At 54.9% G+C, this 56,035-nt stretch carries 54 protein-coding genes (2 of these 54 cut by a window edge); 20 read left to right on the top strand and 34 right to left on the bottom strand.

Annotated elements, in window-relative coordinates:
* From coaD to rfaD, 11 genes are all read right to left on the bottom strand, one after another.
* Nucleotides 1-426, bottom strand: the 5' portion of a protein-coding gene (gene coaD, locus AC6I8C_RS18410) for a pantetheine-phosphate adenylyltransferase (RefSeq protein ID WP_033784308.1). Its footprint begins 54 nt before the window's first position; 426 of the gene's 480 nt are visible here — the first part of the coding sequence; the start codon lies at nucleotides 424-426; its stop codon lies beyond the left edge, outside the window.
* Nucleotides 423-1,199: a glycosyltransferase family 2 protein gene (locus AC6I8C_RS18405; RefSeq protein WP_497823252.1), complete on the bottom strand. Its 777-nt coding sequence runs from the start codon at nucleotides 1,197-1,199 to the stop codon at nucleotides 423-425. The genes coaD and AC6I8C_RS18405 overlap by 4 nt, the downstream gene beginning before the upstream one ends.
* Nucleotides 1,199-2,473: a lipid IV(A) 3-deoxy-D-manno-octulosonic acid transferase gene (waaA, locus tag AC6I8C_RS18400; protein ID WP_013359504.1), complete on the bottom strand. Its 1,275-nt coding sequence runs from the start codon at nucleotides 2,471-2,473 to the stop codon at nucleotides 1,199-1,201. Before waaA ends, AC6I8C_RS18405 begins: the two co-directional genes overlap by 1 nt.
* A gap of 92 nt (nucleotides 2,474-2,565) precedes the next feature.
* The gene (locus AC6I8C_RS18395) at nucleotides 2,566-3,699 is read right to left on the bottom strand and encodes a glycosyltransferase family 4 protein (RefSeq protein WP_497823251.1); all 1,134 of its coding nucleotides are present in this window, start codon (nucleotides 3,697-3,699) and stop codon (nucleotides 2,566-2,568) included.
* Nucleotides 3,692-4,768, bottom strand: coding sequence for a putative lipopolysaccharide heptosyltransferase III (rfaQ, locus tag AC6I8C_RS18390; RefSeq protein WP_497823250.1), 1,077 nt, complete (start codon nucleotides 4,766-4,768; stop codon nucleotides 3,692-3,694). The genes AC6I8C_RS18395 and rfaQ overlap by 8 nt, the downstream gene beginning before the upstream one ends.
* Nucleotides 4,769-4,841: 73 nt before the next feature.
* Nucleotides 4,842-5,828, bottom strand: a complete 987-nt coding sequence (locus AC6I8C_RS18385) for a glycosyltransferase (RefSeq protein ID WP_497823249.1) — start codon at nucleotides 5,826-5,828, stop codon at nucleotides 4,842-4,844.
* Nucleotides 5,829-6,150: 322 nt separating this feature from the next.
* Nucleotides 6,151-7,155: a glycosyltransferase family 8 protein gene (locus AC6I8C_RS18380; protein ID WP_497823248.1), complete on the bottom strand. Its 1,005-nt coding sequence runs from the start codon at nucleotides 7,153-7,155 to the stop codon at nucleotides 6,151-6,153.
* A 9-nt stretch (nucleotides 7,156-7,164) separates the two neighbouring features.
* On the bottom strand, nucleotides 7,165-8,241 hold the full coding sequence (locus AC6I8C_RS18375) for a glycosyltransferase family 9 protein (RefSeq protein WP_497823247.1): 1,077 nt from the start codon (nucleotides 8,239-8,241) through the stop codon (nucleotides 7,165-7,167).
* On the bottom strand, nucleotides 8,238-9,215 hold the full coding sequence (rfaC, locus tag AC6I8C_RS18370) for a lipopolysaccharide heptosyltransferase RfaC (protein ID WP_497823246.1): 978 nt from the start codon (nucleotides 9,213-9,215) through the stop codon (nucleotides 8,238-8,240). Before rfaC ends, AC6I8C_RS18375 begins: the two co-directional genes overlap by 4 nt.
* Nucleotides 9,203-10,258 (bottom strand): ADP-heptose--LPS heptosyltransferase RfaF, encoded by a 1,056-nt coding sequence (gene rfaF / locus AC6I8C_RS18365; protein ID WP_497823245.1) that lies wholly within the window; start codon nucleotides 10,256-10,258, stop codon nucleotides 9,203-9,205. Before rfaF ends, rfaC begins: the two co-directional genes overlap by 13 nt.
* A gap of 17 nt (nucleotides 10,259-10,275) precedes the next feature.
* Nucleotides 10,276-11,208, bottom strand: a complete 933-nt coding sequence (gene rfaD, locus AC6I8C_RS18360) for an ADP-glyceromanno-heptose 6-epimerase (protein WP_161732967.1) — start codon at nucleotides 11,206-11,208, stop codon at nucleotides 10,276-10,278.
* A gap of 230 nt (nucleotides 11,209-11,438) precedes the next feature.
* Between rfaD and AC6I8C_RS18355 the strand changes: the two genes are divergently transcribed.
* A complete protein-coding gene (locus AC6I8C_RS18355) occupies nucleotides 11,439-12,635 on the top strand; it encodes a glycine C-acetyltransferase (RefSeq protein WP_497823365.1) in 1,197 nt (398 codons plus the stop codon).
* Between the two features lie 10 nt (nucleotides 12,636-12,645).
* Nucleotides 12,646-13,674, top strand: a complete 1,029-nt coding sequence (tdh, locus tag AC6I8C_RS18350) for an L-threonine 3-dehydrogenase (protein ID WP_497823244.1) — start codon at nucleotides 12,646-12,648, stop codon at nucleotides 13,672-13,674.
* A 31-nt stretch (nucleotides 13,675-13,705) separates the two neighbouring features.
* Here the strand turns inward: tdh and AC6I8C_RS18345 are convergent, their stop codons facing one another.
* From AC6I8C_RS18345 to envC, 4 genes are all read right to left on the bottom strand, one after another.
* Nucleotides 13,706-14,617 carry a hypothetical protein gene (locus AC6I8C_RS18345; protein WP_497823243.1) on the bottom strand — a complete coding sequence of 304 codons (912 nt, stop codon included), beginning with the start codon at nucleotides 14,615-14,617 and terminating at the stop codon, nucleotides 13,706-13,708.
* Nucleotides 14,610-15,839: a glycosyltransferase gene (locus tag AC6I8C_RS18340; protein ID WP_497823242.1), complete on the bottom strand. Its 1,230-nt coding sequence runs from the start codon at nucleotides 15,837-15,839 to the stop codon at nucleotides 14,610-14,612. The genes AC6I8C_RS18345 and AC6I8C_RS18340 overlap by 8 nt, the downstream gene beginning before the upstream one ends.
* Before the next feature lie 103 nt (nucleotides 15,840-15,942).
* A complete protein-coding gene (locus tag AC6I8C_RS18335; protein ID WP_497823241.1) occupies nucleotides 15,943-16,845 on the bottom strand; it encodes a divergent polysaccharide deacetylase family protein in 903 nt (300 codons plus the stop codon).
* A 3-nt stretch (nucleotides 16,846-16,848) separates the two neighbouring features.
* Nucleotides 16,849-18,150, bottom strand: a complete 1,302-nt coding sequence (gene envC / locus AC6I8C_RS18330) for a murein hydrolase activator EnvC (RefSeq protein WP_497823240.1) — start codon at nucleotides 18,148-18,150, stop codon at nucleotides 16,849-16,851.
* 252 nt (nucleotides 18,151-18,402) lie between these two features.
* Here envC and AC6I8C_RS18325 point away from each other — a divergent pair, with 252 nt between their 5' ends.
* The 5 genes from AC6I8C_RS18325 (at nucleotide 18,403) to cysE (ending at nucleotide 21,521) form a co-directional block, all read left to right on the top strand.
* Nucleotides 18,403-18,834 carry a rhodanese-like domain-containing protein gene (locus AC6I8C_RS18325; protein WP_497823239.1) on the top strand — a complete coding sequence of 144 codons (432 nt, stop codon included), beginning with the start codon at nucleotides 18,403-18,405 and terminating at the stop codon, nucleotides 18,832-18,834.
* 19 nt (nucleotides 18,835-18,853) lie between these two features.
* Nucleotides 18,854-19,108 (top strand): glutaredoxin 3, encoded by a 255-nt coding sequence (gene grxC / locus AC6I8C_RS18320; protein WP_008926942.1) that lies wholly within the window; start codon nucleotides 18,854-18,856, stop codon nucleotides 19,106-19,108.
* 38 nt (nucleotides 19,109-19,146) lie between these two features.
* A complete protein-coding gene (secB, locus tag AC6I8C_RS18315; protein ID WP_161732980.1) occupies nucleotides 19,147-19,617 on the top strand; it encodes a protein-export chaperone SecB in 471 nt (156 codons plus the stop codon).
* Nucleotides 19,617-20,633, top strand: coding sequence for an NAD(P)H-dependent glycerol-3-phosphate dehydrogenase (gpsA, locus tag AC6I8C_RS18310; protein WP_497823238.1), 1,017 nt, complete (start codon nucleotides 19,617-19,619; stop codon nucleotides 20,631-20,633). The genes secB and gpsA overlap by 1 nt, the downstream gene beginning before the upstream one ends.
* Before the next feature lie 66 nt (nucleotides 20,634-20,699).
* Complete coding sequence (gene cysE / locus AC6I8C_RS18305) at nucleotides 20,700-21,521, top strand: serine O-acetyltransferase (protein WP_013359486.1); 822 nt, start codon at nucleotides 20,700-20,702, stop codon at nucleotides 21,519-21,521.
* On the opposite strand, the gene trmL is transcribed toward cysE, so the two are convergent.
* The 3 genes from trmL to cpxR are packed head-to-tail and all read right to left on the bottom strand — an operon-like array spanning nucleotide 21,518 to nucleotide 24,101.
* Nucleotides 21,518-21,991, bottom strand: a complete 474-nt coding sequence (trmL, locus tag AC6I8C_RS18300) for a tRNA (uridine(34)/cytosine(34)/5-carboxymethylaminomethyluridine(34)-2'-O)-methyltransferase TrmL (protein WP_013359485.1) — start codon at nucleotides 21,989-21,991, stop codon at nucleotides 21,518-21,520. The genes cysE and trmL overlap by 4 nt on opposite strands.
* Nucleotides 21,992-22,026: 35 nt before the next feature.
* Nucleotides 22,027-23,406 (bottom strand): envelope stress sensor histidine kinase CpxA, encoded by a 1,380-nt coding sequence (cpxA, locus tag AC6I8C_RS18295; protein ID WP_013359484.1) that lies wholly within the window; start codon nucleotides 23,404-23,406, stop codon nucleotides 22,027-22,029.
* A complete protein-coding gene (gene cpxR, locus AC6I8C_RS18290; protein ID WP_009088062.1) occupies nucleotides 23,403-24,101 on the bottom strand; it encodes an envelope stress response regulator transcription factor CpxR in 699 nt (232 codons plus the stop codon). The genes cpxA and cpxR overlap by 4 nt, the downstream gene beginning before the upstream one ends.
* Nucleotides 24,102-24,249: 148 nt before the next feature.
* Here cpxR and cpxP point away from each other — a divergent pair, with 148 nt between their 5' ends.
* The 6 genes from cpxP to AC6I8C_RS18260 all read left to right on the top strand — a co-directional run bounded on the left by cpxP (nucleotide 24,250) and on the right by AC6I8C_RS18260 (nucleotide 29,747).
* Nucleotides 24,250-24,759, top strand: coding sequence for a cell-envelope stress modulator CpxP (cpxP, locus tag AC6I8C_RS18285; RefSeq protein WP_150013988.1), 510 nt, complete (start codon nucleotides 24,250-24,252; stop codon nucleotides 24,757-24,759).
* 455 nt (nucleotides 24,760-25,214) lie between these two features.
* Entirely contained in the window at nucleotides 25,215-25,370 is a 156-nt protein-coding gene (locus tag AC6I8C_RS18280; RefSeq protein WP_010258211.1) for a con-10 family general stress protein, read from the top strand.
* Nucleotides 25,371-25,606: 236 nt separating this feature from the next.
* Nucleotides 25,607-26,509 carry a CDF family cation-efflux transporter FieF gene (fieF, locus tag AC6I8C_RS18275; RefSeq protein ID WP_497823237.1) on the top strand — a complete coding sequence of 301 codons (903 nt, stop codon included), beginning with the start codon at nucleotides 25,607-25,609 and terminating at the stop codon, nucleotides 26,507-26,509.
* A gap of 207 nt (nucleotides 26,510-26,716) precedes the next feature.
* Nucleotides 26,717-27,679 carry a 6-phosphofructokinase gene (pfkA, locus tag AC6I8C_RS18270; RefSeq protein WP_003851263.1) on the top strand — a complete coding sequence of 321 codons (963 nt, stop codon included), beginning with the start codon at nucleotides 26,717-26,719 and terminating at the stop codon, nucleotides 27,677-27,679.
* A gap of 144 nt (nucleotides 27,680-27,823) precedes the next feature.
* Nucleotides 27,824-28,813, top strand: a complete 990-nt coding sequence (locus AC6I8C_RS18265; protein WP_033784290.1) for a sulfate ABC transporter substrate-binding protein — start codon at nucleotides 27,824-27,826, stop codon at nucleotides 28,811-28,813.
* A 160-nt stretch (nucleotides 28,814-28,973) separates the two neighbouring features.
* The gene (locus AC6I8C_RS18260) at nucleotides 28,974-29,747 is read left to right on the top strand and encodes a CDP-diacylglycerol diphosphatase (RefSeq protein WP_497823236.1); all 774 of its coding nucleotides are present in this window, start codon (nucleotides 28,974-28,976) and stop codon (nucleotides 29,745-29,747) included.
* Nucleotides 29,748-29,775: 28 nt separating this feature from the next.
* Here the strand turns inward: AC6I8C_RS18260 and tpiA are convergent, their stop codons facing one another.
* Complete coding sequence (tpiA, locus tag AC6I8C_RS18255) at nucleotides 29,776-30,543, bottom strand: triose-phosphate isomerase (protein WP_010258199.1); 768 nt, start codon at nucleotides 30,541-30,543, stop codon at nucleotides 29,776-29,778.
* A gap of 120 nt (nucleotides 30,544-30,663) precedes the next feature.
* The gene (locus tag AC6I8C_RS18250; protein ID WP_095706507.1) at nucleotides 30,664-31,254 is read right to left on the bottom strand and encodes a DUF1454 family protein; all 591 of its coding nucleotides are present in this window, start codon (nucleotides 31,252-31,254) and stop codon (nucleotides 30,664-30,666) included.
* Nucleotides 31,255-31,352: 98 nt separating this feature from the next.
* On the opposite strand from AC6I8C_RS18250, the gene AC6I8C_RS18245 reads away from it, so the two are divergent.
* The gene (locus AC6I8C_RS18245; protein WP_497823235.1) at nucleotides 31,353-31,787 is read left to right on the top strand and encodes a DUF805 domain-containing protein; all 435 of its coding nucleotides are present in this window, start codon (nucleotides 31,353-31,355) and stop codon (nucleotides 31,785-31,787) included.
* Here AC6I8C_RS18245 and fpr read toward each other — a convergent pair.
* A complete protein-coding gene (gene fpr / locus AC6I8C_RS18240; RefSeq protein ID WP_497823234.1) occupies nucleotides 31,778-32,524 on the bottom strand; it encodes a ferredoxin--NADP(+) reductase in 747 nt (248 codons plus the stop codon). The two genes, AC6I8C_RS18245 and fpr, sit on opposite strands and share 10 nt — an antisense overlap.
* Nucleotides 32,525-32,797: 273 nt before the next feature.
* Between fpr and emrD the strand changes: the two genes are divergently transcribed.
* The gene (gene emrD, locus AC6I8C_RS18235; protein WP_497823233.1) at nucleotides 32,798-33,991 is read left to right on the top strand and encodes a multidrug efflux MFS transporter EmrD; all 1,194 of its coding nucleotides are present in this window, start codon (nucleotides 32,798-32,800) and stop codon (nucleotides 33,989-33,991) included.
* On the opposite strand, the gene glpX is transcribed toward emrD, so the two are convergent.
* From glpX to AC6I8C_RS18220, 3 genes are all read right to left on the bottom strand, one after another.
* Complete coding sequence (gene glpX / locus AC6I8C_RS18230) at nucleotides 33,981-34,991, bottom strand: class II fructose-bisphosphatase (protein WP_013359473.1); 1,011 nt, start codon at nucleotides 34,989-34,991, stop codon at nucleotides 33,981-33,983. The two genes, emrD and glpX, sit on opposite strands and share 11 nt — an antisense overlap.
* A gap of 96 nt (nucleotides 34,992-35,087) precedes the next feature.
* Complete coding sequence (gene glpK / locus AC6I8C_RS18225; protein ID WP_033734465.1) at nucleotides 35,088-36,599, bottom strand: glycerol kinase GlpK; 1,512 nt, start codon at nucleotides 36,597-36,599, stop codon at nucleotides 35,088-35,090.
* 30 nt (nucleotides 36,600-36,629) lie between these two features.
* A complete protein-coding gene (locus AC6I8C_RS18220; RefSeq protein WP_013359471.1) occupies nucleotides 36,630-37,484 on the bottom strand; it encodes an MIP/aquaporin family protein in 855 nt (284 codons plus the stop codon).
* A 405-nt stretch (nucleotides 37,485-37,889) separates the two neighbouring features.
* On the opposite strand from AC6I8C_RS18220, the gene zapB reads away from it, so the two are divergent.
* Nucleotides 37,890-38,129 carry a cell division protein ZapB gene (zapB, locus tag AC6I8C_RS18215; RefSeq protein ID WP_003851242.1) on the top strand — a complete coding sequence of 80 codons (240 nt, stop codon included), beginning with the start codon at nucleotides 37,890-37,892 and terminating at the stop codon, nucleotides 38,127-38,129.
* Nucleotides 38,130-38,182: 53 nt separating this feature from the next.
* Here the strand turns inward: zapB and rraA are convergent, their stop codons facing one another.
* From rraA to priA, 6 genes are all read right to left on the bottom strand, one after another.
* Nucleotides 38,183-38,668, bottom strand: coding sequence for a ribonuclease E activity regulator RraA (gene rraA / locus AC6I8C_RS18210; protein ID WP_009088032.1), 486 nt, complete (start codon nucleotides 38,666-38,668; stop codon nucleotides 38,183-38,185).
* Nucleotides 38,669-38,826: 158 nt separating this feature from the next.
* A complete protein-coding gene (hslU, locus tag AC6I8C_RS18205) occupies nucleotides 38,827-40,164 on the bottom strand; it encodes an ATP-dependent protease ATPase subunit HslU (RefSeq protein ID WP_497823232.1) in 1,338 nt (445 codons plus the stop codon).
* 10 nt (nucleotides 40,165-40,174) lie between these two features.
* Nucleotides 40,175-40,705 (bottom strand): ATP-dependent protease subunit HslV, encoded by a 531-nt coding sequence (gene hslV, locus AC6I8C_RS18200; RefSeq protein ID WP_003851234.1) that lies wholly within the window; start codon nucleotides 40,703-40,705, stop codon nucleotides 40,175-40,177.
* An 88-nt stretch (nucleotides 40,706-40,793) separates the two neighbouring features.
* Entirely contained in the window at nucleotides 40,794-41,804 is a 1,011-nt protein-coding gene (gene ftsN, locus AC6I8C_RS18195) for a cell division protein FtsN (RefSeq protein WP_497823231.1), read from the bottom strand.
* A gap of 152 nt (nucleotides 41,805-41,956) precedes the next feature.
* Nucleotides 41,957-42,994 (bottom strand): DNA-binding transcriptional regulator CytR, encoded by a 1,038-nt coding sequence (gene cytR, locus AC6I8C_RS18190; protein ID WP_013359467.1) that lies wholly within the window; start codon nucleotides 42,992-42,994, stop codon nucleotides 41,957-41,959.
* Between the two features lie 164 nt (nucleotides 42,995-43,158).
* Nucleotides 43,159-45,354 carry a primosomal protein N' gene (priA, locus tag AC6I8C_RS18185; RefSeq protein WP_497823230.1) on the bottom strand — a complete coding sequence of 732 codons (2,196 nt, stop codon included), beginning with the start codon at nucleotides 45,352-45,354 and terminating at the stop codon, nucleotides 43,159-43,161.
* A gap of 225 nt (nucleotides 45,355-45,579) precedes the next feature.
* On the opposite strand from priA, the gene rpmE reads away from it, so the two are divergent.
* Nucleotides 45,580-45,795 carry a 50S ribosomal protein L31 gene (gene rpmE / locus AC6I8C_RS18180; protein ID WP_003851227.1) on the top strand — a complete coding sequence of 72 codons (216 nt, stop codon included), beginning with the start codon at nucleotides 45,580-45,582 and terminating at the stop codon, nucleotides 45,793-45,795.
* A gap of 74 nt (nucleotides 45,796-45,869) precedes the next feature.
* Here rpmE and AC6I8C_RS18175 read toward each other — a convergent pair whose 3' ends face one another.
* The 3 genes from AC6I8C_RS18175 to metJ all read right to left on the bottom strand — a co-directional run bounded on the left by AC6I8C_RS18175 (nucleotide 45,870) and on the right by metJ (nucleotide 49,864).
* Nucleotides 45,870-47,474, bottom strand: a complete 1,605-nt coding sequence (locus AC6I8C_RS18175) for a filamentous hemagglutinin N-terminal domain-containing protein (protein WP_497823229.1) — start codon at nucleotides 47,472-47,474, stop codon at nucleotides 45,870-45,872.
* A gap of 69 nt (nucleotides 47,475-47,543) precedes the next feature.
* The gene (locus AC6I8C_RS18170) at nucleotides 47,544-49,259 is read right to left on the bottom strand and encodes a ShlB/FhaC/HecB family hemolysin secretion/activation protein (protein ID WP_497823228.1); all 1,716 of its coding nucleotides are present in this window, start codon (nucleotides 49,257-49,259) and stop codon (nucleotides 47,544-47,546) included.
* Nucleotides 49,260-49,546: 287 nt separating this feature from the next.
* The gene (metJ, locus tag AC6I8C_RS18165) at nucleotides 49,547-49,864 is read right to left on the bottom strand and encodes a met regulon transcriptional regulator MetJ (protein WP_013359463.1); all 318 of its coding nucleotides are present in this window, start codon (nucleotides 49,862-49,864) and stop codon (nucleotides 49,547-49,549) included.
* Between the two features lie 273 nt (nucleotides 49,865-50,137).
* On the opposite strand from metJ, the gene metB reads away from it, so the two are divergent.
* From metB to metF, 3 genes are all read left to right on the top strand, one after another.
* Nucleotides 50,138-51,298 carry a cystathionine gamma-synthase gene (gene metB / locus AC6I8C_RS18160; protein WP_497823227.1) on the top strand — a complete coding sequence of 387 codons (1,161 nt, stop codon included), beginning with the start codon at nucleotides 50,138-50,140 and terminating at the stop codon, nucleotides 51,296-51,298.
* 2 nt (nucleotides 51,299-51,300) lie between these two features.
* Complete coding sequence (locus tag AC6I8C_RS18155; RefSeq protein ID WP_497823226.1) at nucleotides 51,301-53,736, top strand: bifunctional aspartate kinase/homoserine dehydrogenase II; 2,436 nt, start codon at nucleotides 51,301-51,303, stop codon at nucleotides 53,734-53,736.
* A gap of 202 nt (nucleotides 53,737-53,938) precedes the next feature.
* Nucleotides 53,939-54,838: a methylenetetrahydrofolate reductase gene (gene metF, locus AC6I8C_RS18150; RefSeq protein ID WP_033734449.1), complete on the top strand. Its 900-nt coding sequence runs from the start codon at nucleotides 53,939-53,941 to the stop codon at nucleotides 54,836-54,838.
* Between the two features lie 95 nt (nucleotides 54,839-54,933).
* Here the strand turns inward: metF and ppc are convergent, their stop codons facing one another.
* On the bottom strand, nucleotides 54,934-56,035 hold the 3' end of the coding sequence (gene ppc, locus AC6I8C_RS18145; protein ID WP_013359459.1) for a phosphoenolpyruvate carboxylase. It continues 1,550 nt past the right edge of the window; 1,102 of the gene's 2,652 nt are visible here — the last part of the coding sequence; the start codon falls outside the window, past its right edge; its stop codon occupies nucleotides 54,934-54,936.

Here is a 56,035-nt window from a genome sequence, read left to right as displayed (position 1 = left end):
AACATCGCCGCTGTGACGCGCCACCTCTTTGACCAGCGAAGAGGAGATAAACGAGAAGCCTTCAGACGGCATCAGGAACACACTCTCCAGCGTTGGCAGCAGGTGACGATTCATCTGCGCCAGCTGCATTTCATATTCAAAATCTGACACCGCACGCAAGCCACGGACCAGCACATTCGCCTGCTGATCACGGGCGAAATTTGCCATCAGGTCGCTGAAGCCGATCACCTCAACGTTCGGCAGATGGGCCACCACCTGACCGGCCAGCGCCACGCGCTCATCCAGGCTGAACATCGGTTTTTTACTGGGGCTGGCAGCAATGGCCAGAATCACCTGATCAAACATCTGCGCTGCCCGCGTCACGATGTCGAGATGACCGAGCGTTACAGGATCAAACGTACCGGGATAGATGGCTTTAGTGGTCATACTCGCCCTTTTGCCGAAGCGTGATTCAGCGCCCAGAGGGCTGAATATTTATTGAAGGTATATTGCGCGTTGACCACCGCCAGAATCCAGCCCTGCTTACCGTCGAGAAAACCGGCACGCAGCAGCAACGTTTTAACAAACGCGCCCAGCGTATGGCTGAACACAGAAAAGAGGCCGCAACGCTTACCGCGCTGGTGACGTTCTGTGGCCCAGGCTTCGGCATAGGCCAGTTGTTTGCGCTGAAAGGCGATTAAATCGCGGCAGGTCAGATGCTGCAGATCGCCAGGCAACGCCACCACCGGCACACCGTCACTCTGCAGTGATTCATGTACCAGGTTGTCATTGTAGTGGAAGGTGCGTGGATAGAGACGCATCACGCGGTCGGGATACCAGCCACTGTGGCGCATAAAGCGGCCGAGAAACAGATTACTGCGACCCAGGCTGTAAACCGTGCGGCTGGGTGGGGCGACCAGCACCTGCTCAATCGCGGCGCGCAGTTCGGGTGAAACGCGCTCATCCGCATCGATCATCAGAATCATATCGCCAGTGGCATAGTGCTGCGCACGCTGGCGCTGGATGCCATAACCCTGCCAGTCATCACTGTGATAGACCTGCGCCCCGGCCTGTGTGGCGATCTCAACAGTGTCGTCACTGCTGCCAGAATCCAGCACAATAATTTCGTCGGCCCAGCTGACTGAGGCCAGACAATCCGTCAGCAGCTCCGCTTCATTTTTGGCGATCATAACCACAGAAAGACGCTGGCGTGCTGACATTAGTGGGCCCGTGGTGGCAGATGCGGTTCGAGTAACTGTAGCAGACGCTGAAGCGCACCCTGGTTCTGGTGCAGTACGTCTACCGCATGGCGTCCGTAATAACGGCGGTAATCATCATCCTGTAACAGGTTGGTGACCTCTTTTTCCAGTGAAATCACGTCGGTGACGGTGATCAGACCCTGGCCTTCCTGCAACTTACTGCAGATATCTTTGAAGTTCCAGATGTGTGGCCCCATCAGGACCGGAAGCGCATGGGCAGCGGGTTCCAGTGGGTTGTGTCCGCCCCGCTCAACCAGGCTGCCGCCAACAAACGCCAGATCGGCGATGCCGTAAAGCAGCATCAGTTCACCCATTGAGTCGCCGATGACCACCTGCGTGGAACCCGAAGGGATCTCACCACTGCTGCGCAGGATAAAGCTGAAGCCGCGTTCCTGCGTCAGTTCGCGCGCATCGTTAAAACGTTCAGGATGGCGGGGAACCAAAATCAGCAGCAGATCCGGAAACGTCTGCAGCAGGCGACGATGGGTATCCAGCACGATGGCCTCTTCGCCTTCGTGCGTGCTGGTGGCAATCCACACCGGGCGACGCGGCGCCCACTGGCGACGCAGTGTTACCGCTCTGGCGGCCAGTTCTGGCGTCACGGAAATATCAAACTTCAGGCTGCCGGTAATCGCCAGCTGAGAACGTTTCAGGCCCAGACTCAGGAAGCGGTCGCCATCTTCCGTATTTTGTGCCGCAATCAACGTGATGCTCTGCAACAGCTGGCGCATAAATTTACCCAGCTTACGATAGCCTTTGGCGGAGCGGGCCGAGAGGCGGGCATTGGCGATCACCAGCGGAATGTTACGCTGGTGCAGAATGCGGATAATGTTCGGCCACAGCTCCGTTTCCATGATGATCACCAGCCGTGGATTAACCGTATCCAGAAAACGATTAATCGAACCTGGCAGATCATAAGGCAGATAGACGTGATGCACATCTTTGCCAAAAGCAGATTGCGCCCGCTCAGAACCAGTTGGCGTCATGGTGGTGACGGTAATCGGCAGGGTCGGGTAACGATGACGCAGTGCGCGCACCAGCGGAATCGCGGCCAGCGTTTCACCCACAGAGACCGAATGCAGCACAATGCCGTCGGGCTTCACTTTGCCGACACAATAGCCATAGCGTTCTGCCCAGCGTTTGCGATAGGCAGGCGCTTTACGACCGCGCAGCCACAGGCGCAGCCAGATCAGTGGCTGAATGAAGTAGAGCAATGCGGTGTAAATGGTCGTCATAGTTACCGTTACAGCAGATTCGCGTCTAAAAACAGATTAAAATGAGATGGCGGCATGTTATCAGAAACCCCGCATGCACTCATCCCGGATTGTCAGTTGCTACTCAGTACCTGCTGATAAAGCGAAGTCAGCGCCTGCGCCAGCTGTTGTGGACCATAAGGTTCAATTTTACGTCGCGCCGCGTCACCCATTCGTGAATCGACGGAAAGCGCCGGTATGGCGTTAATTGCCCGGTTTAAGCCATTGATATCCAAGGCATCACAGACGAAGCCTTCCTGACCAGCAGTAATAAATTCTGCGCCACCGCAGCCAGTGCTGGTAATCACCGGTAAGCCGCAGGCCATCGCCTCCAGCACCACATTAGGAAAAGGATCGTAGAGGGTGGGCAGCAGCAGGCCATCCGCCGCGTGATAGAACGGCTGCACATCCTGCTGTACGCCGACAAAGCGCAGGCGGTCCAGACAGTTAAGCTGATTTGCCAGCTGCTGATAGCGTTGTAATTGTTTATCCTGGCCCACCACAATCAGATAACGATCGCTGGCAGCCAGCGCCTGTATCGCCGCTTTCAACCCTTTACGCTCAAAGCCCGAGCCGACATAAATCAGTACGGTAGCGGCATCGGGCAGTGACAGCTGCTGACGCGTGGCGCGACGGGCTGTTTCTGTAGCGGGCTGGAAACGACTGGCATCGATAGCGTTATGAATGACGTGGATTTTCCCGGCGTCGAGCGAGAAACAGCGCAGGATATCGCGCTTTACCATCTCAGAATTACAGATCACCGCTTTCAGCGTCGGAGAGTTAAACATTTCCTCTTCCGCCTGCAGAACATAGCGGTGATAAGGACTGAGCGTCGCGCTTAGCCGCTGCCACGATGAGACGATGCGGGCGCGCTGTTCCAGCCACACGCGATGCACGCCATCACCCGCACGGAAAATGTCACAGCCCGCGATGCGCTCATGGCTTTGTACAATATCGAACTTTTCGCGCTCCCAGCAGGTACGTGCTGCCCGGGCAAACCCGCGCTCACGTGAGACCCGGCCCAGCTTTGCCGGATTACAGATATGCAGATGCCAGTCAGGATTAGGCGTGCCCTGCCAGCTGCGGGTAATGATATTGAGATCGAGCTTTTCGCTGCCCAGCGCTTCCAGCGCGCGTGAGATAAAACGTTCAGCACCGCCATCCGGACGATATTTCTGCCGGACAATCGCCAGCCGTAACTTACTCATTCAGGTAGCTCCTCGCTGCCGCGACCACATCCTTTACCGGAATGGCCGAGAGATAACGCTGGTCAGTTTTGGTGTCGATGGAATCGGGTGAGGGCAGCGGGCCATAATCGCCCGCCCAGATAACATGATTGTTGTCACCCCAGGGCCGCCAGTGCTGCAACTTGGTCGGGCCAAACAGCGCAATGCAGGGCGTTTCAAGCGCAGCAGCCATATGCATCGGCGCAGAGTCGACGCCAATAAACAGACGGGCATGATCGATAAGCGCCGCCAGCTGCAGCAGCGTGAACTGACCCGCCAGCGAAACCACGTCAGGCGACGCACAGCGCGCGCGAATGCGGTTAATCATCGCCAGCTCCTGCTTGTCTGGCCCGGCGGTCAGCACCACTTTGCGGCCCGGTTGCGCCAGCTGATCAAGTGTGGCCGCAACGCTCTCCTCTTCCCAGCATTTAAAGCCCCAGCGTGAGGTCGGCTGCACCACAATATAGGGCGCGGTAATATGATGTTCCGCCAGTCGGGCCAGCACGATTTGCTTATCAGTGTCGCTGTAGTGCATTGAGACGCGTGCGCCATCGCTGCTGATGCCGAGGGGGGCCAGCGCCGACATATTCTGCTCAACGGTATGCAGTTTGCTGTGATTGTGTGTAGGGACCAGCCGGTTGTGACACCAGCGCCACAGGGCGTTATCGCGTTTTTTGAAGGCAAAACCGATACGGACGGGTGCCCCGGACAATCGCGTAATCAGGGCCGCGCGCCACTGATCGGCCAGGTTAATCACCAGATCATACTGGGCGTCACGTACGGCGCGAATTAATGCATGCTCATGGCCCAGCTTGCGCCAGGTACCCTCCTGCTTCCATTTGCGATCGATGACGTGCAAATGGCGGATGGCCGGATGCGCTTCCAGCATCGGACGCGTTTCCTGATAGAGCAATACGTCGATGCTGGCCTGCGGATAACGCTCATGAAGCGCATTGATGGCGGGCGTAGTGAGCAGCATGTCACCATGGTGGCGCAGCTTAATCAGTAATATATTTTTTGGAGAGATGTTTGCTGGAGTCAGGCTGGCCATAAACAAGAGTTCTCAGAATTCAGTGAACCGATTGTAGGGCAAACCCTTTTTAGGATAAAGCCAGCCTCAAAGGTTATTTATCACGCCAGCGAGAGAGCCGCGCCAGCCATAACAGCAACTGATACCACTGCTTAATTCCCCGGGCATTACGGAGCATGCGCAGGTGCGTCCCGGTCATGAACAGCTCGGCAATAATCGCCTGGCGTGCACGCGCATCAGGCTCACGCCTCACACTGTGACAAACGCTCAGCGCTTCATGGGTCACCTGATAGTGAAACGACGGGTAGATTTTCACGCGGTCACGATAACGGGTGTTAAGCTCTTCCAGCAGCCGCGCAATCTTCAGGTAGTGACGCTGATATTCAACGTTACGTTCGCCGGTACGTTTACGGTTGCTGATTGAGGCATCGTGCATATAGTAGCGATAGAGCACGGCGTCGGTGTACCGCACGCGTTTCGCCAGCAGCATAAACTCGGTGGTCCAGGGAATATCCTGATGATGCAGGCCGGGTTCAAACTGCAACTGATGCTGCTCAATCAATGCCCGGCGGTAGATGCCCAGCCAGACCACGTGCATATAACGACGGGTTTTCAGCGCGGTATTGAGCCAGTCGGCACCGCTCAGCACCGGCGTACTGCGCAAACGGTCCAGCGGAATCAGCGGTTTTACCCGCTGGCTGTGTTTGAAAAACCACTCGGCGTTGCACTGTGCCGCATCCAGATTGTCCGCTTCTGCCATCGTCACCAGCGTCTGATACATCTCGGGTTGCATGGTGTCATCTGCATCCGGGAAGGTGACATATTTCCCACGGGCTATCGCCAGACCCGCGTTACGGGCGCGCGACACGCCGCCGTTTTCCTGATGAATCACACGAATATGAGCGTGCTGCTGTGCATACAGGTCAGCGCGCTCACCTGAGCCGTCGGTTGAACCGTCATCGACAATGATGATCTCCAGCGAGGTCAGCGTCTGCGCCAGCAGAGACTGCATGAACTCATCAAACATGCTGCCCGCATTGAACATCGGCGTAATGATACTCAGCAAAGGAGAAGTACTCATCACACTATCTGCACCCGCGTTGAACTCACTGCGAAAGGGCGTTGCCTCGTCATAAATCATTTCCAAATCAGCACAATGGAATCAGGAAGTTCACGATTATAAGACGGTGTGGCTTTCCTGCTTTACTAAAAACCACGTCCGCCAGTAATAATGCGATATATGCGCTTTTTTTACGCAAGCCGGGCGTGCAGGTAAACAGATTATTATGCTGTCAGCGTCGTTTTTTTATGAAAGTTATGATAGACAGCAGGCGGGATAAAATGAGGGGAAAGTCAGGCGCTGGAATAACCGCGCCCGCCTATAAATGATTAACTCTGCAGCGTTATTGATGATGCTGTTTAAAAAACTTGAGCCGGACATACTTCAAAATCCAGCTCAGGCTTTCGCCATACTGTTTCTGATGCCATTTTACGCGGGCGAATCGCTTCATCTCTTTATAATGCTTTGGTGTATCAAGCGGTTGTGAAGCCCAGGGTGAGCGCTGGTAATAGCTATAGTAGCGCTGGGAAAGATCGCTGCCAGCCCATGCATGCCAGGGTTTGCATTTACCGGTGTAGTGAATCATCACCGTCTCTTCAGGCACGCCCGAGTGATCCCAGACTTTATTGGCGATGATGTCGTAAATATGGTTATAGCGGTCCGGCAGGATCAGAATCTCACTCTCCAGCACAATATTCAGCGCATCCTGATCCGGGAAACCAAACTCTGCGCCTCGCGTCACCAGCGCGTCGGTAATGCGCGCGGTGGTCTGCCTTTCGAGCCAGCGTGGAATATTGATCAGCATAAAGCCGGAGTTAAAATAGTGGTGATGCTTCAGTCCCAGCCTTGCGCACTGGTTCTGCCGCGCCCGTGGTGTGTCGTTACAGGCCGCCAGCGTGTAATCCGTGATATCCAGGGCGAACAGAGGAGAGTAATCGCCCACCACCAGGGTATCCGCATCAATATAGATCACCCGATCGCTATAGCTCGCTACGGTTTCCGGGATCAGGAAACGGTAGTGGATGCTTTTAGGATAGCGGCCCACAGCAGGCAACTGATCAACCCAGGCACTGTTAAAAATATGCAGCGTGATCGCCAGATGGTGGCCCGTGGCCAGGGAGCGCAATTTTTCTACATCTTCATCACGCAGGGAATCTGAGAAAATATGGGCGTGAAACGCGGTATCAGGATGATGATGGAGAAGTGAAAACAACGTAATGCCCAGGCCACGCGCGTAGGCGTGGTTGATGCCAAACGCAACGTGAACCGGATTATCATCCGTGTCAGCAAGCGTGTTAACCAGCAGCTGACTTTGCTGAACGGCATCAGCAAGAGGGGTAATTGCCATTACGCTTCACTATTCCAGATTATGAGTAATAAACGTTTGTATTCTAGTCAGTTTATCGTGATCCAGCCCGAATAATTTTTCAGCAGGCTCATCAAACTTAAAACGGGTGGCAAAAACGAACGTCGAGGCATCAACATTATCCGGTCCGATGAACAACACATTATTAACCGGACGCTGTTCTCTGACTTCACACGGCCCGTAAAGCATGATCACTGGAATCTGTTGGGCATCTGCAATATAGGCATTGCCAGAATCAGAGGCGATATAGAAATCCATCTGCGAAATGGCCCACGGAACCTCTTCCAGCTTTAGCTTACCAATCAGACTGACAATATTCTTTTTGGGGCCAGTCAGACTCAGTAACTCATCCAGCCACGGTTGCTCAGATGGCGGACCAAACACATAAAAGGTGCAGGGCAGGTCATCCAGCGATGTCATCAGCTGCTGCCAGATGCTGGCAGGAATCGTCTTAGCCTTATTACCGGCAGAAATGCTGATACCTATTTTAATGCCGCTGTGCGGATTCTGCAGCGCGGCGGGCGGCACGGGCGGCTGCCAGAGCGGCGAGGTCGCGTGTTTAGGGAAATCGGTGTAGCGATAGTCGCGGTTAATCAGCTTCAGGTAGCTGTCGAGTGTCAAATCTGTCTTAGCGTGGTCGACAATGCCGCTGGCGCTGCGATAGAACGTCTTATGGTAGGACTTACGCACATAGGTGCGCAGAAACTGCTTGTTCGGTGCGTTGCATAACGCGGCAAAGAACAGGTTTACGCTGTTTGGCTGCACCAGATAGACGTTGTCATAGCGGTTCATCAGGGTGAACGCGAGCTTCAGTTTGGCAAAAAAGCTGCGCTTTGCGTCTTCAATCAGAAAATAGCGGCTGACCGTGTCATCGTGACGCGCCAGCGGCTCCACTGCTTTGCTGATCAGCAACTCAGACTGACCCAGCGCGCGCAGCATGGGTGTGATATTGATGAAATCACCAATCTTCGCCGTCTGAATGATTAAGCTGCGTCCGGTTGGACGGTAAAACAGCTGCATTATGGCCCGGAAAGGCAGAAGCAGCAGGTAGATCAGCACATAGTTCATGGCGTATTTTCCGTAATAACGGCCCGCAGTTTTTCTGCCACCGTGTCAGCAGCCAGCTCCGCCAGATTATGATTTGGGGCGCTCAGTGCCTGTTGGTTCTGCCCGTACCCGCCAATCAGGCCGGGATCGGTCGGGCCATACAGTGTGAGGTTGGGGCGGTCCAGCGCCGCCGTCAGGTGGCTCAATCCGGTATCGACCGAGACCACCGCCCGCGCGCCCGCCAGTTGTTGGGCTATCGCTTCCAGCGTCAGCTTAGGCAGCACCTCGACATGATCAAATCCTTCAGCAAGGCGCAAGGCGCGTTGATGCTCATGTTCCGCACCCCAGGGCAATTTCACCCTCAGCCCGCTGGGCTGCACCAGCTCAATCAACTGACGCCAGTGTGATTCCGGCCAGTGCTTGTTGTCACGCGTCGTGGCATGCAGAAAGACCAGATAATGATGTGCGTCAGCGGACAAATGATGCAGAAAGTGTCCGGCAATCGCATAGTCACCCTGACTTTGCGGCTTTTCATAGCCCAGGCTTTTGGCGAACAGTTCGCGCGTCCGCTCAACCGCGTGTTGTCGCTTACTGACTTCATGGCGGACGTCATACCACCAGCTGGCAAACGGCTCACGCGCGCTGCGGCTGTCCTGCCCGTGCTTCACCCCTTTCGATAAGCGGGTAACCAGCGCGGCACTTTTGATTAGCCCCTGCGCATCAATGACGACATCGTACTCACGCGACTGTAACGCGCGCTTAAACAGCACACGCTCTTCACGCTGCTGACTGCCAAACCAGTGTTTGCGCCAGCGGCGGATTGCGACCGGTAACACCTTATCGACCGCAGGATGCCAGCCAGGGATCTGCGCGAAGTTCTCTTCCACCACCCAGTCGAAACGGATGCCGGGGATAGCATGCATCGCATCGGTCAGTGCCGGCAGTGAATGCAGTACATCACCCATTGAAGAGGTTTTAACAATCAGGACGTGCATGGCACCCCCTGTGGTGCGAGCAGTTCGCTCAGCGTCTGATGTACGCGCTCAGGCTGAATATCGATCAGGCTCTGGTGATAGCCCTGGTCGGCATCGCCTTTACGCACTTTGTGATAGCCGGTGATCAGGCGAATAATACGCGCCTGTTTTGCGAGCGGTGGTGTAAAGTCAGGGCTGCTCGGCCCATAGAGCGCCACCAGCGGACGGTCCAGCGCCGCAGCGATATGCATCAGGCCGGAATCGTTACTGACCACGGCGCGGCATTGCGCCAGCAGAATGACTGCCTGCTCCAGCTGGGTTTCACCGGCCAGATTACGGCAGTGGCCGCGTGCATCCTCTGGCAGAGCAGCGATAATCTCGTCGCCAGTCGGGCGATCTTTGGCGGAGCCAAACAGCACAATCTGGAAGCCGTCAGCAATCAGCTGACGGGCCAGCGTGGCGTAGTGATAGTGCGGCCAGCGCTTGGCGGGGCCAAATTCAGCGCCCGGACAAAAACCGATGATCGGACGGGTCGCCGCGAGCTGAAACTGTGCGGCGGTCTCAATCTTTTCATGCTCTTCAACCTGCAGTTTTGGCCACAACAGCGGCTGTGGCAGCTGCGCCGCCGAGGCAACAGGGGTGTCATAGCCCAGCGCAACGTAGCGCTCAACCATGAGTGGAAACGCGGTTTTATCCAGCACCCGCAAATCGTTCAGCAGGCCATAGCGCATTTCACCGCGCCAGCCGACGCGGCGTTTTATTCCGGCAAAGAAGGGGACCAGTGCCGACTTAAAGGAGTTAGGCAGCACATAAGCACGGTCGTAGTGACTGGCGCGCAGTACTTTTCCCAGCCGGCGACGCTCACCAATCTCCAGTGCGCCATGCCCGAGCGGCATCGCCAGCGCCTGATTTACCTCCGGCATGCGTGACAGTAATGGACGGCACCACGCGGGTGCCATCACATCAATCACTGCATCCGGATGTTCGGCCTTGAGTGTGCGATAGAGACTTTGCGACATCATCATATCGCCGACCCACGACGGGCCGATTACCAGAATTTTCATCGCCGGAGCAGCTTCCTTTATGCGTTGCGGTTCAGCCAGACCATATATTCAGCGACGCCCTGCGCCACCGTTTTAAATGGCTTGTCGTAACCGGCAGCACGCAATTTAGTGAGATCGGCCTGCGTATAGGCCTGGTAGCGTCCTTTGAGTTTTTCCGGGAACGGGATGTATTCGATCTGACCTTTCTGATGGAATTTCAGAACCGCATCAGCCACTTCCTGGAAGGATTCGGCGCGGCCTGTACCACAGTTATAAATCCCGGAGACGCCATTTTCCCAGCACCACAGGTTCACTTCTGCCACGTCATCAACGTGGATGAAATCACGCTTAAAGCCATCGCTGCCTTCAAACAGTTTTGGATTTTCATCGTTGCTGATCTGTGTGTTCAGATGGAAAGCAACGCTGGCCATGCTGCCTTTGTGGCCTTCGCGCGGTCCGTAGACGTTGAAATAGCGGAAGCCGCACACCGGCGAGTTCGCTTCCGGCAGCATCTGGCGGACGTAGTGGTCGAACAACATCTTGGAGTAGCCATAGACATTCAGCGGCTGCTCATACTGACGCTCTTCGATGAAACTCTCGTTGCGACCGCCGTAGGTGGCTGCGGAAGAGGCGTAAAGGAACGGGATCTCGCGCTCAAGACAGAAGTGCAGCAGCTCTTTGGAGTACTGATAGTTGTTCTCCATCATGTACTTGCCATCCCACTCAGTGGTGGAGGAGCAGGCGCCCTGATGGAAGACCGCTTCGATCGGGCCTAAATCATCGCCTGCGATCACGCTCATCAGGAACTCTTCTTTGTCCATGTAATCGACGATATCCAGGTCGACTAAATTGGCAAACTTGGTGCCATCCTTCAGATTATCCACCACCAGAATGTCGGTGTGACCGCGATCGTTCAGCGCTTTGACGATGTTGCTGCCAATCATTCCTGCGCCGCCAGTTACGATAATCATGTTGTTACCTTCAACGTTGTGGGGTGAAACAGGAGGTTTCACACACGAATACCTCACATCATAACATTTCATCAGAGTGCAGACAGCCAGATGACTCTGTAACGCGTTGTGCGTACATCGTCGCGGCGTGAACTATGCTGCAAAAATGACATTCTGTTGGGCGATTTATCGTGAAGAAGCGGCCTGTCCAGTAAGATATGCCAGATTTTTGCCATCTGAGGAGAGCAATGATGCCTACGCAATTTTATCAACAACTTCGTCAGCAACTTGATGATGCACGTCAGGAAGGACTGTTTAAACAGGAGCGGATCATCACCTCTGCTCAGCAGACGGAGATCGCGGTTGGCAGCGATCCGGCAGTGATTAACTTCTGCGCTAATAACTACTTAGGCTTAGCGAACCATCCGGCGCTGATTCAGGCGGCGAAAGAGGGGATGGATTCGCATGGTTTCGGCATGGCGTCAGTACGCTTTATCTGCGGCACGCAGGACAGCCATAAGCAGCTGGAAAAGCGGCTGGCAGAGTTTGTCGGCATGGAGGATGCCATTCTCTACTCCTCCTGTTTCGATGCAAACGGCGGCCTGTTTGAAACCCTGCTCGATGCGCAGGATGCCGTTATCTCGGATGCGCTGAATCATGCCTCAATTATCGACGGCGTCCGGCTGTGCAAAGCGCAGCGTTATCGCTATGGCAATAACGATATGGCGCAGCTGCGTGCCTGTTTGCAGGAAGCACGCGATAAAGGTGCCCGACATATTCTGATTGCCACCGATGGCGTCTTCTCAATGGATGGGGTGATTGCAAATCTGCCCGCCATTTGCGATCTGGCTGATGAATTCTCCGCGCTGGTGATGGTGGATGATTCCCATGCGGTGGGCTTTGTCGGTAACACCGGACGCGGCACCCATGAATATTGCGACGTCATGGGCCGGGTCGACATCATTACCGGTACGCTCGGGAAAGCGCTGGGCGGCGCGTCAGGTGGCTACACGGCTGCAAAAGCCGAAGTCGTGGAGTGGTTACGCCAGCGTTCCCGTCCCTATCTATTCTCTAACTCGCTGGTACCAGCCATCGTGTCTGCCTCGCTGCGGGTGCTGGATCTGCTCAGTGAAGGCGACGGACTGCGTCAGCGTTTGTGGGACAACGCCCGTTATTTCCGTGAGCAGATGACGGCGGCGGGCTTTACGCTGGCCGGTGCCGATCACGCCATTATTCCGGTGATGCTGGGTGAAGCCAGCGTCGCCCAGGAGTTTGCCCGCCTGCTGCAACAGGAAGGCATCTACGTGACCGGCTTCTTCTATCCGGTGGTGCCAAAAGGTCAGGCACGCATCCGCACCCAGATCTCTGCGGCGCACACCCAGCAGCAGCTGGAACGTGCGGTGGCGGCCTTTACCCGCATCGGCAAACAACTGGGCGTTATCGCCTGAGGAGTCCGTCATGAAAGCACTCGCCAAACTGAAGAAGGAAGCGGGCATCTGGATGGTGACTGATGCCCCGGTTCCGGAGCCGGGTCACAACGATCTGCTGATTAAGATTCGTAAAACCGCCATCTGCGGCACCGATGTCCATATCTACAACTGGGATGACTGGTCGCGCAAAACCATTCCGGTGCCGATGATTGTCGGGCATGAGTATGTGGGTGAGGTGGTCGCGATTGGACAGGAAGTGAAAGGCTTTACGATTGGAGACCGGGTTTCGGGCGAAGGGCACATTACCTGTGGACACTGTCGCAACTGCCGCGCCGGACGCACTCATTTATGCCGTAACACGATGGGTGTGGGCGTTAACCGTCAGGGCTGCTTTGCGGAGTATCTGGTCATCCCCGCCTTTAATGCATTTAAAATTCCCGACAACATTTCCGATGAGCTGGCGGCAATCTTTGATCCGTTCGGCAATGCGGTGCACACCGCGCTCTCGTTCGACCTGGTCGGTGAGGATGTGCTGATCTCGGGTGCAGGTCCAATCGGCATCATGGCCGCTGCAGTCTGTCGCCACGTCGGCGCACGCAACGTGGTGATCACGGACATCAATGAGTATCGCCTGGCACTGGCGCGGAAAATGGGCGTCACACGTGCGGTCAATGTGGCGAATGAAGATCTGCGCGACGTGATGCAGTCGCTGGGGATGACGGAAGGGTTTGATGTCGGACTGGAGATGTCGGGCGCGCCTCCTGCCTTCCGTTCACTGCTGGAGGTGATGAATCACGGTGGGCGGATCGCACTGCTGGGCATCCCGCCGGGTGAAATGGCGATCGACTGGAATCAGGTGATCTTTAAGGGGCTTTTTATCAAAGGCATCTATGGCCGTGAGATGTTTGAAACCTGGTACAAAATGGCGGCGCTGATTCAGTCCGGTCTCGATTTAGCGCCGGTCATTACGCATCGCTACGGTATCGACGATTTCCAGCAGGGCTTCGATGAGATGCGTTCAGGACGCTCGGGGAAAGTGATACTAAGCTGGGATTAAAACAACGGCCGCTGGCACGGCGGCCGCAGGATTAGCTTTTCTTCTTCTCTTCGTCGGTCAGGTAGCGCACTTTGCGCGTGTAGTCCTGGCCTTTGAAGTTCAGCGGCTGCTGCGGGTCAGCAAGGTATTTTTGCCATTCCGACAGCGGAAAGCCGCCATGCGCGCCAACCACTTCCGGCGGGATGACTGCTGACTGACCACCGATTTTCTTGGAGACCGGCCAGTTAGCCCATTCGCCCAGATTGACGGTTTTAATATCCAGCATATCCAGCAACACCGCGAGCGGCAGCTGATCGGTCGGCGGCTGGCTGTCGTTCATTAAATTCCAGGTGTCATTAAACAGCGTCAGCCACAGTGGCGAAATGCGCTGCCAGACTTCACGGGTGGCAGCCAGGTAAGCGCCATTCACGTGGTCCACCAGATAAGGCCGGATACTGTGCGGATAGTAGGCGGGAATCGCCTCTTGCGGCGCACCGTCCAGCTTGGCAATCATTTTCCCCTGACGGAAGCTGGAATAGAGATGGCCCGGCTTCATCATGATCTGCGGCATCTTAAGCAGATTGAGGTCGGAATCGATCATCAGAATACCGTCGCCTTCTGCCTGCAAGGGCGCCTGCAATTTGATCAAACGACTGCGATAGATCTGCTTATAGCGATAACTCTCTTCCCGGTGCGACACATCCAGCGTCGCCACGCGGGTTTTAGCGGGCAGGTTGCCAAAGGCGTGCGCTGGCTGATCGCTGACAATCACGACCTCTTTTGCCTCCGTCGCGAAACGTGCCGCAAAATCGGCACTTAGCAAAGCTTCTTCAATATAGTCCGCGCCGGTGCAGGGGATTACGACAGAGGTGACCGGCACAGTGCCCTGAACCTCTTTTTGCGAATAAGACAGGTTATGGCGCGCTCTGATATGGCGGTAACGGGGATTTAAAAAATTAAGCATGAGGTTTCTTTTTGGCGACGCTTTGCAGAATATTCTCGACGCCGCTGATATAAGTTTCAATGGCGTACTGTTCACGTACGCGTTTCGCTGCCGCATTGATCAGGCGTTGACGCAAATCCGCATCCTGCCATAGCGCGGTCAGGTGCTGGGTCAGTTGTACCACGTTGCCATAATCAAACAGCAGCCCGGTTTCGTCATGACTGATCAATTCGGCAGTGCCGACCACACGGGAGCCCACAACGGCGGTATTTACCAGCATCGCCTCCAGCACAACCCGGGGTAAGCCTTCACTGCGTGAGGCAAGAATAAACGCATCAAAGGCGGTGAGGTAATCGAGAGCATTGTTCTGAAAGCCCGTAAAAACCACGTGATGCTGGATGTTCTCTGCAGTCGCAAGTTGCAGCAGATGCTGAAGTTCCGGACCTGCGCCGACAATCACCATCCGCCAGTCTGCATCGGGATTGGCGCGTTTAAAACGGCCCAGCGCCTGCAGGATATGGTGATTAGATTTGCGCAATATCAGAGAGCCGATCGTGCCAAACACAAAGGTCGAAGGGGAGAGTTTAAAGCGCTGGCGTACTTCAAGGCGGTCGGGCAGAGTCTGGTGAACGTCGATGGCATTACTGACGGTAAAACAGCGTTCCGCATCGATACCATGGCGACGCAGGGTGTTATTGACGCCCTGAGATACGGCAATCACAGCCTGGCAATCCTGATTCACCATGCTGACCAGCCGCGGTTCCAGAACCGGATCGATACGGCAGTGTTGAACCACCGCAACGTCAAGGCTGCGCGCGGCCAGATAACCTTCCACATTAGTACTGGGCTGGTTATTCATATAGAGCGTGTCGAAGTTACCCAACTGCAGCAGGGAATTAATTTTGCTGGCATTAGGCATAATTCGCCAGCGCGTATCAATCTCGTCGATAACACGCTTCTTAAGCTTTTTGTTGAAAAACAGCAGCGCGCGCGCGGCTTCTTTAACAAATTTTGCCCAGCGTGGCTGTTTGATTTGCGGAATAAAAAAGACAGGAATGGCCAGCGCATTCAGCGTGGCCTCAATCGTTTCGTCGTTACCACGGCTGTAGTTGTGGTAGAAGCAGCAGGTGATATCAAATTTTTGACGATCGATACGTTTCAGCAGCTCCAGCATACTGTTGGTGCCGCCGCCCCACTCTCTGCCGTTATCCAGCAGCAGGATTTTTTGTTTATTTATCGTCATCCCTATCACTGTTTCCGCACAGCCCGTTATTGTCCGACCCTGGATTATAGTAATTTCTGCGTATAAATGAACGCTAAGCCTGAGACTTAGCATTCATAGCAAATCAGAAGAGATTTTTTAGCGTGGTAAACAGTGGGCTGTGATTCACACTTTCAGCGATTACCGCTAAGGCTCGGGTCGCCGGAACCGGTGCCAGTGGCTGTTTCGCTTTACACAGGCCGGCAGGCTGGAAGCGTGGTGGCACCGGTTTTGCCGGAGCGACAGGCGTCGGTGAGCCGCTTCGCAGTGATTCGTTCAGCAGCTGACTGGGGCGAACCAGCGTAATGTCGGCTGGCAGCGTGGGTAACATCTGCTGCAGCACCCGTACGGTAGTCGGGTGGGGGTGACCAATGGCAATCGCATAACCGTCGCGCTGTGCCAGCTTCACCGCCCGGCTGAACTGCTGGCGGATGGCGTTAATATCCTGGCTGTCATCAAGGAATACCCGGCGTTTTAACACCTTGACCTGGGTACCCTGTGCGGCAGGTATCGCCTGACTGTTAGCGATGGTCATGCTATCCAGGAAGTAGAGATTGTAGTGGTTCAGCGCCTGCATCACTTTCTGCATACCGGGCAGGCTTGAGGTCATCCTGCTGCCCATATGGTTGTTCAGACCGACGGCATAAGGCACGTTGTTAACCGCATTACGCATGATGCGGGTAACCTCTTCGCTGCTCATCTCCGGCGTTAAGGTATCTTTTTCCAGCGGCTGTTTGCTGAGCGGTGCCATCGGCAGATGGATCAGGACTTCATGACCACTCTGATGTGCTTTAGTCGCCATCTCATGTGCATGGGGTGCGTTGGGCAAGACCGCTACTGAAATGGCCTGCGGCATCTGCAGGACTTTGTTCTCTTCGGCAGGGCGATAGCCGACATCATCGATGACAATGGCCAGTTTGCCCGCCTGTGCAGCATAGCTGAACAGTAAGGCGCTCAACAGAACGGAGATTTTTCGACGTTGCAGCAAAACTTATTTTCCTAACCACGGGAGTGGATTGACGGCCTGTCCCTGACGTCGGATTTCAAAATAGAGCGACGGGGTACCGCGGCCACCACTGGTGCCCACCAGTGCGATAGGCTGTCCTGCCTTCACCTGCGTACCCACGCTCACCAGCGCACTTTGGTTGTAGCCATACAGGCTCATATCACCTTTGCCGTGCTCCAGCACCACCACCAGACCGTAGCCCTGCAACCAGTCGGCCATCAGCACACGACCATCGGCAATCGCTTTCACCTCGGTGCCTTCCCGCGCATCAATCACCAGTCCTTTCCAGCGCAGTTCACCCTGCAACTGTTCACCAAAGCGATGTTCAATGCGTCCGCGCACCGGCCACAACGCCTGTCCGCCCGCGCGCCCCAGTCCACCCGTGCGGGCTACCAGTTCACGTTCGCTCTGAGTCGGCTGATAGCTGGAGCCTTTGGCTTTCGCCTGCGCCTGACGCTGACGCACTTTTTCCGCCTCGCGCGCTTCACGGGCTGCGCGCTCGCGCGCCTCACGTTCCGCCCGGGCGATCTTATCCTGCAGACGGCTTTCGTTCTGACGCATCTCGACCAGATCGGCCTGATCTTTTTCCAGCGCGCTTTCCAGTGACGTCAGGGTCTTTTTACGCGCGTCGCTCGCCTGTTGCAGCTTCTGCTGCTGCCCTTGCTGCTGCGCTAATAACTCTTTCTGCTGCTGCTGCTTCTGCTCCAGCGAGGCGCGTTGCTGGTCTAAATCCTGTCGCGTCTTTTGCAGCGATTCGATACTTTTCTGGCGGGCAGCGTTCAGATAGCCGAAATAGGCCAGAATACGCTCACTGCGCTGGCTCTCTTCACCGCCCATCAGAAGCTGCACGCCGCTGTGCTGACCCTGACGAAATGCCGCATCAAGTTGCTCAGAAAGCAGGCTTTCCTGCTGAGTCTGCTGTTTTTCAAGGCGGGCGATGGAGGCAGCGAGCTGCCTGATTTCGTCATTCAGAGCGGTGAGGCTATTGCGGGTGTCACGCAACTGACGGCTCGCCAGCGCGATGACTTTCTCCTGGCTTTGCAGCTGATCCAGCAGTTTGCTGCGCTGCAGTTTCTGCGCTTTAACGCTTTTCTCTTTTGCAGCAATGTTTTGCTGAATGGATTGCAGCTGAGATTTACTGTCCTCTGCGCTGTGAACAGCGGCAGGCAACAACAGTGCTCCCGCACAAAGCAGACTAAGGGAGAGGCTGGACAGGTGTGTGAACAACGGCAGGTTATCGCCGTTGGGACGGGTCCTTGTGTGCGAAACGGTTGTTTTTCCCTTCATAGGCCAATGATTATTCCACGATGAACCGCCGCTTACCAGTGCTGCCAGCGGGCATTTGCTTTTCCAGTTATGTCCACTTTCACCATGACATGGATTAACCCTTACGCCATTTTTGCCTTTCAGCCACTTTTTTTGGAAAATGGAGCACAAATCGATACTCTGGCCGCATAGCATCTGTACATGCGAAGTGGCGCAGGTATACTCAGAACCCTTGTTTTAGCTTATTAGCCCGGTCTGGAGTCGTTACCCCTCATGCAAGAAATTATGCAGTTTGCAAGCAATCACCCCATCCTGAGTCTGGCATGGGTCGTTTTACTCGTTATGGTGATTGTGACTACCGTTAAAGGAATGTTCTCTAAGGTAAAAACGATCAGCCGCGGTGAAGCCACCCGCCTGATTAATAAAGAGGACGCGGTAGTAGTAGACGTGCGTTCGCGCGACGATTTCCGCAGGGGGCATATTTCAGGTGCGCTGAATGTGGCAGCCGCTGAGATTAAAAAAGGCAACCTCGACGAACTGGCAAAGCATAAAGCGCAGCCCATAATTGTGGTGTGTGCAACCGGACAAAGCGCAGGTAATTCTGCTGCACATCTCAGCGCGGCAGGCTTTGAGCAGGTTTCAGTGCTGAAAGAGGGTATCAGTGGCTGGAGCGGCGAAAATCTGCCGTTAGTTCGCGGTAAATAATCCTACAGAGGTGCTGATCATGGCAAATGTTGAAATGTATACCAAGGCCACCTGTCCTTACTGCCATCGTGCGAAGGCGCTGTTAACGCAAAAAGGCGTCTCGTTTCAGGAAATCCCCATTGATGGCGATATGGCTAAGCGCGAAGAGATGATCAAGCGTAGCGGTCGTACCACCGTGCCTCAGATTTTTATTGATGCGCAGCACATTGGCGGCTGCGATGACTTATTCGCACTCGATAATCGCGAAGGTTTAGATCCCTTACTGCAGGCGTAATTTTACGCCGGACAACCTCATATATAGGATTTGGTCACATGTCAGAACACAACACCAACGAAATGCAGTTCCAGATTCAGCGCGTATTCACTAAAGATATCTCCTTTGAAGCGCCAAATGCCCCGCAGGTTTTCCAGAAAGAGTGGGAACCGGACGTTAAGCTGGACCTGGATACTGCATCTTCTCAGCTGGCTGACGACGTTTACGAAGTGGTACTTCGTGTGACTGTAACCGCAACGGTGGGCGAAGAGACCGCTTTCCTGTGTGAAGTTCAGCAGGCCGGTATTTTCACCATCAGCGGTATCGAAGGAACGCAGATGGCACATTGCCTGGGTGCATACTGCCCGAACATTCTGTTCCCATACGCACGCGAATGCATTACCAGCCTGGTATCCCGTGGTACCTTCCCGCAGCTGAACCTGGCACCGGTTAACTTTGATGCGCTGTTCATGAACTACCTGCAGCAGCAACAAGGTGAAGAAGGTGCTGAACCACATCAGGATGCCTGATGACAACTCACGCTTCGATTAGCGTCATCGGTGCCGGTTCCTACGGCACCGCTTTGGCGATTACGCTGGCCCGTAACGGCCACACGGTGCTGTTGTGGGGACATAACCCGGCGCATCTGGCGCAACTTCAGACTGACCGCTGCAACACTGCTTTCCTGCCCGATGTCCCGTTCCCCGATAACCTCTCCCTTGAGCCTGATCTGACCAAAACCATTGCCGCCAGCCGCGATTTATTAATCGTGGTGCCGAGCCATGTGTTTGGCGATGTGCTGCAGCAGATTAAACCTCATCTGCGGCCAGACTCGCGTATTGTCTGGGCGACCAAAGGGCTGGAAAAAGAGACGGGCCGTCTGTTGCAGGACGTGGCACGTGAAATCGTAGGCGATGCCATTCCGCTGGCCGTGATCTCCGGGCCGACCTTTGCGAAAGAGCTGGCGGCAGGATTACCGACGGCCATCGCGCTGGCCGCCACGGATGCGCAGTTTGCTGACGACCTGCAGCAGAAGCTGCACTGCGGTAAAAGCTTCCGCGTTTATAACAACCCTGATTTCATCGGCGTACAGCTGGGCGGCGCGGTAAAAAACGTTATCGCTATCGGTGCCGGTATGTCTGACGGGATTGGTTTTGGCGCGAACGCGCGAACAGCACTGATCACCCGTGGTCTGGCTGAAATGAGCCGGCTGGGCGCAGCGCTGGGTGCCGATCCCACCACCTTTATGGGGATGGCGGGTCTGGGCGATCTGGTGCTGACCTGTACCGATAATCAATCGCGAAATCGTCGTTTTGGCATGATGCTGGGCCAGGGCGAAGATGTAGATAGCGCGCAACGCATTATCGGACAAGTTGTAGAAGGGTACAGAAACACTAAAGAAGTCAAAGCATTGGCTGCACGTTTTGGTGTGGAAATGCCGATCACCGAGCAGATTTATCAGGTGTTGTATTGCGAAAAACCGGCGAGAGATGCAGCATTGAGCCTGCTGGGACGAACAAGGAAGGACGAAAACAGCATCAGCTAACGCAGGACGCGTAGCATCATCACCTGCAGCGCCATTCAGGCGCTTTTTTATCGGGAGAAAGCAGCAATGTCGTCTGATGAGTTAGAACTGGTCTGGAATAATATTAAAGCAGAAGCGCGCGCTTTGGCTGATTGTGAGCCGATGCTGGCCAGCTTCTTCCACGCGACATTGCTCAAGCATGAAAATCTCGGTAGTGCACTGAGCTATATGCTGGCCAACAAGCTGGCAAACCCGATTATGCCCGCCATCGCCATTCGTGAAATCGTTGAAGAAGCCTACCGTGAAGATCCGTCAATGATACTGTCGGCGGCTTACGATATTCAGGCGGTACGTCAGCGCGACCCGGCGGTCGATAAATACTCCACGCCGCTGCTCTATCTCAAAGGGTTCCATGCGCTTCAGGCCTACCGCATTGGTCACTGGCTGTGGAATGAAGGCCGACGCGCGCTGGCGGTTTATCTGCAGAATGAAATCTCAGTCTCCTTTGCCGTCGATATTCATCCCGCTGCGAATATAGGCCACGGCATCATGCTCGACCATGCTACAGGCATTGTGATTGGTGAAACCGCGGTGGTTGAGAATGATGTCTCGATCCTGCAATCGGTGACGCTGGGCGGTACCGGCAAAACCAGCGGCGACCGCCATCCGAAAATCCGCGAAGGGGTGATGATTGGTGCCGGTGCGAAAGTGCTGGGCAACATTGAAGTCGGCAGGGGAGCAAAAATCGGCGCGGGTTCTGTGGTGTTACAGCCTGTGCCGCCACACACTACGGCAGCAGGCGTACCCGCGCGTATCGTCGGCAAGCCAGGCAGTGAAAAGCCGTCAATGGATATGGATCAGCACTTCAATGGCAGCCTGGCCGGTTTTCAGTTTGGCGACGGCATCTAGTCTTTAATCAGTGCGCCCGCGTAATCCAGCTGGCGCCACGCTTCATAGACTACCACCGACACGGCATTCGATAAATTCATGCTGCGGCTCTCCGCTCTCATCGGGATGCGGATTTTCTGCTGCGCCGGTAATGCCGCCAGAATTTCCGCTGGCAGTCCACGGCTCTCAGGTCCAAACAGCAGATAATCGCCAGCCTGATACGCGACGGCACTGTGTGCGGGCGTCCCTTTGGTCGTTAGCGCAAACAGACGTTCAGGCGACTCCGCGGCGATAAACGCCTGATAGTCAGCATGGAATTTTATGGCCGTGAATTCGTGGTAATCCAGTCCGGCGCGACGTAAACGCTTGTCATCCCACGCGAAGCCGAGCGGCTGAATCAAATGAAGCTGGAAGCCCGTATTGGCGCACAGGCGAATAATATTGCCGGTATTCGGCGGAATTTCTGGTTCAAACAAGACAATGTTAAGCATAAGGCCCCCGATGACAGGGGCCGAAGCATAGCAAATTATTGACGACCGGAGGAGTAGAGTGGCAACCAGAGGGTCAGACGCAGGCCGCCCAGTGGGCTGTCATCGGCTTTAACCCAGCCGCGATGCTGCTGCACGGCTGTTTCGACAATCGCCAGACCAAGGCCGGTACCGCCTGACTCACGATCGCGTGCTTCATCAGTACGATAGAAGGGACGGAAAATCTGTTCGCGATCTTCCGGGCTCACGCCTGGACCGTCATCATCAACGTGTACCGTGATACCAGAAATATCGACGGAGAAGCTGACGCTGATATGTGTGTGTGAATAGCGCAGCGCATTGCGGACGATATTTTCCAGCGCACTCTCCAGCGCATGAGGGTTGCCATAGAGCGGCCATGGGCCAGGCGGGTAGGGGATATCCATCTTCTTGCCCATCTGCTCAGCTTCAAAACGGGCATCTTCCAGCACCCCATTCCACAACTGATTCGCCTTCATTGCTTCGCTGACCAGCGCATTTTTATGCTGGGTGCGTGACAGCACCAGCAGGTCGTTGATCATGCCATCAAGACGCTGTGCTTCCATCTCAATCCGCTCCAGCTCTTTACCTTCGCCCTGACGCCGACGCAGCAGCGCGGTAGCCAGTTGCAGACGGGTAAGCGGGGTACGAAGCTCATGGCTGATATCCGATAGCAGACGCTGCTGACCGGTCATCATCCGCTCCAGCGCACTGACCATCTGGTTAAAGCTGGAACCCGCCGCCAGAAACTCTTGTGGGCCCGATTCCAGTTCCGGATGCTGACGCAGGTTTCCGCTTGCGACTTCATCGGCGGCATATTTCAGCTTACGCGCCGGACGCGCCAGGCTCCAGGCGAGCCACAGCAGCAGCGGTGAGCTGATGAGCATGGTGACAATAAGCAGCAGTAACGGACGGTCAAACAGCAGATTGACGAAATCGAGCTGGGAACTGTTGGCGGGACGGATCATGTAAAGCTGGTAGTTATCTTCGCCATCCCGGACGGCAAAAGGCCCTACCAGCTCAACACGACCATATTTCTTCTTCTGCGGATGATCGGCGTTATCAGACTGGCCGATAAAATTGCGGATAACCTGCATTTCGTTATGTTGCGCGCCAATCACCCGACCTTCACTGGTCACTAACAGCAGCCGCTGACCCGGCGGTGCCCACTTCTCCACGGCGCGAAACAGACGACGCCACCACATCAGATCGTTAGGGGGATCCTGTGACAGTTCTGCTTCGACGTGTTGTTCAATCATGATGCCCTGCCGCTGTTCACTCTCCAGCAGCGAGGTCATCTGTCGTGAATCGAGCTTGGGCACCATTAGCACCAGCATCAACACCAGCGCCAGCGTTAACCAGAAGATGGCGAAGATACGGGTGGTCAGACTTCCAATCATGATGCCGAAACCATCAGGTAGCCGCGGCCACGTAAGGTTTTAAACCAGGGATGACCGTCACGGCGTTCAGGCAGCTTGCGACGCAGATTCGAGATGTGCATGTCGATGGCGCGGTCAAAAGGTGTCAGGCGCTTGCCCAGCACTTCCTGACTCAGATGTTCACGCGATACAACCTGGCCCAGGTGCTGCGCCAGCAGATAGAGCAGGGTGAACTCCGTGCCGGTGAGATCCAGCGTGACATCATCAAAACTCGCTTCCTGACGGCCAGGATTGAGCCGCAGGCAGTCCACTTCCAGTGTGGGCGAGCTATTGTCGTGTTGCTGCTGCTGTTCACTCCAGTTGGAGCGGCGCAGAATAGCGCGGATACGCGCCACCAGTTCGCGATCGTTAAATGGCTTGGGCAGATAGTCATCTGCACCCAGTTCCAGGCCCAGTACGCGATCCAGCTCGCTGCCGCGCGCCGTTAGCATGATGACGGGGGTTTGATGTTGCTGTCGCAGTTCTTTCAGGGTGTCGATACCGTTTTTCTTCGGCATCATGACATCCAGTAAAAGCAAATCAATAGAGTTATCGAGCAGGTTCAGCGCTTGTTCACCATCGCTGGCTACCACCACTTCAAACCCTTCCATTTCTAACAGTTCTTTTAAAAGCGAAGTTAATTCGCGGTCGTCATCTACCAACAGGATTTTATTCATTTTTGTAGCCCTCCGCAGGCAAAATACCGTGTTCCTGGCGCACCTATCTATCGCTTTACGTAGTTTTACACCCCCTGACGGATGTTTGCAGCTGTCGCCGTACACTGGCTCTCGTTGAATCGCAAAACGGAACGAACTGGAGTACACGATGCGCAAATTAACCGCCGTCGTCCTTGCCTCAGCGATGGCTCTGAGTGTCGCCAGCGCAGGTGCTAAAGATGCGACGACGATTGACGAGATGCATCATGGCGGATTGCCGACAGGCAGTATGACGCAAAATCCGCAAAGCCACATGTTCGATGGTATCGAGCTGACTGAAGAGCAGCGTCAGCAGATGCGGGACCTGATGCAACAGGCCCGACATGAGCGCCCGGTCGTTCATATTGACGATATCGCAGCACTACACGACTTAGTGACTGCAGACCAGTTTAACGAAGCGGCCATCCGCGCAAAGGCGGAAGTCATCGCCAGAGTTCAGGTTGAACAGCAGGTTGAGATGGCGCGCGTACAGAATCAAATGTTTCAACTGCTAACGCCGGACCAGCAGGCCACGTTGCAGAAGAATTACCAGCGGCGACTTAACGAGCTGCGACAGTTTTCGAATCTGCAGTCAGCGTCATCGCTGCAGGCAGTGAGTAGTACCAGCAGTAACCAGTAACATAGTATCCCTGTTTTCCTTGCCATAGACACATCCCTGTCTTCCCCCGCCATGATGGTGGGGGTTTTTTTTATCTTTTTTTCGCTTTTTTTAATTTGACTGGAATCATCACCGCGCAACAAAATCTCCATTTTATTAGCGCTTGTTTAACGTTTGTTTCTCAGGCCCGACGATTATTGACTATTCAGGCCATAACGTAAATTTAAGCGTACCGGTAAGCATCTTAAGGCCATTTAAATACTTTAAGCCACTGAAAATGATAGATTTATAACCTTGTGGTGTAAGCTTTTATCTTAACTATCAACGTGTTGGTTTTCCCGCGTTACGCTTGCCGGTTCAGGCGCACACTCTACACTTAATCCTGTCACTGCAGGGAAGTTAAGTGTCTTTGCGAAGTCTCAGGGAGCAACAACCACATTATGTAGTCCTGAATGAATCTATTAACGGAGTAAGTTATGGCAGAGCATCGTGGTGGTTCAGGTAATTTCGCAGATAATCCGCAAAAAGCGTCTGAAGCCGGTAAGAAAGGCGGCCAGAGCAGCGGCGGCGGAAACTTCAAAAACGATCGTGAAAAAGCATCAGAAGCAGGGAAAAAGGGCGGCAAAAAGTAATCGCCGCGTCTTTCTCAGCCCAGACCAGCACATGACTGTGGTCTGACACTGATGTGTATGACACTTTGCCCCGTCCTCCCCGAGGTCGGGGCTTGTTTTTTATGCCTGCCAGGCTTTTGCAAAAGAGACTGAGTCGTTGAATGACCCGCTAAGCACTGCCCGCCTCCTGGTGTTAAACTTTAGCCATTCTTTCATTTGAGTACGCATCGTCGCTGATGCTGCATAGGGAATCTGGCATGCAACCCTCTTATGGCCGACTGGTAAAGCGTGCTGCGCTGGCCGCCACCATTCTTGCATCTGTGCTGTTAATCGTGAAAATTTTTGCCTGGTGGTACACCGGTTCGGTGAGTTTGCTGGCCTCACTGGTGGACTCGCTGGTGGATATCGCTGCCTCGCTGACCAATCTGCTGGTGGTGCGTTATGCGCTGCAGCCTGCCGACGAAGATCACACGTTCGGGCACGGCAAAGCAGAGTCGCTGGCAGCACTGGCGCAAAGTATGTTTATCTCCGGCTCGGCACTGTTTCTGTTTCTGACCGGCCTGCAGCATCTTGCCTCGCCCAGTGAGATGCGGGCACCCGGCGTCGGTATTGTGGTGACCGTTGTGGCACTGAGCTCAACGCTGGTGCTGGTCGCCTTTCAGCGCTGGGTGGTGCGTAAAACCCGCAGCCAGGCGATTCGGGCTGACATGCTGCACTATCAGTCTGACGTCATCATGAATGGTGCCATTTTGATCGCGCTGGTCCTGAGCAGCTATGGCTTTGCCCGGGCAGATGCCCTGTTCGCGCTGGGGATTGGCATTTTCATTCTCTACAGTGCATTGCGTATGGGCTATGAGGCAGTGCAGTCATTGCTGGATCGCGCGCTACCGGAAGCGGAGCGGCAGCAGATTCTGACGCTGGCGACAAACTGGCCACAGGTGCAGGGTGTCCACGATCTGCGAACCCGTCAGTCCGGCCCGACCAAATTTATTCAGCTACATCTGGAACTGGAAGACCAGTTGCCACTGGTGCAGGCGCATCGGGTAGCCGATCAGGTTGAGAAGGCGTTGCGCAAAGAATTTCCTGGGTCAGACGTAATTATCCATCAGGATCCCTGTTCTGTGGTACCGTTCGAGAGAGAAGATTCTTTAGGTTTTTAACGTAAATGAATCAAATCGATACGAAAGGAATGACGTAACGCTAACATTGCTGCAAAAAATAGTGAAAAGTTGTCTGACCTGAATCAATTCAGCAGCAAGCCTTTGATATACTATCTGCCATCACATGTCGCGCTAATCGTAAAATGACCTTCAGCAGCGATCGACAGGCAGGATTAACCCTTAGTTTTGAACAATCCAGAGGTTGTCATGATCAAAAAAATTGGTGTATTAACCAGCGGCGGTGACGCCCCAGGCATGAACGCAGCTATTCGTGGAGTGGTTCGTTCCGCGCTGAGTGAAGGACTGGAAGTTTTTGGGATCTATGACGGTTATCTGGGATTGTACGAAGATCGCATGATCAATCTTGATCGCTACAGCGTCTCCGACATGATTAACCGTGGCGGCACGTTCCTGGGCTCAGCGCGTTTCCCTGAGTTCCGTAATGAAGATGTGCGCCAGGTTGCCATTGAGAACATGAAAAAGCGCGGCATCGATGCGCTGGTTGTAATTGGTGGTGATGGTTCTTACATGGGTGCTAAGCGCCTGACTGAAATGGGCTTCCCCTGCATTGGTCTGCCAGGCACCATCGATAACGACGTGGCCGGAACGGATTACACCATCGGTTATTTCACTGCGCTGGAAACCGTGGTTGAAGCGATTGACCGCCTGCGTGATACCTCTTCTTCGCATCAGCGTATTTCGATTGTTGAAGTGATGGGCCGCTATTGTGGCGATCTGACCCTGGCGGCGGCGATTGCCGGTGGCTGTGAGTTCATCGTCCTGCCAGAGTTCCCGTATACCCGCGAAGAGCTGGTGGCGGAAATCAAAGCGGGCATCGCCAAAGGTAAAAAGCACGCTATCGTGGCGATTACCGAGCACATCTGCGATATCGACGATCTGGCGCGTTTCATTGAAACAGAAACCAAACGTGAAACCCGTTCGACCGTTCTGGGCCATATTCAGCGTGGCGGTGCACCTTGTGCATATGACCGTATCCTGGCTTCACGCATGGGCGCTTACTCCATTGAACTGCTGATGCAGGGTTACGGCGGCCGTTGCGTTGGTATTCAGAACGAGAAGATGGTGCATCACGATATTGTCGACGCCATTGAAAACATGAAGCGTCCGTTCAAGCGCGACTGGCTCGACACCGCGAAAAAGCTCTATTAATTCCCCTGCGGGGGTGTGCTGCACAGCATGCCCCGTCATTTCCCTTCTATATTCCCCGAGGTTATAACAGCTTATTTTTAATTCTTTTAGCTCTGTAATGGTTTATGTCACGCTTAGCCCATAACGACATTGGGAGAGTGCGTAATGAACAAGTGGAGTATTGGCGTTACCCTGTTGCTGGCCTCAACCAGCGTGCTGGCGAAAGACATTCAGCTGTTAAACGTTTCCTACGATCCAACGCGTGAGCTGTACGAACAGTACAACAAAGCGTTCAGTGCGCACTACAAACAGGAAACCGGCGATAATGTTGTGGTCCGCCAGTCGCATGGCGGCTCTGGCAAGCAGGCGACCTCCGTGATTAACGGCATCCGTGCAGATGTGGTTACACTGGCGCTGCAATCGGATGTTGATGCCATTGCTGAACGTGGTCGTATTGATAAGAACTGGATCAAGCGTCTGCCGGACAACTCTGCGCCTTACACCTCGACCATTGTCTTCCTGGTCCGTAAAGATAATCCCAAGGGTATCCATGACTGGAGTGACCTGACGAAGCCAGGCGTATCTGTGATTACCCCGAACCCGAAAACGTCCGGCGGCGCACGCTGGAACTATCTGGCGGCCTGGGGCTGGGCGCTGGATCATAACAATGGCGATCAGGCCAAAGCGCTGGCTTACGTCAGAGCGCTGTTTAAGAACGTTGAAGTACAGGATTCGGGTGCACGCGGCGCAACCAACACCTTCGTTGAGCGCGGGATTGGTGATGTGCTGATTGCCTGGGAAAACGAAGCTTATCTGGCCGTTAACAAACTGGGCAAAGATAAGTTCGAGATTGTTACCCCGAGCGAATCGATTCTGGCTGAACCGACCGTGTCGGTGGTCGACAAAGTGGTGGATGAAAAGGGCACGCGTAAAGTCGCCGATGCTTATCTGAAATATCTCTACTCGCCAGAAGGCCAGACCATCGCAGCACAGAACTACTATCGTCCGCGTGATGCTGAAATCGCGAAGAAATTTGCCAGCACCTTTGCGCCAGTGAAGCTGTTTACCATTCAGGACAAGTTTGGTGGCTGGGCGCAGGCTCAGAAAGCCCACTTCGCCGATGGCGGCAGCTATGACGAGGTCATGAAACCATAATGTATTGCGGTCAGCGTGCTCTGCGCTGACCGCTTATCCGCCACTATCACGTCTTTTCTCTTCTCTGCCCAGCCGCCAGTTCATCAGGCCGAATTCCCCGTGACATTTTTTTCCCGCCAGGCGAGGATGCAGGCTGCTAAACCATTCAGGAAGCGTAGTTATGCCGACCAATCGTCGTGCAACCCGCCTGGTTGCCGTTCTGCTGGCGCTGGTTGTTGTGGGGATGCTGGCCGCCGCACTGCATTTCAAAAAGAACAGTGATGCACTCTGGCAGATCGTCAGCGAGAAATGCCTGCCTCATCAGCAAAGCAGCGGAGACCCTGCGCCCTGCCAGCGTGTCGACCAGCCGCATCGCTATGCCATGCTGAAAGATATGAACGGGCCGTTGCAGTATCTGCTGATCCCGCTCGACAAAATCACCGGTATCGAAAGCCCCCGGTTACTGCAACCCACGACGCCCAACTACTTTGCCCTTGCGTGGCATGAACGAACCCTGCTTGCACAGCGACGCGGCTCACCCATTGATGATCGGGTCCTGTCACTGGCTATTAATTCACAATATGGTCGCACGCAGAATCAGCTCCATATTCATCTCTCCTGTCTGCGACCCGATGTGCGTCAACAGCTGGATCAGCTGACGCCGCAGCTGGGCGGTCAGTGGCAGGAACTCACGCTACGTAAGCACCGCTACTGGCTGCGAACCCTGACGGCAGATGAGCTGACTCAGCAGAGTGCCTTTATCCGGCTGGCCGATGAACGGCCTGAGGCACGGACAGAGATGGGGAAATATGGGCTGGCACTGGCTGAATTAAGTGATGGGAGGCTGGTGTTAATGGCGATAGAGCGGAACTGGCTGCTACTGAACAGTGGTTCGGCGGAGGAGTTGCAGGATCACGCCTGTCAGCTGATTGCGCCCAGAAAAAAGGCGGCTTAAGCGCCGCCTCTGACCGGAATGCTAATGCTTAAGCGCTTTTTGCAGCCGCCGCAGCTTTAACGATGACCGCGAAAGCATCTGCTTTCAGTGACGCACCGCCAACCAGCGCGCCATCAATGTCAGGCTGGGTGAACAGCTCAGCAGCATTCTTATCGTTAACCGAGCCGCCATACTGAATGATGACCTGTTCTGCGATAGCCGCATCTTTCTTCGCGATATGATCACGGATGAATTTGTGGACGGCCTGTGCCTGAGCAGGGGTCGCAGATTTGCCGGTACCGATGGCCCAGACTGGCTCATACGCGATAACCGCATCTTTGAACGCTTCAGCGCCCTGAGTTTCCAGAACGGCATCCAGCTGACGCGCGCAGACTTCTTCGGTTTTACCCGCTTCGTTTTCTGCTTCGGTTTCACCGATGCACAGCACCGGGACCAGGCCTACTGACTTCAGTACCGCGTATTTCTTCGCGATGAACTCGTCGCTCTCTTTGTGGTAAGTGCGGCGTTCTGAGTGACCGATAATGATATATTTCGCGCCGATATCTTTCAGCATTTCAGCGGAAACTTCACCGGTAAACGCGCCAGACAGGTTAACGTCTACGTTCTGCGCACCCAGTGCGATGTGGCTACCGGAGATGGCGTGTTTTGCCTGCTCGAGATAGAGCGCTGGCGGTGCAATGGCGACGCCACAACCTTCAACGCCAGAGAGTTCCTTGCGCAGACCGGCGATCAGTTCAGCTGTGATCTGCTTGCTGCCATTCAACTTCCAGTTACCCATAACCAGTGGATGTCGCATTCTATCCTCCGCATAACGCGATACATGAAAAATCGCTGCCAGCCGGCAGCGTTGTCTGCCAGACAGTATAGAGATCAAATGTAGTGATGGCTTTGCTTTTCGTCATTTTCAGCCACATCATCAGGGACTCGCGAGCGCCAGTTTGACCGGTTCGACCGCGAAGGTCAGCCCCTTGTCGCCGTTGTCAGCGACCACAAAACGCAGTGCGCCGTCGACCTGCGCAAAGTAGGGTAAATCCTTACCTTCCTTCAGCAGACCCTCCAGCTTTTTACGCCCTTCGTCGGCACTTAATCCCGGTACAAAGAAGCGCAGCATGGCGGTCATGTAGGCCAGAGCTTTTTGCTGCGAGGCGCTCTGGTCCGGGCCAGGCAGTGGCAGCCAGGTAATCTGCAGCGTCTTGATTTTGCCGGTGCCGGGCTCCAGCGCGGTAGAGGCATAGAGCGTTTCATTGATTTTGCTGGCGGCGCGCGTCAGGTTGCTTTTATCACCCCGGTTATCAATAGCGCGATACTCCGGCAGCATCAGCGCTGCATTGGCCAGATTATATTTTTCGCGAAACTGGCCGATAGTCATATCAAAGGTGGGCGCGCCCGCCAGCAGATAAGGCGCGGTGGGCAACGCATCGGGCCGTTCCGGCGGTGGCGGATCGGCGGCAAAGACCGGAACCGTCAGCGCAAACGATAACAGCAGTGCGCCAGGCAAATTCTTCATTTTGTCGATCCTAACCCGTAAACTCAGGCGCAAATTAAAACGGTTTTTATCCGCGAGGTCAAAAGCGCGGCGCTTCTCTTCTCTCTGGATGATAATGCATGACGTTACAACAATGGTGTTTTTCCTGGCGCGGCCGGCTGGGACGACGTGATTTCTGGATCTGGCAGGCGGTCTGGTTGCTGACCACGACACTGTTATTCGTCTTAGCAGCAAACGACTGGATTGATACCCAGATGGCGGCCTTTGGCGTGGTCTGCCTGCTGTGGCCCGCCAGCGCGGTTATGGTTAAACGGCTGCACGATCGTAACCGACGTGGCTACTGGGGGTTTCTGGTGATTGTTGCCTGGCTGCTGGTGGCAGGAAACTGGAGCATGCTGGAGGGTGTACTGCCCTGGCTGCTGGGCCGTGCCATTCCGTTTGTGTTAATCGCTGGCCTGCTGCTCGATCTCGGCGTCTTTCGCGGTACCCCCGGCGCTAACCGGTTTGGTACCGCGACGCAGCCGGTGCGATACCGGCAAACGGCTCACCAGTAATGTTCACTGGTGATATGGCCCGGCTTACGCTTCAGGTGTTTGCGCATCTCGCGCGTCTCTTTCAGTAACTGCTGCGTATCACGCACCATCTGCGGGTTGCCGCACAGCATCACATGGCTGCTGTCGGCATCCAGCGTTAATCCGGTGGCACGCTCCAGCTCGCCATTTTCGATCAGCGCCGGAACCCGGCCCGTCAGCGAACCGGGGATTGCTTCGCGACTCACTACCGTCTGGATGTGCAATTTACCGTGATAGTGCTGCTGCAGCTGCTGCATCATCGGCAAAAAGCTCAGGTCAGCCGCATAGCGCGCAGCATGCACCAGCACGATGTTTTCAAAGCGATCCAGCCCTTCGCCCTGCTGCAGCATCGACAGGTAGGGACCAATCGCGGTGCCGGTTGCCAGCATCCATAAAGTTTTGCACTCCGGGACTTCATCCAGCACAAAGAATCCCGCAGCTTCTTTGGTGACCATCACCTGATCGCCAGGCTGAAGTGCCTGCAGATGCGGACTCAGCTTGCCCTCTGGCACCGTGACCAGGTAAAACTCCAGCAGATCATCTTTTGGCGCATTGACGTAGGAATAAGCGCGCTGCACCCGCTCACCGTCGATTTCCAGCGCCAGCTTGGCAAATTGCCCGGCGATAAAGGGATCGATGGGCGCTTTTACCCGGAGACTGAACAATGCATCCGTCCAGTTTTTGACTTCCTTTACTTCACCATTGACCCACTCAGCCATAATCACTCCCTGGTTGTTGATTATTCAGGCAGGTCACTATTTTCGCGACTCGCCGGCGAGATTGCCAGCCTGCGCCCTGGCAAAGGCTCTAATCGACAAACTGTTGCTTTGTCTTTACAGGCTGGCGCATAAACTTGACAGGCGCAAGCCGGGACCTTTTCGCTTACCTCTCGCTTTGTCATCTAATCCTGATATTTTGCCCGCCATAACAAGATGACTGGCGGGTAAACCGCTGTTTTAACCTCCTTTCATAGAAAGAAATTTTGCATAATCATGATTAGTAAACTGGAAAATCGCCCACTGCTGGTGATGCTCATTGTGCTGGTGGCAGTCGGGCAGATGGCACAGACTATCTACGTCCCGGCGATGTCGGTGATGGCGGACGCCCTGAATGTGCGGGATGGCGCGCTGCAGCGTGTGATGGCGGCTTATCTGATGACTTATGGCGGATCCCAGCTGATCTACGGTCCGCTGTCAGACAGCGTGGGCCGTCGTCCGGTGATCCTGGCGGGCATGACGATCTTTATGATCGGCGCAATCACGGCTCTGATGGCAACCTCACTCGATATGCTGGTGCTCGGCAGTGCTATTCAGGGACTGGGAACCGGCGTGGCAGGCGTGATGGCCCGTACCATGCCGCGTGATCTCTACGAGGGGCACGCGCTGCGCCGCGCTAACAGCCTGCTTAACATGGGCATTCTGGTCAGCCCGCTGCTTGCGCCGGTGATTGGTGCGCTGCTGACCCAGCTCTTTGGCTGGCACGCCTGTTTCGCCTTTCTGCTGCTGCTCTGTCTGGCGGTGACCGGTTCCATGGCGCGCTGGCTGCCGGAGACCCGGCCGCAGAGTGCGGAAGTGACTCCTTTCTTTAAACGTTATGCCCGCCTGCTCAGCGACGCGAATTTCGTCCGCTATATTGTGCTGCTGATTGGCGCGCTGGCCGGGATTGCGGTCTTTGAGTCGAGCTGTGGCGTTCTGCTGGGCGGCGTGCTTGGCCTGCACAGCCTCACCGTCAGCATCCTGTTCATCCTGCCGATTCCGGCTGCGTTCTTCGGTGCCTGGTTTGCCGGGCGCGAGCAGGGTTCATGGCACAGCCTGATGTGGTGGGGTGTGAATAGCTGCCTGCTGGCGGGCATTCTGATGTGGATCCCGGCGTGGTTCGGCGTGATGAATATCTGGACGCTGCTGGTCCCCGCCGCGCTGTTCTTCTTTGGTGCCGGTATGCTGTTTCCGCTGGCGACCTCAGGCGCGATGGAGCCTTACGCCTGGCTGGCGGGTAGCGCGGGCGCGCTGATTGGCGGGATGCAGAATCTGGGATCGGGTCTTGTGGCGTGGCTGTCAGCCATGATGCCGCAGCGCGATCAGTTCAGCCTCGGCATGCTGATGTTCTTCACGGCGCTGGTGATGCTGCTCTGCTGGTTGCCGCTCTCACGTCAGCCGGAGCGCGGCAACCAGCCGGTTACAGGATAAACGGATGGAGCGCCGGATCTTTACGGTCGAGATAGTGAATCGACTGGATGCGGCGAATGGTGCGTGATTTACCGCGAATCAGCAGCGTTTCGCTGGTGGCAATATTGCCCTGACGCGTAATGCCTTTCAGTAGTTCGCCACTGGTAATGCCGGTGGCGGCAAACACCACGTTGTCGTTGCGCGCCATCTCACTCAGCGTCAGCTTTTTGCCCGCTTCAATTCCCATCTCTGCACAGCGCTGCAGCTCCTGCTCACCAAGCCGACGGTTTTCAGCGCTGTCGCCTTTCACATGATGACGTGCCAGCAACCGGCCCTGCATATCGCCGTCCAGTGCACGGATCACCGCCGCAGAGACCACGCCTTCCGGTGCGCCACCAATGCCATACATCACATCCACTTCGCTGTCCGGCATGCAGGTCAGAATCGAGGCGGCGACGTCGCCATCCGGGAAGGTAAATACCCGCACGCCCAGCTGCTGCAGCTGGCTAATCACCGCATCGTGACGCGGCTTTGCCAGAATCGATACGGTCAGCTGCGACAGCGGCTTGTTCATCGCTATCGCGATATTGCGCAGGTTGGTTTCCAGCGGCAGGTCGAGGTCGATCGCACCATGCGCTGCCGGACCGACAATCAGCTTCTCCATGTACATGTCAGGGGCGTGCAGAAAGCTGCCTTTATCGCCGACGGCCATCACGGCCAGTGCGTTAGCCTGGCCAAGCGCCGTCATGCGGGTGCCTTCAATCGGATCGACAGCAATATCGACCGCATCGCCGCGACCGGTACCGACTTTTTCGCCAATATAGAGCATCGGCGCTTCGTCGATTTCGCCTTCACCGATCACAATCTGACCGTCAATTTCAATGGAGTTCAGGACATGACGCATGGCATGGACTGCCGCACCGTCAGCCGCATTTTTGTCGCCGCGTCCTAACCAGTGATAGCCTGCCAGGGCGGCAGCTTCGGTTACGCGGGAAAATTCAATGGCAAGTTCTCGTTTCATGGCATCTACCTGACAAAAAACCGGCAGGCAGTGTATCACAGCGGGGCAGCAGGGCGGGGAAAAGGCCCGCGACGGCCAGCGTCGCGGGCACAGAGATTACTCCTGGTCTTCCCACGCCTGTGCGCGGGCAACCGCCTTTTTCCAGCCGGCATAGCGGAAGTTACGCTCGGTGGTTTCCAGGCTTGGACGGAACTCACGCTCAATAACCGCTTTAGCGCGCACTTCATCCAGATCCTGCCAGAAGCCGACAGCCAGACCCGCCAGATAGGCAGAACCCAGCGCCGTTACTTCACGCACTTCCGGACGCTCAACACGGGTGCCGAGGATGTCAGCCTGGAACTGCATCAGGAAGTTGTTGGACACCGCACCACCATCCACACGCAGCGCCTGCAGGCGGGTGTTGGCATCGTTCTGCATCGCTTCCAGCACGTCACGCGTCTGATAAGCGATCGACTCCAGCGTCGCGCGGATGATGTGGTTAGCGTTTGCGCCGCGCGTCAGACCGAAGATTGCGCCACGGGCATACGGGTCCCAGTAAGGTGCACCCAGGCCGGTGAAAGCAGGCACCATGTAAACGCCGTTGGTGTCTTTCACTTTCATTGCGAAGTATTCAGAGTCAGCCGCTTCACTGATCAGCTTCATCTCATCACGCAGCCACTGAATAGAGGCACCACCGATGAATACGGCACCTTCCAGCGCATAGTTCACTTCACCGCGCGGGCCACAGGCGATAGTGGTCAGCAGGCCATGGGTCGAGGTCACCGCTTCAGTACCGGTGTTCATCAGCATAAAGCAGCCGGTGCCGTAGGTGTTTTTTGCCATGCCAGGCTGTACACACAGCTGGCCATACAGCGCGGCCTGCTGGTCACCGGCAATACCGGCGATAGGAATACGTGTACCGCCTTTACCGCCGATGTTGGTCTGACCGTAGACTTCAGACGAAGATTTCACTTCCGGCAGCATTTCACGTGGGATATCCAGGATATCCAGCATGCGCTGATCCCACTCCAGCTTGTGAATGTTAAACATCATGGTACGTGAGGCGTTGGTATAGTCGGTGATGTGAACGCGGCCCTGAGTCATTTTCCAGACCAGCCAGGTATCAACGGTACCGAACAGCAGCTCGCCACGTTTTGCACGCTCACGTGAGCCTTCAACGTGATCCAGGATCCACTTCACTTTTGTCCCGGAGAAGTAGGGGTTAATCACCAGACCCGTCGTGTGCTGGATATACTCTTCCAGACCCTCTTTCTTCAGTTTGTTACAGTAGTCGGCGGTGCGGGGATCCTGCCAGACGATGGCGTTATAGATAGGTTTGCCGGTCTCTTTTTCCCAGACGATAGCGGTTTCGCGCTGGTTAGTGATACCGATAGCCGCAATCTCATCAGAGCGAATGTCGGCATGGGCCAGCACTTCAACCAGCGTAGAGCTTTGTGAAGCCCAGATATCCATTGGATCATGCTCAACCCAGCCCGCTTTCGGGTAGATCTGAGTAAATTCGCGCTGCGATACCGCAACGATATTGGAATCGTGGTCGAGAACAACGGCGCGTGAGCTGGTTGTGCCCTGATCGAGCGCGACAATATATTTTTTATCTGTGGTAGTCATAAATTCAGTCCTGATGATAAAAGGTGAAACTTACGCTTTACGCTGCTGAGCGCGTGCAACCGGTTTGTCTGCTGGAATTTTTGCAGGTTCTTTAGCGGCACCTGGCAGGTAGCGGCCAATCAGGGTGCGATAACCGACTGCACCCAGGCAGGCACCGACCAGCGGGCCAAAAATAGGGACCAGGAAGTAAGGAATATCTTTACCACCTGTGAAGGCAACGTTACCCCAGCCAGCGAAGAAGGCGAACAGCTTAGGTCCGAAATCACGTGCCGGGTTAAGAGCAAAGCCGGTCAGTGGACCCATTGACCCACCAATGACCGCGACCAGCAGGCCGATTAACAGCGGTGCCATCGGTCCACGCGGTACACCGTTGCCATCGTCGGTCAGCGCCATAATCACTGCCATCAGCACGGCAGTAATCACCATCTCGACCAGGAACGCCTGACCTACGCTGATGTGCGGGTTAGGATAGGTTGAGAAGATACCCGCCAGATCCAGACTCTGAACCGTACCGCGTACCATCTGATGACTTTGTTCGTAATCGAAAAAGAGGCTGTAGTAGAGGCCATAAACCAGCGCGGCCGCGCAGAATGCTCCGGCGATTTGCGCCAGAATAAACGGCACCACTTTACGGCCTTCGAAGTTGGCAAACAGGCAGAGCGCAACCGTAACGGCAGGGTTCAGATGCGCACCTGATACCCCAGCGGTAAGATAGACAGCCATTGAGACGGCTAAGCCCCAGATAATGCAGATTTCCCACTGACCGAAGGCGGCACCGGCGAGTTTCAGTGCAGCCACACAGCCTGCGCCGAAGAAAATAATCAAGCCTGTCCCCAGAAATTCGGCAATACACTGACCTTTGAGCGTGTTAGTTGTCTGACTCATAATAGTGGTTCCTGAAGCGAGGTTAAATTTTATCAGTTTTTGTTCTCAGTCCATGAGGCACCCAGCTTTTATGTAGGGCTGATGTGAATTTATCGTTAACGAACATAAACGAGAAATAGCGAAATCGTTTTTTGTGTACTGTGTCATAAAAATGCGCGTTTTCGCGTATTCTGGCTTTCTTAAGCCATTATTCGCGCCTCATTACAGCGATAACGGGCCAGTGCCCGAACGCAGCTTCAGTAAGCGCAGCGTAAATTCAGGGATTGGCTGAAAAGTGTTACAGACTACGCCCGCAAAGGCCGCGTTGCTGGACTTGCGGGGTGAGGCTACATACAATCGGGACAACGTTGCTGGCTTAAGCTGGCATCATCAACGCCTTGCAGTAATTTAGGAGAGGTCAGAAAGATGTCATTTGAAGTGTTTGAGAAACTGGAAGCGAAAGTACAGCAGGCGATTGATACCATCACCCTGTTGCAGATGGAAATCGAAGAGCTGAAAGAGCAGAACAACTCACTGCGTAACGATGCGCAACAAGTCGCGGGCAACCACGATGCGCTGATGCGTGAAAATCAGCACCTGAAAGAAGAGCAACACGTATGGCAGGAACGTCTGCGTGCCTTGCTGGGAAAAATGGAAGAGGTTTGAAGCCTCAGCTGATGTGAAAAACGGGTGCTCAGGCACCCGTTTTCATATCTGGCCTATTCGAGGTCCAGCGCATCCTCTGACAGAATGATACCGGTGTTATCGGCATAGAGATGGTCGCCGGAGAAGAAGGTGACGCCGCCGAAATTGACGCGCACATCGCTTTCACCAATCCCTTCACCCGCAGCGCCTGCCGGAATCGCGGCAATGGCCTGAATGCCAATCTCCAGCTCTTCCAGCTCATCAACCTGGCGTACCGAACCGTAAATCACCAGGCCTTCCCACTCATTGGTTGCCGCCAGACGTGCCAGCTGCGCATCGACCAGCGCACGACGCACGGAGCCGCCACCATCAATCACCAGGACGCGACCCCGGCCATTCTCTTCAAGCAGATCATAGAGTAAGCCGTTGTCTTCAAAGCATTTCACTGTGGTAATCTGACCACCGAATGAAGTGCGCCCACCAAAGTTTGAAAAAAGCGGTTCAACAACATTCACTTCTTCATGGTAGATATCGCAGAGTTCAGATGTATCGTATTTCATAGGGGTTTCGTCTGTTTGCCACAGGAAGGGTAAGTATATCGCTATATGCAGATTGTTGGCAAAATCATCAGTATGAAAAAAGCATCGTTCGATCAAGAACATGCATAAAAAAGCCCAGCCGGATGGGCCGGGCTTCGGAAAAGCGCTGATTCAGTGAATCAGAGAATGAAGCGGCTGAGGTCTTCGTCAGCCACCAGTTCATCCAGATGTTTACCGACATAATCAGCATCGATGGTCACGGATTCACCGTGACGATCGCTGGCGTCATACGAGATATCTTCCATCAGACGTTCCAGCACGGTATGCAGGCGGCGCGCACCAATGTTTTCGGTGGTTTCGTTGACCTGCCATGCGGCTTCCGCGATCCGGCGGATACCCTCTTCGGTGAACTCAATGTTCACGCCCTCAGTATTCATCAGCGCTTTGTACTGTACGGTGATGGAGGCATTCGGCTCAGTCAGGATGCGCTGGAAATCATTCACGGTGAGCGCCTGCAGTTCAACACGGATTGGCAGACGACCCTGCAGTTCCGGAATCAGATCGGAAGGGCTGGCCACCTGGAACGCACCTGAGGCGATAAACAGAATGTGGTCGGTTTTCACCATGCCATGCTTGGTCGAAACGGTACAGCCTTCAACCAGCGGCAGCAGGTCACGCTGAACACCTTCGCGAGAGACATCCGGGCCGCCGGCATTCTGGCCGCCGCGCTTACAGATTTTATCGATCTCATCAATAAACACGATACCGTGCTGTTCAACGGCATCAATTGCGTCCTGCTTAAGTTCTTCAGGGTTAACCAGCTTTGCCGCTTCTTCTTCGATCAGCAGCTTCATCGCTTCTTTGATCTTCAGCTTGCGGGCTTTCTGCTTCTGACCGCCGAGGTTCTGGAACATCGACTGCAGCTGGCTGGTCATCTCTTCCATGCCAGGAGGCGCCATGATCTCAACACCAGGCGCACTGGCGGCCAGATCGATCTCAATCTCTTTATCGTCCAGCTGGCCTTCGCGCAGCTTTTTGCGGAATGACTGGCGCGCTGCAGACGGCTCAGCGCTCTGCTCTGCCTGGCCCCAGTTGTTTTTTGCAGGCGGAATCAGCACATCGAGAATGCGCTCTTCGGCCATCTCTTCGGCACGGTATTTGTTCTTTTCAATCGCCTGACTGCGCACCATCTTAATGGCCGAATCGGTCAGATCACGAATGATAGAGTCCACTTCCTTACCGACATAACCCACTTCGGTAAATTTAGTCGCTTCGACTTTGATGAACGGTGCATTGGCCAGCTTAGCCAGACGACGCGCGATCTCGGTTTTACCGACACCGGTCGGACCGATCATCAGAATGTTTTTAGGGGTCACTTCATGACGCAGCTCTTCGTTGAGCTGCATGCGGCGCCAGCGGTTGCGTAGTGCAATCGCCACGGCGCGCTTGGCGCTGTCCTGGCCGATGATAAAGCGGTTCAGTTCGCTGACGATTTCGCGTGGAGTCATCTCAGACATATTTATACCCTTACGCCTTAGACGTTAATTCTTCGAAATTAACGTTGTGGTTAGTGTAGATGCAGATATCACCCGCGATATTCAGCGACTTTTCGACGATGTCGCGTGCGCCCATTTCGGTATTCTCCAGCAGCGCACGTGCCGCTGCCTGGGCGAAAGGCCCACCGGAGCCGATGGCGATCAGATCGTTTTCAGGCTGGATGACATCACCGTTACCGCTGATGATCAGAGAAGCTGACTCATCAGCGACGGCCAGTAAGGCTTCAAGGCGACGCAGCATACGGTCAGTACGCCAGTCTTTCGCCAGTTCCACCGCAGCTTTCACCAGATGGCCCTGATGCATTTCCAGTTTACGTTCGAAAAGTTCAAACAGGGTGAAGGCGTCTGCGGTGCCGCCAGCAAATCCGGCAATCACCTTATCGTTGTATAAACGACGCACTTTTTTAACGTTGCCTTTCATCACGGTATTGCCGAGCGTAGCCTGGCCATCACCGCCAATCACTACCTGGCCGTTGCGTCGTACACTTACTATTGTTGTCACGGGCAGACCCCTTGTTGCAGTCGGAAAAGGACTCCGCGCACGGGGCGCGGAGTATCATGCAACAGATATGGGGCGGGTTTGACGGGTTTCAACCCCCGACGGAGAGTGGAATACAGCTGGAGTGTCCGGAACTGCGCAGGCGTTTCAGGGTGCTGTCAGCGGATGCGCGGTCTTTATACGGACCGATAACCACACGATTCCAGCCGCCACCGGTCGTAATACGGCTTTCAAAGCCTTCAAAGGCTAAGCCTGCACGCACCGATTCCGCCTGGTCAGTGCCTTTGAACGAACCACACTGCACCATCCAGCGCTGCGAAGAGGCTTTCTCCGCTGGTTTCGCCTTCGCCGTCTCCTGCGGTTTAGACTGTACGTCCGGTTCCCGCGTAATGGGGGCAGGCTGCGACTGGCGCTGTACGTTTTGCTGCTGCTGCTGCTGCTGCTGACGTTGCTGTTGTTGTAATTGCTGCTGTTGCTGACGCTGCTGTTGTTGCTGCAACTGCTGCTGGCGTTGCTGTTGCTGCTGGGCCTGCAACTGCTGACGCTGTTGCTGAACCTGCTGTTGTTGCTGATGTTGAAGTTGCTGCTGCTGAACCTGCTGCTGCTGACGTTGCAGCTGTTGCAACTGCTGCTGATGCTGCAGCGTCTGCTGACGTTGCGCCGGCGTCTGTTCATTCCACGGCACTTCGTTGAGCTGCGTTGGCTGCTGACGCATATCAGCCTGCATCTGCTCCAGCAACTGGCGCTGCTCGTCGGTCAGCTGTGTCTGCGACTTCACTTCGCCACCTGAAGAGGGTTCGATAGGCGTCGGCACGGTGACCTGACGGTTCTCCAGCTCTTTAATATATTTCCAGCGCTCTTCTGGCTTCGGCGGCAAGCCATTGCCGTTGGCTTTATGATCCGTAATGACCGGCACATCTTCTTTCTTGTGATGCGCCAGGAACCATAAACCACCGGCAAAGGTCACCAACACTGCGACCGCCAGTACAATCATCAATTTAGATGTTCCCGAACCGCCTTTGCTCTTCTTGCCACGGCTGGGGCTTTTTTTGCGACGCGTCCCTGTTGAACGCCCGCGGCCTACGTAATCTTTTTGTGCCACTCTCGTTCTTATACCCTTCAAAAATAGTGCCAGTTGGGCGAAATGATGATTTTTACGCGCCCGGCAAGGAGTCCGCCATGTTACTCAAGGGTCGGAACTTTGACCAGCAGTGTTCGCTTTAAGAATCTACTGAAAAAACCAGATGAACAGGCTTATTTTTCACGTTTTTTTGCACGCGCCGTACTGCCACGAATCGTTAAGCCGGCATCCAGCAACCGCGATCCGCTGATCACCCGTTTACCATTTAACTCATCCAGCAGCAGCAGCATCGCTTCCCGACCAATCTGGTAACGTGGCTGTGTCACCGTGGTCAGCGGCGGCTCGCAGTAACGTGACAGTTCAATGTCATCGAATCCCACTACAGAGAGATCCTCCGGTATCCGCAGTCCACAGCGTCTGGCCTGATTCATCGCCCCCAGCGCCATAATATCGCTGTGGCAGAACAGGGCGCGCGGCGGTTGTGGCAGGGTCATCAGCTGATTCATGGCGGCAACGCCTGCTTCAAACGTGAAATCACCGCGCACAATATAGGTGGGATCGACCGTCAGCCCGCTGCGACGCATCGCCTGTACATAGCCCTGCAACCGATACTGACAGAGCGGCATCTCTTCCGGCCCGGCAATACAGGCGATCTGCGTGTGGCCTAACTGCAGTAAATGATTGACCGCTTCAAATGCGGCGGTCAGGTTATCAATGTGAACCGTGGGCAGCGACATTTCCGGCGCAAACTCATTCGCCATCACCATGGGCGGCAGGTTGCGTTGCTCATCAATGCTGGCATCAAAGGGCAACTGTGACCCGAGCAGCACCATGCCATCGATCTGTCGTGTGACCATCAGATTGAGAAAGGTTCGCTCCTGCTGATTCTGATGAGCGCAGTCACCAATCAGCACCAGATAGCCCTCTTCGGCTGCCGTGACTTCGACGCCACGAATGATTTCACTAAAGAAGGGATCGCAGATGTCAGGGACAATCACCAGAATGGTTCGCGTTTCGTTACGCCGCGCGTTGCGCGCAGGGCCGTGTGCTGCATAGCCGACGGCGGCAACGGCCTGCTCGACTTTCTGACGGGTCGCCGCAGAAACCTTCTCCGGATTCATCAGCGCACGCGATACGGTGGCGGTTGAGACGCCCGCGTGCTCCGCGACATCCTTCATCGTGGCGGCGGGCGGTTGTTGATTCTGCTCCAACACATGCTCCTGACGCGTTATGGCGCGTTCGATTCTGTTTTTGCCTGACCTGAAAGCAATCCGGGCAACATTGTTAACGATTGCCCGGCTGGTTGTTACTTAATTTGCATAAAAATTGTGACTTATGCGACGTTTTTCGATCTGGCTCGCAGTGTCAGCAAAAATCAGCTCTCGGTCGGGTCGATATCCAGCGTCCATTTCACTTTGCGCGCAGCGGGGAGCGTTGAAACCAGCGGCAACGAACTGCTCAGTAACTGTTGCAGACGTTGCCGGGAAGGATGCTGCAACAGCAGTTGCCAGCGCCAGCGTCCACTGCGTTTGGGCTGCAAAGCGGGCAACGGACCCATAAACCACATCGCCTTATCGTTCAGCGGGCTCGCTTCCAGCAAATTGCGGAGTTGCTGCAGGAATTCCGCCGCCTGCTGGTTATCCATATCTTCCGCACGGAACAGTGCATGCCGGCTCCAGGGTGGCAGGTGAACCGCCTGGCGCTCCAGGAGTGCCTGCTGGGCGAATGCCGAATAACCCTGGTGCAGTAGCGTCTGTAACAGCGGGTGTTCGGGATGGTGCGTCTGCAGCAATACCTCGCCCTGCTTTCCGGCACGGCCAGCGCGACCGGCGACCTGGGTATAGAGTTGAGCAAAGCGTTCCGCTGCACGGAAATCGGCTGAGAACAGCGCGCCATCGACATCCAGCAGCGACACCAGCGTGACATCGGGGAAGTGATGGCCTTTGGCCAGCATCTGCGTGCCGACAAGGATACGTGCGCCGCCGCGATGGACGTCAGCCAGATGCTGCTCCAGCGCCCCTTTGCGGCTGGTGGTATCACGATCGATGCGCGACACCGGCACGCCAGGGAAGAGTGTGCCGAGCTGCTGCTCCAGCTGTTCAGTCCCGACCCCGACCGGCAGCAGATGGGTTGAACCGCACTGCGGGCACTGATTAGGTAGCGGACGCTGGCTGTCGCAATGATGGCAGCGTAGCTGGCGGTGGTGCTGATGCAGGGTGTAGTAGCGGTCACAGCGGGTACACTCGGCAATCCAGCCGCAGTCGTGACAAAGCAGGGCGGGCGAAAAGCCGCGGCGGTTAAGGAACAGCAGCACCTGATTGTCGGCCTGCAGATGCTGGCGCATTTTACCAATCAGGCCGGGCGCCAGGCCACCGATCAGCTGCACGCCTTTTAAGTCGATAAGCTGTTGCAGCGCCGGTCGGGCATTACCGGCGCGCTTTGTCAGGTCGAGCTGGCGATACTTGCCGCTGCGGACATTGTGCAATGTCTCCAGAGCCGGTGTCGCCGAGCCCATGACAATCGGGATATCCTCTTCATGTGCACGGAACACAGCCAGATCGCGCGCCTGATAGCGCCAGCCTTCCTGCTGTTTATAGGAGCTGTCATGCTCTTCATCAATAATGATCACGCCCGGACGGGCCAGCGGCGTAAACAGCGCCGAACGGGTGCCAATCACAATGGCCGTTTCGCCGCGCCGCGCACGCAACCAGACCGCCAGCCGTTCACTGTCATTTAAGGCGGAGTGCAGCACATCGATGGGCGCATCAAAACGTTCGCGAAAGCGGGCAATCGTCTGCGGGGTTAAACCAATCTCCGGCACCAGCACCAGCGCCTGTTTACCACGAGCCAGCACATTTTCCAGCACGCTGAGGTAAACCTCGGTTTTGCCGGAGCCGGTGATGCCCGCCAGCAGCCAGGCGGAATAATGTTCATCATCTGCCCGAATCGCACCTACGGCCATCGCCTGATCGGTGTTTAATCGCAGCCGTTCGCCTTTCACAGCATAGGTGGTGCGCCAGTCGTGCATCTGTGGCTGATGCTCATGCAGTTCGCATAATCCTTTAGCCCGCAATGCCTGTAATGTCGCCTCGGTGAGATCGTGTTCACTGACCTGATGCCGATAGAGCGGTTGCTGACGCAGTGCTGCCAGCGCCTGCTGCTGTTTTGGTGCCCGCTTTAAACTTTCCGGCGCGGTTGCCCGGCCCTGTTCAGTGATTTCCCAGCGCCACAGGGGATTGTCCTGCGCCGCTTTGCCCTGGCGCAGCAGCACCGGGATCGCGTGGCTCAAAACTTCGCCCTGCGGCGAGTGATAGTAGCTGGCGGCCCAGTTCAGGATGCGCCACAGCGACGGCGGATAGAGAGACTCACTATCCAGCACCTCGATCACGCGCTTGAGTTGTGCTTCCGGCAGATCGCTGCTGTCACGAAAGGCGACCACAATCCCGATCATCCTGCGATTGCCAAAGGGCACACTCACACGCCCGCCAATGACCGGCTGCGGACCCTGAGGCGGCAGATAGTCAAACAGGCGGGGCAAGGGGACGGGCAGGGCAACCTGAACAACGGGCATAACTCTCTCTTTCCGGCTCAATCATCGGGGAAGCTAGTGTACACGCTGACCCCTATGGCGGGTATCTCAGCATATATTTGCAGCAATCCAAACTTACCTGTATAATACGCCGCCTTCGGTGAGAAAGATCTTGCCGGAGTACACCCTATAATGTTCAACCGCGTGTGGTGCTGTGCAGGTTAAGGCCTGGCACGGAGAGCGACACGGCCTTCTATGAGGTTTCCCATGAAACAAGGTATTCACCCGAAATACGAAGCAGTTACTATCAAATGTACCTGCGGCAACGAGATCCACACCCGTTCAACACTGACTCACGAACTGAACCTGGACGTTTGTGGCAAATGCCACCCGTTCTATACCGGTAAGCAGCGTGAAGTGGCAACTGGTGGCCGTGTTGACCGCTTTAACAAGCGTTTCAGCGTGCCAGGCGCTAAAAAATAAGATTAAAAGGCACCTGAACCTGCGGGTTCGGCGGCAAGAAAAAACCCAGCTTCGGCTGGGTTTTTTTATGGCTGTTACAGGCTGGTGTCCGTTGCCGGGGTCGCCGCAGGCTTATTCAGTTCAAGTACCTGCGTCGTATAAGTACCATTTAAATCACTAATCGCAGCGATCTTCGGTGCGGTAATCGTAATTTTATCGGCTGACATTGTGCCTTTACTGCACAGCACCCAGAGTAAACAGGATGCGTTACTGATTTTCTCGTCTGTCGCCAGTGTCAGCGTTCCCGCCTTCATGGTACCGCTATTAGAGATGCCGTTTTTACCCGACACGTTTAACAGTCCGGTTGCCTGCATGACGCCCTGATTGCTGACCTCATTTGCTATAACAGAAGCATTCTGAGCGGTCAGAGTCGCCGCGTTAGAGACCTTTGTCGCAGAAACATAGGCTGTACCCTGTGTAGTCACGTCTCCACCAGACAGGAGGCTGACCTCTTTAACGGCATTCATACTCAGGTTACCTGCCTGAATCGCCCCTGAATTGAGCAGGCTGGTGTTGGCGACAGCCGTGACGACGCCGTCAACCGTGTTATAACCGGTTTGCATGGCCAGGGTTTTTGGCGTTGTGATGGTTCCTCTGTTCTCAATATTACCGGCCAGAGAAACAATATTTACAGCACCAGCAGCATCAATTTGCGCATTATTGTTGTTAGAAATTTTTCCCAGGCTGACGATCGTGGCGTAATCCGTCGTTTTAATGGTGCCGTTATTGGTGAACGCATCCGTTGTCTGCATAACAGCCTGGCTGGCAGACAGCGTTCCTCTGTTCGTTATGCTGCCACCTGCGGTAGCGCTCAGCAGTCCGGTTTCAATCGTGCCGCTGTTGGTTAATGTGCCATTAGCTGTAATGTAGAGATTAGTCGCATTCAGTACGCCGCTGTTATTGACACCCGCACCGGCATCAGTAGTCTGCAGCTGAATAATTCCCGCAGTTGCCCCCCCCAGCGCGCTGACATCAATGGTGTTGCCGTAGGCTTTGGCCGTTCCATTCGCTGTCGCCGAACCGGAAGTGATATTGTAATCATAGATACCGGCAATCGCTTTCAATTGAGTGGTATCGATCTCTCCCTGGATATTAATTTTCTGCGCCAGCAGGTCGGTGTAATCGGCTCCTTTCAGACCATCACCATTAACCGTAATCGTGCCTTTCGCCACATTGAAACCAGTCAATGCACCATCGGTAAAGGTGGGCGTCCCGGTGGTCAGCGTGGCGCGTCCGGTGTTAATGAAGCTACAGCCAGAGCAGGTAATACCATTCGGGTTAGCGATAATGACATCCGCTTTTTGACCGGCGACTTCAATATACCCGTTCAGTGAAGAAGAGCTTTTTGAGATAACTTCATTCAGGATAAGGCTGGCTGACTTATCCAGATTGCTGTTTCGCGCAAGATCACCCTTGTCACGCACTAAATCTGTGGTGCTATTATTCAGGACCATTCCATCACTGGTGACGTTAAAGTTCTGATACATATTGTGTGAAAGACCATTTGCATCAGCCTGGTTAATATTAACGACGGTCGATCCATTTGCATGGGTGTAAGTATTGAGTGCAGCCAGCGCAGGCTGGCTGCACAGTGTGGCCACGGTAGCCAGGAAGACCAGGTTAAACTTATGCTTCTTCATTATCTCTATCCTTTTTTGTGAGAGTGTTTATTTTTTAAAGCTGTTTTTTATTAAAAATCTCCATCTTTTTTAATATTTCCATTGCAATGAAAATCCCAGCGTAAGTGGATCAGTGTGAAAGGCTTGTGGTTTTTTTAGCGGGGTACCGGCAAAAAGATCAAAGCGTGTTTGCAGAAGTTTTCCACGCAGGCCGACAACGCTGCCTGTGACGGTTTTTCCGGTATAATACTTCTGGTTGTAATTGCCATAGACCTGGCCTGCATCAACACCGATATAGGGCTGAATCGGTTTGCCGGGAATTATCCAGCTAAGATCGTTGCGCCAGTACCATCCCTTATTGTCCTGAAGAGAATATTCACCATCGAAACCGCGCACCGTCCAGCGGTTTGCCAGCGAAAAGCGGTTGAGTGACGAGAGGCTATCGGGCGAATATTGCAGGCTGAAATGAGGAGAGTAGTTTAGCCAGTTTTCATAGACACGAAAGTTGACGGAACCCTCAAGATCTAAAGTAACAATCCGGCCTTGCTTATCAATGAGTCCATACTCCTGCTCAACAGTATTGCTGCTGTTAAACCAGGGCATCTTTCTTTGATAACTTAGTGTGGTTGCGAGACCTGCATTATCGACATTGATTTGATGTTGCAGCACCGCTTTCCAGCCCGCACTTCTTTTATGCATGCTGACAAGGTCAAAATCATCCAGGGAGTAACGTGATTCCGCATTGAATATTTGCAGGCCAACTGTGCTGGTCTGATGTACGGTGCGTGAAATCAGTCGATTGAGTTGCGCACTGTAATAACGGTTCTTATTATTCAGCGTCCATTTTGCCCAGTTTCCGGTCATAAATTGCCGGTAGTCACTGTGACTGGCATAGAGGTCGAGCCACCAGTATCCCCAGGGGATTGAATAACCTATCGATTTATTACTGTTACCTTTTATCGTGTGCTTCGGGGCAATATCGTGGCCATAAGAGACATAAAGGGTGTCACTCAGTGAGGTGATATTATTCAGATAGAGCGCTGCACCACCCTGGTAACGGCCTGTTGCAACTGAGCCAGCATCATTAAGCCATGCACCCACCTGCCAGTATTTATCCTGCCTGCGCTGGATATAGATGTCACTTTCACCTTTGCCACTGCCAGGCACCAGATTGACATTAACCTGCGATCCCGGTACGCGCTGAAGATTAAGGCTACCCTGTTCAATGTCGCTGAGTTCAAGCACATCACCCGTTTTGAACGGTAATGTGCTCGTTAAATTGATATAGTCCTCCCCGGATTTATTAAGAACGATTTTTCCCACTTTACCGGCATTAATATCAAATTGTAATTCGCCATCTGACAGGTTTTGCTCCGGTAAATTAACGCGTGTGGTGATATATCCTGCCCGGATGATTTCATTCTGCAGGGTTTTTGACAGCAATCTTATACCCGCGATACCCAGACATTTTCCTTCTGCCTGAGAAGTAAAATACTTTAATTTTTCGAGGTGAAGTTTTTTGCTATCCTGCTTTAAAGAGACCTTATCAATGAGATAGCAGTTTTCTTCATGCGGAAAGGGAATATCTTCTGGCCGGAAGCGCTGTTGTTCAGACGCTGCCCGCTGCGGTTCAGGCATCAGTTGCTCTTTGCGTACACGATCCTGTTGCAGTGCATTGATATTCCCATTTGGCTCTGTGAGAGCGGGTGCAGCTTTCGCCTGTTCAAAACAAGAGAGAGTTGCTGAGGCGACCAGGATAATAATAAAAGCAGATGCACATGACGTTATTTTATATTTAATACTCATTTTCTTTCCGTGAAATAGTCGCTCAGACAAAATTTTACGGATGCGGATAATAGTGAACAATAGTAATTATTCTATTATCGAAATAAAAAGGCATTCTTATTGCAACAGAAATAAAGGAATAATATGAGAACAGGCTGGATTTTTATGATAAGTCTGACGGGCAATATTCAGAAGGGTCAATCAGATTGCGGAAAGCAGCAAAAGCCGCTCATATCGCATCAGAAAGCGGCTCCCTGAGCGGAGCCTGCTCCTCTGAAGCGGGATTCAGTGAAACCGGACCCCGGGGATCAATACTCCCAGGTATCCGGGTCGACACCCATCTGGCGCATGATTGCTTTTGCTTCTTCCGGAATCTCATCATTACGCTCTTTGCGCAGGTCGACGTCATCCGGCAGCGGTTGGCCCGTAAAGGCATGTAAAAAGGCTTCGCAAAGCAGCTCGCTGTTGGTGGCGTGACGCAGGTTGTTCACCTGACGACGGGTACGCTCATCCGTTAAAATCTTCAGCACGCTCAATGGGATAGAAACTGTAATCTTCTTGACCTGCTCGCTCTTCTTACCGTGCTCAGCGTACGGGCTGATATATTCGCCGTTCCATTCAGCCATGGGTTACCTTAATTAATAAACGTTAAATGTGAGGAAATCAGCGGATTATGCCTGATTTTTTCCTGCCTGACCCCTGATATGGCGGGTTTTCTTCGCTCGCAGCCTCTTCATCACAGAGGGGAACGCCAGGCGATGACGCATAATTTTAGCGGTTATTGCGTTTTTGCTCAATCTATACGCAAAGACATTTAGATGTCCAGATGTATTGACGTCTAATTAAGGGGTGATATTCTGTGGACTACATTTTCTTAACTCTTCAGGAACAATTCGCTCATGACGCGTAAACCGGCAACCATCGCAGTGCGCAGCGGTTTGAATGATGACGAGCAATATGGCTGCGTTGTCCCGCCCATCCACCTCTCTACAACCTATAACTTTCTTGATTTCAATGAGCCTCGTGCACATGACTATTCCCGTCGTGGTAACCCCACACGTGATGTCGTACAGCGTACGCTGGCGGAGCTGGAAGGCGGAGCAGGTGCGGTATTAACCAATACCGGCATGTCGGCCATTCACCTGGTCACGACGGTGTTCCTGAAGCCTGGCGATCTGCTGGTTGCGCCACACGACTGTTATGGCGGCAGCTATCGGCTGTTTGACAGCCTGAGCAAACGCGGCGCGTATCGGGTGAAATTTGTCGATCAGGGCGATCCGGTGGCGCTGCAGGCAGCACTGGATGAAAAACCGAAACTGGTGCTGATTGAAAGCCCAAGCAATCCGCTGCTGCGCGTCGTGGATATCAGCGCGATTTGCGCCGCCGCGCGCGCTGCGGGTGCCGTCAGCGTGGTAGACAACACCTTTATGAGTCCGGCGCTGCAGAATCCTCTGGCGCTGGGTGCGGACCTGGTGATCCACTCCTGTACCAAATACCTCAATGGTCACTCCGATGTGGTGGCGGGCGCAGTCATTGCCAAAGATCCACAACTGGCGACTGACCTGGCCTGGTGGGCAAATAACATTGGCGTGACCGGCGCAGCCTTTGACAGTTATCTGCTGCTGCGCGGCATTCGTACACTTGCGCCGCGCATTGCAGCCGCACAACGCAACGCACTCGCGATTGTGGACTATCTGAAGCAGCAGAAGCGGGTGAAAAAGTTGTATCATCCTTCGCTGCCGGAAAACGCCGGACACGAACATGCGGTACGTCAGCAGCGCGGCTTTGGTGCCATGCTGAGTTTCGAGGTCGACGGTGATGAGGCGCTGCTGCGTCGCTTCCTCAACGCGTTGAAGCTGTTTACGCTGGCGGAGTCGCTGGGCGGCGTAGAGAGTCTGATTTCCCATACCGCCACCATGACGCACGCGGGGATGTCGGCAGAAGCACGCGCGGCAGCAGGCATTTCCGATACGCTGCTACGGGTTTCTGTTGGTATTGAAGATCACGAAGATTTAATTGCCGATCTGGATAATGCATTCCGGATCGCAGCCGAGGGTTAAGCATGACGATTTCAGCAGGCGCGGGAACGCCGAACATCAGGCAGTTGCATAAGTTTGGCGGCAGCAGCCTGGCCGATGCGCGTTGCTATCAGCGCGTTGCCAGCATTATGGCGGACTACAGCCAGCCGGGCGATCTGATGGTGGTCTCCGCAGCAGGCTCAACCACCAACCAGCTGATTAGCTGGCTGAAGCTGAGCCAGAACGATCGGCTCTCTGCGCATCAGGTGCAACAGGCTTTACGGCGCTACCAGAGCGAGCTAATCGGTGCGCTGCTGCCTGCTGAGATCGCCGAACCCTTAATCACTGCATTTATCCGCGATCTGGAAAAGCTGGCCGTACTGCTGGATGCGCCGATCACCGATGCGGTCTATGCCGAAGTGGTCGGGCACGGTGAAATATGGTCGGCACGCCTGATGTCAGCGGTACTGAGCCAGCGTGATCTGCAGGCCTGCTGGCTGGATGCGCGTGAGTTTCTGCGTGCTGAACGCGCTGCTCAGCCGCAGGTGGATGAGGGGAAATCCTGGCCCCTGCTGCAGACTTTGCTGGCGCAGCATCCGCAAAAGCGCATCGTGGTGACCGGCTTTATCAGCCGCAACGATGCCGGTGAAACCGTCCTGCTTGGCCGCAACGGCTCCGACTATTCCGCCACGCAGATTGGCGCGCTGGCGGGTGTCGGACGCGTGACCATCTGGAGCGATGTCGCGGGCGTTTACAGCGCCGATCCCCGCAAAGTTTCTGATGCCTGTCTGCTGCCGCTGTTAAGGCTGGATGAAGCCAGTGAGCTGGCGCGTCTGGCTGCTCCGGTGCTGCATACCCGCACGCTGCAGCCGGTTTCTGGCAGCGATATCGACCTGCAACTGCGCTGCAGCTATCAGCCAGAGCAGGGCTCAACCCGCATCGAGCGTGTGCTGGCTTCGGGGACCGGGGCGCGCATCGTAACCAGCCACGATGATGTTTGCCTGATTGAGATTCAGCTGCCAGAGCAGCATGACTTCGCTATCCTGCACAAAGAGATCGATCTGCTGCTGAAGCGCGCGCAACTGCGCCCGCTGGCGTTTGGCGTCCATCCTGATCGTCAGCTGCTGCAACTCTGTTATACCTCCGAAGTGGTCAACAGCGCCTTCACGTTGCTACAGGACGCCGGTTTACCGGGTCATCTGCAGCTGCGCGACGGCCTGGCGCTGGTAGCGCTAGTGGGAGCAGGCGTTACCCGTAACCCGCTGCATACTCATCGCTTCTGGCAGCAGTTAAAAGATCAGCCTGTTGAATTCATCTGGCAGTCAGAAGATCACATCAGCGTGGTGGCGGTGCTGCGCGTCGGGCCGACCCAGCACCTGATTCAGGGACTGCATCAGTCACTGTTCCGCGCAGAAAAGCGCATCGGTCTGATGCTGTTTGGCAAAGGCAATATCGGTTCACGCTGGCTGGAACTGTTTGCCCGCGATCAGGAAACGCTGTCAGCGCGCACCGGCTTTGAATTTGTGCTGGCGGGCGTCGCGGACAGCCGCCGCAGCCTGCTGAGCTATGACGGGCTGGATGCCAGTCGTGCGCTCGCCTTCTTTGATGATGAAGCAGTGGAGCGCGATGAAGAGTCGCTGTTCCTGTGGATGCGTGCTCACCCGTTTGATGATCTGGTGGTGCTGGATGTCACCGCCAGCACACCGCTGGCGCAGCAGTATCTCGACTTCGCCAGCCACGGTTTTCATGTGATCAGCGCCAACAAAGTTGCGGGTGCGTCTGACAGTCAGACCTGGCGGCAGATTCGGGATGCCTTTACCAAAACCGGGCGTCACTGGCTCTATAACGCCACTGTTGGTGCTGGTCTGCCGATTAACTATACGGTGCGCGATCTGCGCGATAGCGGCGATACCATTCTGGCAATTAGCGGGATCTTCTCCGGTACGCTGTCGTGGCTGTTCCTGCAGTTTGATGGCACGGTGCCGTTTACCGAGCTGGTGGATCAGGCATGGCAGCAGGGTTTAACCGAGCCCGACCCGCGCGCCGATCTTTCGGGTCAGGATGTGATGCGCAAGCTGGTGATCCTGGCGCGTGAGGCGGGCTACAACATCGAGCCGGATCAGGTGCGGGTTGAATCGCTGGTGCCGAACAACTGTCTTCAGGGATCGATTGATCACTTCTTTGAAAATGGCGAAGAGCTGAACGAGCAGATGCTGCAGCGGCTGGAAGCCGCGCGGGAGATGGACCTGGTGCTGCGCTACGTTGCCCGTTTTGATGCTAACGGCAAGGCGCGCGTAGGTGTTGAAGCGGTGCGACCTGAGCATCCGCTGGCCGCGCTGCTGCCGTGCGACAACGTCTTTGCCATTGAGAGCCGCTGGTATCGCGATAATCCGCTGGTGATCCGCGGGCCGGGCGCAGGCCGGGATGTCACCGCCGGCGCTATTCAGTCCGATATTAATCGCCTCGCACAACTGCTGTAATCCTTCTTCATCAGGCGCTTCGGCGCCTGTTTTCAAAGTGTTGCCTCCACCCTGTTGAAATTCCTTCATGTTGATTGAAAATTGATCATGTCTGTTGACCATTTTTGCGTTGACGGCACACTGAGATTGCGTCATTTTGAACATCTGGACGTCTAAACGTGTAGATGTTTACGGGCCGATTATTAATCAGTGAGGTTGCAGGATGAGTTTCTTTCATGCCAATCAGCGCGAAGCGCTAAACCAGAGCCTGGCTGAACTGAACGGGCAGATTAATGTGTCGTTTGAGTTCTTTCCGCCGCGCACCAGCGAAATGGAAGAGACTCTGTGGACCTCAATTGACCGCCTGAGCAGTCTGAAACCGAAATTCGTTTCTGTCACTTACGGTGCGAACTCAGGTGAACGCGATCGCACCCACAGCATTATCAAAGGCATTAAAGATCGCACCGGCCTGGAAGCAGCACCCCATCTGACCTGTGTTGATGCGACGCGCGATGAACTGCGAACTATTGCTCAGGATTACTGGAACAACGGCATTCGACATATTGTGGCACTGCGTGGCGATCTGCCACCTGGCAGCGGCAAGCCAGAGATGTACGGCAGCGATCTGGTTTCGCTGCTGAAAGAGGTCGGCGATTTTGATATCTCCGTCGCCGCCTATCCGGAAGTCCATCCCGAAGCGAAAAGCGCCCAGGCTGACCTGATTAATCTCAAACGAAAAATTGATGCAGGCGCAAACCGGGCCATTACCCAGTTTTTCTTCGACGTCGAGAGTTATCTGCGTTTCCGCGATCGCTGTGTCTCGACTGGCATTGACGTGGAAATTGTGCCGGGCATCCTGCCGGTCTCTAACTTTAAGCAGCTGCAACGCTTTGCCACGCTGACCAATGTGCGCGTGCCCGGCTGGATGAGCGCGATGTTTGCCGGTCTGGATGACGATCCGGAAACGCGCAAAATGGTGGGAGCGAATATCGCGATGGATATGGTGAAAATCCTGTCACGTGAAGGGGTGAAAGATTTCCATTTTTACACGCTGAACCGTGCCGAAATGAGTTACGCCATCTGCCACACGTTAGGGGTTCGCCCGGTTGCGGCGGCGGCTTAACCGCTCTGCCTGAGCCAATAAAAAAGTCGGGAGATGCCCGACTTTTTTACTGCTGCTCTCTGGCGGCGCGAAGTGTGGTTCGCGCCTGACCTGGGTTAACCGGTATTGCGCATGCCTGCTGCGACACCCGCAATCGTCACCATCAGAGCCTGCTCAACGCGGGCATCCGGTTCTTCACCCCGCGCTTCCTGTGCACGGGAACGATGCAGCAGTTCCGCCTGGAGTACGTTGAGCGGATCGGTATAGACGTTACGCAGTGCAATCGACTCGGCAATCCACGGCTGGTCAGCCATCAGATGCGAGTCGTTGGCAATGGTCAGTACCGCTTTGATATCGGCATCAAGCTGGTCGCGCAGCTGTTTGCCTAACGGCCAGAGCGATTTGTCGACCAGACGCTGATCGTAATATTCCGCCAGCCACAGGTCCGCTTTCGAGAACACCATCTCCAGCATGCCCAGGCGGGTAGAGAAGAACGGCCAGTCGCGGCACATCGCTTCCAGCTGATCCTGATGACCGGCCGCCATCGCCTGCTGCAGGGCAGCACCGGCACCCAGCCAGGCAGGCAGCATCAGACGGTTCTGCGTCCAGGCAAAAATCCACGGAATCGCACGCAACGACTCCACGCCACCGGTAGGACGGCGTTTGGCCGGACGTGAGCCGAGCGGTAATTTGCCCAGTTCCTGCTCCGGCGTCGCCGAACGGAAGTAGGGGACGAAATCCGCATTTTCACGCACATACCCGCGATACATTGCGCAGGAGTCAGCAGAGAGCTGATCCATGATGTCGCGCCATTCGCGTTCTGGCTCCGGCGGTGGCATCAGGTTCGCTTCCAGAATCGCGCCGGTGTAGAGCGACAGGCTGGCGATCGTCACGGCTGGTAAACCATATTTAAAGCGGATCATCTCGCCCTGCTCGGTCACACGAAGACCGCCGCGCAGGCTGCCTGGCGGTTGTGACAGCAGTGCGGCATGCGCGGGTGCGCCGCCACGGCCAATGCTGCCGCCGCGTCCGTGGAACAGCGTCAGGGAAATCCCGGCTTTTTCGCAGGTTTTAATCAGCGCATCCTGTGCCTGATACTGCGCCCAGCTGGCGGCCATCACACCGGCATCTTTCGCCGAGTCAGAATAGCCAATCATCACCATCTGTTTGCCCTGAATAAAGCCGCGATACCAGTCGATGCTCAGTAACTGGCTCATC

Source organism: Pantoea sp. X-Soil-YNGN-844, assembly GCF_059730595.1.
Note: the sequence above shows the minus strand (reverse complement) of the source record. Positions and strands in the feature narration are given on the sequence as shown.

What these genes read in the sequence shown, in the direction of transcription:
- rraA (WP_009088032.1), bottom strand. Translation starts at nt 38,668, where the DNA reads ATGAAATACGATACATCTGAACTCTGCGATATCTACCATGAAGAAGTG.
- fieF (WP_497823237.1), top strand. Translation starts at nt 25,607, where the DNA reads ATGCAACCCTCTTATGGCCGACTGGTAAAGCGTGCTGCGCTGGCCGCC.
- AC6I8C_RS18385 (WP_497823249.1), bottom strand. Translation starts at nt 5,828, where the DNA reads ATGAGTACTTCTCCTTTGCTGAGTATCATTACGCCGATGTTCAATGCG.
- rpmE (WP_003851227.1), top strand. Translation starts at nt 45,580, where the DNA reads ATGAAACAAGGTATTCACCCGAAATACGAAGCAGTTACTATCAAATGT.
- AC6I8C_RS18280 (WP_010258211.1), top strand. Translation starts at nt 25,215, where the DNA reads ATGGCAGAGCATCGTGGTGGTTCAGGTAATTTCGCAGATAATCCGCAA.
- rfaQ (WP_497823250.1), bottom strand. Translation starts at nt 4,768, where the DNA reads ATGGCCAGCCTGACTCCAGCAAACATCTCTCCAAAAAATATATTACTG.
- cpxR (WP_009088062.1), bottom strand. Translation starts at nt 24,101, where the DNA reads ATGAATAAAATCCTGTTGGTAGATGACGACCGCGAATTAACTTCGCTT.
- hslU (WP_497823232.1), bottom strand. Translation starts at nt 40,164, where the DNA reads ATGTCTGAGATGACTCCACGCGAAATCGTCAGCGAACTGAACCGCTTT.
- AC6I8C_RS18155 (WP_497823226.1), top strand. Translation starts at nt 51,301, where the DNA reads ATGACGATTTCAGCAGGCGCGGGAACGCCGAACATCAGGCAGTTGCAT.
- trmL (WP_013359485.1), bottom strand. Translation starts at nt 21,991, where the DNA reads ATGCTTAACATTGTCTTGTTTGAACCAGAAATTCCGCCGAATACCGGC.
- AC6I8C_RS18340 (WP_497823242.1), bottom strand. Translation starts at nt 15,839, where the DNA reads ATGACGATAAATAAACAAAAAATCCTGCTGCTGGATAACGGCAGAGAG.
- cysE (WP_013359486.1), top strand. Translation starts at nt 20,700, where the DNA reads ATGTCGTCTGATGAGTTAGAACTGGTCTGGAATAATATTAAAGCAGAA.
- tdh (WP_497823244.1), top strand. Translation starts at nt 12,646, where the DNA reads ATGAAAGCACTCGCCAAACTGAAGAAGGAAGCGGGCATCTGGATGGTG.
- metB (WP_497823227.1), top strand. Translation starts at nt 50,138, where the DNA reads ATGACGCGTAAACCGGCAACCATCGCAGTGCGCAGCGGTTTGAATGAT.
- AC6I8C_RS18380 (WP_497823248.1), bottom strand. Translation starts at nt 7,155, where the DNA reads ATGGCAATTACCCCTCTTGCTGATGCCGTTCAGCAAAGTCAGCTGCTG.
- AC6I8C_RS18395 (WP_497823251.1), bottom strand. Translation starts at nt 3,699, where the DNA reads ATGAGTAAGTTACGGCTGGCGATTGTCCGGCAGAAATATCGTCCGGAT.
- tpiA (WP_010258199.1), bottom strand. Translation starts at nt 30,543, where the DNA reads ATGCGACATCCACTGGTTATGGGTAACTGGAAGTTGAATGGCAGCAAG.
- waaA (WP_013359504.1), bottom strand. Translation starts at nt 2,473, where the DNA reads ATGACGACCATTTACACCGCATTGCTCTACTTCATTCAGCCACTGATC.
- AC6I8C_RS18245 (WP_497823235.1), top strand. Translation starts at nt 31,353, where the DNA reads ATGACGTTACAACAATGGTGTTTTTCCTGGCGCGGCCGGCTGGGACGA.
- AC6I8C_RS18170 (WP_497823228.1), bottom strand. Translation starts at nt 49,259, where the DNA reads ATGAGTATTAAATATAAAATAACGTCATGTGCATCTGCTTTTATTATT.
- pfkA (WP_003851263.1), top strand. Translation starts at nt 26,717, where the DNA reads ATGATCAAAAAAATTGGTGTATTAACCAGCGGCGGTGACGCCCCAGGC.
- rfaC (WP_497823246.1), bottom strand. Translation starts at nt 9,215, where the DNA reads ATGCACGTCCTGATTGTTAAAACCTCTTCAATGGGTGATGTACTGCAT.
- AC6I8C_RS18220 (WP_013359471.1), bottom strand. Translation starts at nt 37,484, where the DNA reads ATGAGTCAGACAACTAACACGCTCAAAGGTCAGTGTATTGCCGAATTT.
- AC6I8C_RS18175 (WP_497823229.1), bottom strand. Translation starts at nt 47,474, where the DNA reads ATGAAGAAGCATAAGTTTAACCTGGTCTTCCTGGCTACCGTGGCCACA.
- AC6I8C_RS18250 (WP_095706507.1), bottom strand. Translation starts at nt 31,254, where the DNA reads ATGAAGAATTTGCCTGGCGCACTGCTGTTATCGTTTGCGCTGACGGTT.
- metJ (WP_013359463.1), bottom strand. Translation starts at nt 49,864, where the DNA reads ATGGCTGAATGGAACGGCGAATATATCAGCCCGTACGCTGAGCACGGT.
- AC6I8C_RS18405 (WP_497823252.1), bottom strand. Translation starts at nt 1,199, where the DNA reads ATGTCAGCACGCCAGCGTCTTTCTGTGGTTATGATCGCCAAAAATGAA.
- glpX (WP_013359473.1), bottom strand. Translation starts at nt 34,991, where the DNA reads ATGAAACGAGAACTTGCCATTGAATTTTCCCGCGTAACCGAAGCTGCC.
- rfaD (WP_161732967.1), bottom strand. Translation starts at nt 11,208, where the DNA reads ATGATTATCGTAACTGGCGGCGCAGGAATGATTGGCAGCAACATCGTC.
- AC6I8C_RS18260 (WP_497823236.1), top strand. Translation starts at nt 28,974, where the DNA reads ATGCCGACCAATCGTCGTGCAACCCGCCTGGTTGCCGTTCTGCTGGCG.
- zapB (WP_003851242.1), top strand. Translation starts at nt 37,890, where the DNA reads ATGTCATTTGAAGTGTTTGAGAAACTGGAAGCGAAAGTACAGCAGGCG.
- rfaF (WP_497823245.1), bottom strand. Translation starts at nt 10,258, where the DNA reads ATGAAAATTCTGGTAATCGGCCCGTCGTGGGTCGGCGATATGATGATG.
- emrD (WP_497823233.1), top strand. Translation starts at nt 32,798, where the DNA reads ATGATTAGTAAACTGGAAAATCGCCCACTGCTGGTGATGCTCATTGTG.
- AC6I8C_RS18265 (WP_033784290.1), top strand. Translation starts at nt 27,824, where the DNA reads ATGAACAAGTGGAGTATTGGCGTTACCCTGTTGCTGGCCTCAACCAGC.
- metF (WP_033734449.1), top strand. Translation starts at nt 53,939, where the DNA reads ATGAGTTTCTTTCATGCCAATCAGCGCGAAGCGCTAAACCAGAGCCTG.
- glpK (WP_033734465.1), bottom strand. Translation starts at nt 36,599, where the DNA reads ATGACTACCACAGATAAAAAATATATTGTCGCGCTCGATCAGGGCACA.
- AC6I8C_RS18345 (WP_497823243.1), bottom strand. Translation starts at nt 14,617, where the DNA reads ATGCTTAATTTTTTAAATCCCCGTTACCGCCATATCAGAGCGCGCCAT.
- priA (WP_497823230.1), bottom strand. Translation starts at nt 45,354, where the DNA reads ATGCCCGTTGTTCAGGTTGCCCTGCCCGTCCCCTTGCCCCGCCTGTTT.
- secB (WP_161732980.1), top strand. Translation starts at nt 19,147, where the DNA reads ATGTCAGAACACAACACCAACGAAATGCAGTTCCAGATTCAGCGCGTA.
- fpr (WP_497823234.1), bottom strand. Translation starts at nt 32,524, where the DNA reads ATGGCTGAGTGGGTCAATGGTGAAGTAAAGGAAGTCAAAAACTGGACG.
- AC6I8C_RS18355 (WP_497823365.1), top strand. Translation starts at nt 11,439, where the DNA reads ATGCCTACGCAATTTTATCAACAACTTCGTCAGCAACTTGATGATGCA.
- cpxA (WP_013359484.1), bottom strand. Translation starts at nt 23,406, where the DNA reads ATGATTGGAAGTCTGACCACCCGTATCTTCGCCATCTTCTGGTTAACG.
- cpxP (WP_150013988.1), top strand. Translation starts at nt 24,250, where the DNA reads ATGCGCAAATTAACCGCCGTCGTCCTTGCCTCAGCGATGGCTCTGAGT.
- AC6I8C_RS18375 (WP_497823247.1), bottom strand. Translation starts at nt 8,241, where the DNA reads ATGAACTATGTGCTGATCTACCTGCTGCTTCTGCCTTTCCGGGCCATA.
- AC6I8C_RS18325 (WP_497823239.1), top strand. Translation starts at nt 18,403, where the DNA reads ATGCAAGAAATTATGCAGTTTGCAAGCAATCACCCCATCCTGAGTCTG.
- envC (WP_497823240.1), bottom strand. Translation starts at nt 18,150, where the DNA reads ATGAAGGGAAAAACAACCGTTTCGCACACAAGGACCCGTCCCAACGGC.
- grxC (WP_008926942.1), top strand. Translation starts at nt 18,854, where the DNA reads ATGGCAAATGTTGAAATGTATACCAAGGCCACCTGTCCTTACTGCCAT.
- gpsA (WP_497823238.1), top strand. Translation starts at nt 19,617, where the DNA reads ATGACAACTCACGCTTCGATTAGCGTCATCGGTGCCGGTTCCTACGGC.